Below are 50199 nucleotides of genomic sequence, written 5' to 3'. Positions count from 1 at the left end.
CGCCTCAATCGCCGGCGGGGCTTGGTGTGGCGGCCCCGGGGTCCGGGGCGCACGTGGGGAGATGCGGGGGGCGGGAGGGCGGTGGGACGGTCGGGGCATACGTTCACCGCTCGTCGGGGAGGAACTTGATGGCGACCGCACAAGCACCGTCACGGCAGGAACTGGTCCAGCGGGCCCGGGATCTGGGACCTGTGCTGAGCAAGCACGCGCTGTGGTCGGAGGAGAACCGCCGGCTCCACGACGACGTGGTGGCGGGGATCTCCGGGGCGGGGCTGACCCGGCTGCGGGTGCCCGCGCGGTACGGGGGGTACGAGAGCGACACCCGTACCGTGGTGGAGGTGATCGCGGAGCTGGGCCGCGCGGACGGTTCGGCCGCCTGGTCCACCGCCATCTGGCAGATCAGCGGCTGGATCGCGGGGCTCTTCCCGGACGCGGTGCAGGACGAGTTCCACGCCGTGCCCGATGTGCGGGTGTGCGGGATCCTGAGCCCGTCGGCGGTGGCCGTCCCGGCCGAGGGCGGGGTGGTGGTCAATGGCACCTGGGCGTTCAACAGTGCCGCGCTGCACAGCCAGTGGGACACCAACGCGGCGCTGCTGCGGCATCCGGACGGCTCCATGGAGCCGGTGATGACGGCGATTCCGCTGTCGGATCTGGAGATCGTGGACGACTGGTACACCTCGGGCCTGCGCGGTTCGGGCAGTGTGTCGACCACGGCGCGGGATGTGTTCGTGCCTGCGGAGCGGGTGCTGCGGATGAGCGAGGTGCTGCGCGAGCGGTACTCCTCCGAGCTGAACGCCGCGATCCCGCTCTTCCGGGGGCCGCTGCTGCCCACGGCGTGCGCGACGATCTCCGGGGTGACGCTGGGGCTGGCGTGGGGGGCGCGGGACGCGTTCTTCGAGCGGCTGCCGGGCCGGGGCATCACCTATACCGACCACTCCAGCCGGCAGCAGGCGCAGCTGACGCACCTTCAGGTGGCGGAGGCGGTGCTGCGGGTGGACGAGGCCGAGTTCCACGCCTTCCGGGCGGCCGATCTGGTGGACGCCAAGAACGCGGACGGTTCGCCGTGGAGCGCGGAGGAGCGGGCGCGGGTCCGCGGTGACATGGGCCGGGTGGGCCGGCTGGTGAAGGAGGCGGTGGACATCTTCTCCTCGGCCAGCGGCGGGACCTCGATCTACCAGACGGTGCCGATCCAGCGCATCGAGCGCGATGTCCGGGTGGTCAATCAGCACGCGATCATGCACCCGGACACCAACGCGGAGCTCTACGGGCGCATTCTGTGCGGCCTGGAGCCCAACACGCACTACATCTGATCGGCGTCCGGGCCGTGTCCCTGCCTTTCCCCCGAGGAGCGAAGATGCCTGTTCTTCCCGATGACCGGCTCCCCAGGGTGGCCGTCGTGGGTTTCGGATATGTCGGTTCGTGTCTGTCGGCGGTGCTGGCCGGGCGCGGTCTGGAGGTCGTCGGTGTGGACACCGACGAGACCCTGGTCGCGGAGATCGGCCGCGGGTACTGCCGGTTCCAGGAGGAGGGTCTGGCGGAGCTGATCGGCCGGACCACGGCGGCCGGGCTGCTGCGGGTGACCTCCGATCCCGCGGCTGTCGAGGGTGCCGATGTGGTGGTGATCGCCGTGGGCACTCCGGTGCGCCCGGACGGTTCGCTCGCCGACGAGCAGTTGCGCGAGGTGTGTGAGGAGCTCGGCGGGCGGCTGCGGCCGGGGACGCTGGTGCTGCTGAAGAGCACGGTGTCGCCGGGCACCACCCGTACGGTGGTGGCGCCGCTGCTGGAGAAGGGCGGTCTGGTGGCCGGCCGGGACTTCGCGCTGGCGTTCACGCCGGAGCGGCTGGCGGAGGGGGCGGCCCTGCGGGAGCTGGGTACCTTCCCCATCGTGGTGGGCGGTTTCGACGAGGAGTCCACCCGGACGGCGGCCGGCTTCTGGGAGCGGTCGCTGGGGGTGGGGACGATTGTGGTGGACTCGCTGGAGTCGGCCGAGATCGTGAAGCTGGCCGACAACTGGTGGATCGATCTGAACATCGCGCTCGCCAATGAACTGGCCCAGTTCTGCGATCTGTTCGGCGCCGATGTGATGGAGGTGATCGGCGCGGCGAACACGATCGCCAAGGGCGGCGGGAGTGTCAACATCCTCACCCCCGGGGTGGGGGTCGGCGGGTCGTGTCTGACCAAGGATCCGTGGATGGTGTGGCGGGCCGCGCGGGAGCGGGGAGTGGAGATCCGCACCGCTCCGGTGGGCCGTGAGGTCAATTCGCTGATGCCCGGTCACACCGCGGGGCTGATCGTGGAGGGGCTGGCGGCGCTGGGCCGGCCGGCGGCCGGGTCACGGGTCGCGGTGCTGGGGCTGTCGTTCAAGTCCGGTTCGGGTGATCTGCGGGCCACTCCGGTGCTGGACACCGTCCGGGCGCTGACCGCGGCGGGAGCCGAGGTGCGCACCTACGATCCGCTGGCCGACCGGGCCGCCGCGACGGCGATGTTCGGCATCGCGCCCGAGGAGAGCGTGGCGGAGGCGGTGCGGGGCGCGGACTGTGTGGCGGTGCTGGCACGCCATCCGGAGCTGGCCGGGCTGGACTTCGGGGAGCTGCCGCTGGCCGGGCGGGCGCTGGTGCTGGACGGCCGGGACTGTTTCTCGGCCGGGGAGATCGCCGCGGTCCGCGGTGCCGGTCATGTCTACCGCGGCATCGGGCGGCGGTGATGGCGCGCGCGCTGGTCACCGGAGGGAACGGTTTCCTCGGCGGTCATCTGGTGGCGCGGCTGCTGGCGCGGGGGGACGAGGTGACCGTCTTCGACGGCGCTCCCCCGGCGGGCGGGCGGGGTGTTCCGGACGGGGTGCGGTTCGTGACGGGTGACATCCGGGATCCGGAGCGGCTGGGTGCCGCGGTGGCGGGGGCGGAGGTCGTCTACCATCTGGCCGCGGTGGTGGGGGTGGACCAGTATTTGTCCCGGCCGCTGGATGTGATCGACATCAATTTCTCCGGCACCCGCAATGTGCTGGATCTGGCCTGCCGGGCGGACGCGCGGGTGGTGGTGGCCTCCACCAGTGAGGTCTTCGGGAAGAATCCGGCCGTGCCGTGGGCGGAGGACGGGGACCGGGTGCTGGGTTCCACCCGGGCGAGCCGCTGGACGTACTCCTCCAGCAAGGCGCTGGCCGAGCACATGACCTTCGCCTTCGCCGAGCAGCACGGGCTGCGGGCGTCGGTGGTGCGCTATTTCAACGCCTACGGTCCGGGCCAGCGTCCGGCCTACATCGTGAGCCGGTCGGTGCACCGGGCGCTGAACGGACGGCCCGCGGTGGTCTACGACCGGGGCGCGCAGACCCGCTGTTTCACCTATGTCGACGACGCGGTGTCCGGGACGGTGCTGGCCGGGACGGCTCCCGCCGCGGTGGGCGAGGTCTTCAACCTGGGCAGCGAGGTGGAGTCCGCGGTCGGCGAGGTGGTGGAGCTGGTGGGTGAGCTGACCGGGTCGGCCGAGGTGCCCTCCGGTGTGGACACCCGTACCGCCTACGGTCCGGCGTACGAGGATCTGGCGCGCCGGGTGCCGGCGACCGCGAAGGCTCAGCGGGTGCTGGGCTGGAAGTGCGAGACGCCGCTGCGGGAGGGGCTGGCCAGGACGGTGTCCTGGGCGCGGTCGGCGCAGTGGTGGCTGGATCTTCCGGACAGCGGGGCGGGCTGAGCGGGCCGATCGGGTGCGGCCGGCCGGGCGGTGTGGGGTTGCCGTGCGGCCGGTCTTTGCCGTGGTGGTGCGGTGTGCCGCGGTACGGGGCTGTGCGGCGCGGTTTCCTGCGGTCGCGGCGGCGGGGTTCACCGGGCGCCCGCGGCGGCGGTGGCGGCGGTGACGGTGCGGACCGCGTCGCGGACGATGGAGATGACCTGGTCGACGTGGCGCCGGTGGGTGCGGTGGTTGAGGACGCACAGCCGCAGGGTGTACTCGCCGCGGATGCGGGTGCTGGTGAGGTGGACGCGGCGGTCGGCGTGGATGGTCTCCAGCAGGGTGCGGTTGATCTCCTCGCCGCCGCGGAGGCGGAAGTTGATGACGGTGAGGTCGGGGGTGAGGACGTCGAGCTCGGGGAGGTCGGCGAGGGCGCGGTGGACACTCTCGGCGAGGTCGAGTTTCTCGTCGAGGGCGGCGCGGAAGGCGGCGACGCCGTGGAGGTGCAGGGGCAGCCAGAGGCGCAGTCCGCGGTAGCCGCGGCTCATCTCGGTGCCGAGGTCCTGGTAGTCGGGGAGCGGGGTGCCGCGGTCCATGTCCTGGAGGTAGGGGGCGTCGGCGCTGTGGGCGGCGTGCAGCAGGCGTTCGTCGCGGACCAGCAGGACGCCGGAGCTGTAGGGGAAGAACATGGATTTGTGGGGGTCGAGTGCGATGGAGTCGGCGCGGTCGATGCCGTCGAGTTTCGCCCGGCCGCGGGCGGTGAGCTGGAATCCTCCGCCGTAGGCGGCGTCGACGTGGAACCACATGTTCTGGGCGCGGGCGGTGTCGGCGAGGCGGCCGATGGGGTCGACGGCTCCGGTGTCGGTGGTGCCGGCGGTGGCGACGATGAGGAAGGGGTGTTTGCCGGCGGCGCGGTCGGCCTCGATCATCCGGGTGGCGGCGTCGGCGTCCATGCGCAGGTCGTCGGTGACGGGGACGAGCCGTACCTGGTCGGGTGAGAGGCCGGCGATGCGGGCGGCCTTGGAGACGGAGAGGTGGGTGTGGGTGGTGACGTAGACGGTGCCGCTGTTGTCGTAGGGGGCGTCGCCGAGGAGCCGGCGGCGGGCGGTGAGGAGGGCGGAGAGGGCGCCGGTGGAGGCTCCGGTGGTGATGAGGCCGCCGGCGGTGGCGGGGAGGCCGAACTGGCGGGCGAACCAGTGGATGACGCCGTGTTCCATGGCGACGAGTCCGGGTGCCATGGAGCTGGCGGCCGTGAAGCGGTTGACGGTGCAGGCGAGGAGTTCGGCGAGGGCCGCGGTGAAGAGGCCGCCGCCGGGGAAGTAGGCGAAGGTGTTGGGGCCGGCGGTGTCGGCGGACTGTTCGGCGGCGGTGCGGAAGACCTGGAGCAGGTCGCCGAATTCGCCGGGGTGCTCGGCGGGCGGGGCGAGGAGGGCGGCCACGTCGTCGGAGGGGCCGGCGGTGCCGGGGGCGGCGAGGCCGTTGAGGGGGGCGGTGTCCAGGTTGCCGATGAAGTCGGTGACGAAGGAGGTCGCGGAGGCCATCATGGCGGCGATCTCGTCCTGGCGGGGTTCGAGGCCCGGGCGCAGTCCGGTCATGGCGTTCACTTCCCCGCCGTGACGGTGACGCGGGCGGCGGCCGGGTGGGTGGCGCTGAGCGGGGGCAGCGGGAAGGCGTACACACTCCCCGGGTACATCACCGGGCGGCGCCAGTCGGAGTAGTCGAGGGGGGCGAGGGTGTGGCGGTGGCGGCGGGAGGCGTCGATGGCGGCGGCGCGGGCGGAGGCGTCGCGTCCGCTGGACTCGGCGATCTGCTGGATGCGCTCGGTGCCGAAGTTGATGGGGGCGGCCTGGCTGAATTCCTGGGCGCTGACGTGGAGCCAGCCGTCGGTGTCCTCCTTGATGCCGTCGGCGAGGGCGCGGACGGCGTCGCCGTGTGCGGTGCCGTCCTCGATGGCCCGCCAGTAGTCCAGTACGCGCCGGCCGTGGCCGACCATGCCGGTCATGGCGCCGCCGCTGGTCATGAAGTGGCCGTTGCCGAAGGAGTCGCCGGCGATGACGCCGTTGGCGGCGACCAGGGCGTCCTTGCCGGTGCGCTCGACGAGGCTGAACATCTTGGGTCCGTAGGTCATCTGGACGGTGCGCAGTTCGCTCGCGGGGATGCCGAGGATGTGGGAGGACTGCTCCAGGTAGAACTCGCGCAGCAGGTACTGGTAGCCGGCGTAGTACTCGGGTGATTCGTGGTCGGTGCCGGCGGGGATGAGGCCGGCGGCGATGGGGTCGAATTTCTTGAAGTCGGGGACCTGGACCAGGACCCAGCCGACGGCGGGGTCGCCCTCGTGTCCCACGGCTATCTGGCGGACCCAGTACTCGGTGCCGTCCTCGTCGAATTCGGAGGCGACGCGGCGGCGGAGGCGGCCGTCGACCAGGACGTCCATGAGTCCGGCGAGGTAGTCGGCCTGGGCCACGACCGGGCCGCGGCCGTCGCCGTGGTCGACCTTGACGTCCTCCTGGGTGAAGCCGAGCTGGTCGGCGTCGTCGCTGCGGAAGCCCTGGGCGACCATGAAGACCCGCGGGACGCCGAGGTCGATGACGTCGGTGCCGGGGGCGCGGACGCGGCGGAACTTGCCCTTGAAGTCGAGTTCGCGGACGGCTTCGATGCGGACCCGCTTGCGGCCGTCGCCGGTGTCCTGGAAGCCGGTGCCGTCGGTGAGGACGCGGTGCTGGCTGAAGAGGCGGACCCGGGGGGTGACGCCGTCGTTGAGGTCCTGGCGCTCGACGGCCTCCAGGTAGCGGCGGAGCAGGATCAGGACGTCGGCGGCGCGGGACTGGAAGGCGGAGGGGCCGTCGAGTACTTCGGTCATGGAGCCGCCCAGGCGCCGCTCGTCGGGGGCGGTGGGCAGGGCGACCGGGTCCAGGACGGTGACGATGCGGTTGGGGTGGCCGTCCTTGAAGCGGTCGTCGATGAACTCGGCGTGCTGGACGGTGCCGGCGATGCGGGCCTCGGCGCCGACGTAGGAGCTGAGGAAGCCGGTGACGACCTCGTCGGCGGCGACGGGTCCGGCGGGGAGTCCGGGCTGGTAGAGGCTGTCGGCGAGGTAGAGGATCTTGCCGTCGCCGCGGCGGGGCATCCGGGCCTCGCCGTAGCGCTCCATCATCATCTTGTCGATGAGTCCGAGGTGGTGGTAGAGCTCCTCGCGGATGTTCCAGTGGACGCCGAGGGAGGGGCCGCCGCGCAGTTCGACGCCGACCGCCCGGCGGCCGGAGGCGATGGTCCAGAGCATGGCCATCATGTTGGTGCCGCCGAGGCCGAGGGCGAGGAAGTCGGGGTCGTGGGCTCCGGTGAGGTTGTGGGCGAGGGCGTCGCGGTTGACGCCGTCGCTGTTCGGGGTGGTGTCGGGGCGGCTCATGTCGTTCTCCTCTTCGCTTTCGCTGTCGGTTGGCCGGGGGCGGGGTTCAGGACGGGATGCTCAGGCGGTCCGGGCCCGAGGTGTGTCCGGGGGCGGTGGGGGCCAGCCGGCGGGGGCGGGCCCCGCAGGCGGTGACCAGGGCGGTGACGGTGGTCTCGGTTTCGGCGGTGGTGGTGTCGTAGGGGCAGAGGATCCAGGTGCGGCCGGTGAGCAGGTGGGCGTCGGGGCCGGCGGGGCGGTCGCGGCCGGTGAGCGGGTGGCCTGGGAGGTAGCCGCCCTGGTCGCAGCCGCGGAGTTCGGCTTCGGCTCGGACGGCGGGGCTGGTGCCGTGGATGTCGGTGTAGGTGTGGCCGAGGCCGCGGGCCTGGGCCTCGACGAGGGTGTCGACGGTGTCGCCGGGGGCGGTGGCGATGATCACCACGTGGGCGGGCGGGTGGCCGGGGGTGAGGGGGAGGCCGGCGCCGGCGTGCAGGGCGCGGTCGAGGGCGGCCGGGTCGCGGTCCTCCAGGGTGACCTCGGTGCCGGTGCGGACCAGGGCGAGGGCGATGGAGATGCCGGTCACGGTGCAGCCGATCACGGTGACGCGGTTCGGGCTCGCGCTGGTCATGGCCGTCACTCCTGGGGTTCGGTGAACTGGCCGGGGGTGCGGCCCTGGCCGGCGGGGCCGCGGTAGGCCTGGGCGATGTCGAGCCAGCGGTCGGCCTCGTCGCCGGTGGCGGTCAGGGCGAGGTCGGCGCGGTGGCGGCGGCGGGTGACGAGGAGGGCGAAGTCGTGGGCGGGGCCGCTGATCTTCTGGCCGGCGGTGTCGGGGCCGATGTTCCAGGTCTCGCCGGAGGGGCTGGTCAGTTCGAAGCGGAAGGGCTCGGCCGGGGGTGTGAGTCCGTGGCTCTGGTAGCCGAAGTCGCGGGTGAGGAAGGCGAAGAAGGCGAGGTGGCGCAGCCGGTCGGTGGGTTCGCGGCGCAGTCGCAGGGCGTCGGCGATGTCCTGGCCGTGGGCGAAGAGCTCCATGATTCCGGCGGCGGCGAGGACGGCCGGCGGCAGCGGGTTGACGAGCCAGGGGACGGTGGAGTCGGCGGGGACGGCGCCGAGGGCGGCGACGGATGCCTCGCCCTCGGAGCGGAAGCGGGCCAGGAGCTCGGCGGGCGGGAGGGTGTTGTAGAGGGCGAGTGCGGAGTTGACGGCGCCGTTGAAGTCGCCGGCGGCGGAGGCGGTGATGGCCTTGAAGGTGTCGGGGTCGGCGGCGGCGGTCCGGGCGAGGGTGAAGATGAAGGTGAGGTGGGAGATCTGGTCGGCGACGCTCCAGCCGGGGGCGGGTGTCGGGGTGTGCCAGGCGTCGTCGTCGAGTCCGGCGACGAGCCGGGCGACCTCGTCGATGTCGGTGGAGAGGTCCTTGAGGATGTCGTTGAGTGCGTTCATGTGGTTTCTCCTCGCCGGTCGGGCGTTGGTTGTGTGAAAGGACTCACTGGCCGGGGAAAGGGGCGGGGTGCGGGGCCGGTTGTGTGAAAGGACTCACCGGGCGGGGCGGTGCGGTGGGTTGCGTGAAAGGACTCACGGGGCCGGGAAGAGGCGGGCGGGGGTGCCCTGGGCCCGGTGGCCGGCGTTCCCGCCCCGGGTGGGTCCCGTGAAGCAACTCACCAGTCGTGCGGAAGGAACGGGTGCGGGGGTGCGCCGGGGCGCCGTGCCGCTCATGCGGCGCGTCCCGCGAGGACCCGGGTCCCGTTGCCGTAGGGCTCCAGGGCGTGGGCGAGGGCGGGCGGGATGAGGGAGGGGATGGTGGCGGTGTTGGGGCCGCGCATACAGGCGATCCGCTGCCTGCCGCGGGCGACCAGGCTCTCGCCGTCGGCGAGCTTGACGTAGTCGAAGGTGAACTCCAGCTGGGTCTGGCCGAGTTCGGCCAGCCGCATCCGGATGGAGAGCTCGTCGAAGGCGGTGATCTCGGCGTAGAACTCGCAGTCGACCTTGAGGGTGAAGAGCTTGAGGTCCTCCTGGACGTCGGCGAGGACGGCGGGGGCCTTCTCCTTGAGGAAGAGTTCGCGGCACCTTCCCTGCCAGCGGAGGTAGTTCACGTAGTACACGTTCCCCACCAGGTTGGTCTCCTCGAAGCCGACGGTGTGCCGGTACTCGAAATAGTCGGACATGGTCTTTTCCTTCCCTTGGATGCGAACGGCTTTACGGTTCCTTCAAGCAACTCACCTCGGATGCGGACCGTCCGGGGACCGGGTGGTCCCTCGGACGGGGGCCTGAGCGGTGTCGTCAGCGTGCGGAGGACACGCTCTGCGGCTGCGCGGACGGAGGGAGCAGGGGCAGGATGTTCTTGGCGCGGCTGCCGGCGGGGCCGGCGGGCGGCGGGGCGCCGTAGGTGACGGGGACGCCGCGGGAGCGGGCGGCCGAGACGATGCCGGGTACGGCGCGTTCGGCGAGGGCGGCGATGGTCATGGCGGGGTTGACGGTCAGGGCGCCGGGGACGGCGGAGCCGTCGGTGACGAAGATTCCGGGGTGGCCGCGGAGTTCGTTGCGGTCGTCGAGTGCGGAGGTGTGCGGGTCGTCGCCCATGCGGCAGGAGGAGAGCGGGTGGACGGTGTAGGCGCCCACCAGGTCGTTGGTCCAGGGCATCACGGTGGCCAGTCCGTCTTTCTCCAGGATCTCCTTCACGTCGGCGTCGGACATGTCCCAGGCGGCCTGGGTGGTTTTGGCCGGGGTGTACGAGAGGTTGCCGCGGCCCAGCATCTGCTGGGATATCCGGTGGGCGTTGCCGGTGGCGGGGGGCGGTCCGAAGACGCCCTCGTTGTCGTCCTCGATCATCGTGAAGATGGTCAGCCAGGACGTCCAGCGTTTGAGGATCTCCTTCTTGCCGGGGCCGAACCAGGAGCGTCCGGCGGCGTCGGGGACCTGGGCGAGGATGGTGCCGAGGCCGGGCGGGAAGTAGAGCTGTTCGAGGGAGTAGCGGGTGTATTCGGGCAGTGCGGCGTCGAGCCGGTCCCAGTTGGCGACGGTGGGGCCGCGGCCGATGTGGTTGGCCGCGTAGGCGAGTCCGTCGCCGCGGTCCAGGCCGAGGAGTTCGGCCGCCCTCCTCTCGTTGACGACGGCGGTGTTGAGGCGTTCCCCGTTGCCGGAGAAGTAGCGTCCGACGGCCCGGGGCATGGTGCCCAGGTGGGCCTCGCTGCGCTGGAGGATGACGGGGGTGGCGCCGGCGCCGGCGGCGATGACGACGATCTTCGCGTCGATGGTGCCGCTGCCGGTGTGGATGCGGTAGTCCTCCTCGTGGACGGTGTCGTAGTGGACGCGGTAGCCGCCGTCGGGGGTGCGGGTGAGGTGCTGGACCTCGTGCAGGGGCCGGATCTCGGCGCCGTGGGAGAGGGCGGCGGGCAGGTAGTTGACGAGCAGGGACTGTTTGGCCTCGAAGCGGCAGCCGGCCATCATCCAGTTGCAGTTGACGCATTTGGAGCCGTCGATGGCGACGGAGAGCGGGTTGGCGGTGCGGCCGGAGTGGTTGCAGGCGGCGGCCCACAGGCCGCCGGCGTAGCTGACGTCCTCCCATCCCTGGGGGGTGACGGAGAGGGATTGCTCGACCCGGTCGTACCAGGGGTCGAGGGTGTCGCGGCTGACGGCGGCCGGCCACATGCGGCGGCCGATGGAGCCGTGCCGGTCGAAGACGAAGCGGGGGGCGCGGGGCATGGCGGCGAAGTAGACGACGCTGCCGCCGCCGACGCAGTTGCCGCCGAGGATGCTCATGCCGTCGCCGACGGTGAAGTCGAAGGCGCGGGTGTAGGAGGAGCCCAGTTTGTAGTCGTGTTCGAAGTCGGTGCTCTTCAGCCAGGGTCCGCGTTCCAGGACGGTGACCTTGGCCCCGCCGGCCGCGAGGTGGTACGCGGTGATGGCGCCGCCGAAGCCGCTGCCGATGACGAGGACGTCCGTGCTCTCGGCGCTGCTGCTCATGCGGGGCTCCCCGTGGGTGTGGTGTCCGGGTGGAGTCGGGCGAAGGCGCGGCCGTAGCCGGATGCGGTGAAGCGCCACAGGCCGTCGGGGCCGGGGGCCGGGATGCCCATGGCGGTGAGGCCGGGGTGTCCGTCGGCGAGTGCCCGGGCGGTGTTGAGGTGGGCGGCCGAGTCGAAGGCCATGTTGCAGAAGAGGGAGAGCAGGACCCAGAAGTCCTTCTCCGGGTGGCCCGGCTTCGTCAGCCGCAGGACCAGTTCGGCGCGGGCGTCGTAGTCGAGGGCGACGAAGGCGGGGACGTCCGGGTCGAGGGCCAGGCCGTGTTCGGCGGCGTACTCGGCGGCGTGGGCGTTGGCCAGCCGGGCCAGGTCGTCGAGGCCCTCGCTGATGCCGGTGGCGTCCCAGCGCAGGAGTTCGAGCGCGCCGGCCTCCACGGCTCCGGGGCCCTCGGCCGCTCCGGCGACCGCCCGGTCGCCGGCCCATCGCTTCTGTCCGGGGACAATGGTGTCGGCATAGGCCTCCAGGGTGACGGTGGTGATGTCGTCGCTGCCGCCGGGCGCCACTGCCGTGTCCGCGGCGGTTGCCGCGGCCGCGTCGACTGCGGCGGTCTCGTTCTCCCGGTTGTCTCGCATTCAGCCCTCCCATCGGTTTGTGGAGCGGGGCGCCTTGCGGCATGACAGAAAACTAGATCTCGCATCGGTGTTCAAGCAATGACCGGCCGTTCGACCGAACGACTTCCTCAAGTCGTCGTGAGCCGGAGCCCGACTATCCAGAGTCGGCGCGTCGGGTGAGATCAAGACGCCACCGGGGCGCCGGCGGCCGTAATCTGCTGGCCGGGATGCATTCCTCACCGCACGTGACAGCCCTTCCAGGGGGAAGCGAAAAGGCCGCCTGAGGAAGGGCGCCGGGTCTCATGCTGGGGGTAACCATGAAAAGCGCTGACCGCTCGTCACCGCCGGACAATTCCATCCGGCTGGTGCGCATCGATTCGCTGGCGGCCGCGGATTCACCACGTATCAACGGCATGGACACCACCCATGTGCGGCGGCTCGCCGCGGTTTCGGCCCCGCTGCCCCCGGTGCTGGTGCACCGGCCGACCATGCGGGTCGTCGACGGGATGCACCGGATCGCGGCGGCGGTGCTGAAGAATCAGGACTCGGTCGAGGTGCGGTTCTTCGACGGTCCGGAGGATCAGATCTTCCTGCGGTCGGTCGCGGCGAACATCTCGCACGGGCTGCCGCTGTCGGTGGCCGACCGGAAGGCGGCGGCGCAGCGCATCCTGGCCTCCCATCCGAGCCTGTCGGACCGGGCGGTGGCCGGGCACACCGGTCTGGACGCCAAGACCGTGGCCGGGGTGCGCCGGTGTTCAGCCGTGGGATCTCCGCCGCTGAACAGCCGTACCGGTGCGGACGGGCGGGTGCATCCGCTGGACCGCACGGCGGAGCGGATGCATGCCGCGGAGCTGATGACCAGGGATCCCGCGCTGCCGCTGCGGGCGGTGGTCAAGGAGACCGGGCTCTCGCTGGGCACCGCGCACGATGTGCGCAGGCGGTTGCTGCGGGGCGAGGCCCCCGTCCCCGAGAGCCGTCAGGGCCCCGGGCGCGGGGCGCGCGGTGAGAGCCCGCCGGCCCGCTCCGGGGCCGGTGCCGGGGCTCCGGGGCCGGCCGCCGGGGGCGGGGCGCCCTCCCCCGTGCGGGCGGTGCCGGATCCGGAGGCGCGGGGGCGCGGGGCGGGGTCGCTGGCGCCGCGCACGCGTCATCCGCTGGAGACGCTGCGCCGGCTGGCCAATGATCCGTCGCTGCGGCAGTCCGAGTCGGGCCGGGATGTCATCCGCTGGCTGCACGGCCATTTCCTGCTGGACGAGGCATGGCGCAAGCGGGCGGATGCGGTTCCGCCGCACTGCACGGAGGCGGTGGCGGACATAGCCCGGCACTGCTCGGAGTCCTGGCTGCGGTTCGCCGAGGAGCTGGCGGCCCGCAGGCGTTCGCATCACATGGCTCATGTTCTCGATTTGCGTGCGACTCAGCCAACTCGGAATTGACATCTCTTCCACGATGGGGAGACACGGTGACCACGACCACGATCGAACATGCCGTCCGCCGGGTGATCCACTATATGCACATCAACCTCAGCCAGGATCTGACGATTGATGACATGGCGCGGACCGCCATGTTCAGCAAATTTCATTTCACGCGTTTCTTCCGTGAAGTGACGGGTACGTCGCCGGGTCGTTTCCTTTCCGCGCTGCGGATTCAGGAGGCGAAGCGGCTGCTGCTGCACACGGAATTCAGTGTGGCGGATATCGGCAGTCAGGTCGGATACAGCAGTATCGGCACCTTCAGTTCGCGGTTCAAGGCGTGTGTGGGCCTCTCCCCCAGTGCCTATCGGGAGCTGGGCGGTGTGCTGCCGAAGATGCCGCAGACCGCGGCGTCGCATCCGTCGGGCATCGCGCAGCGCACCGGGCTGCGCGGGCGGGTGGCGGCGGCGCCCGGCGCGGCGCGGGGGCCGGTGTTCCTCGGTCTCTTCCCGGGCAGGGTCCGCCAGGGCCGGCCGGTGCGGTGGGCGGCGCTGAGCGGGCCGGGCTCCTTCGAGCTGCGGGACGTGCCCAGTGGCACCTGGCATCTGCTGGCGCACTCGATGGCGTACGGCCATGAGGACCACGACGGGGGCCATGAGGACCCGGGGCCGCTGTCGGTGGGCCATCACGGGCCGGTGACGGTGTATCCGGGTGCGCTGCTGGCGCCGGCCGAGGTGGTGCTGCGGCCGGTGGACGTGCTGGATCCGCCGGTGCTGCTGGCCCGGCTGGGCGCGGATCTGCCCCCGCGCGGGGAGCGGGGTGCGTATTGAGGGGTACCGGGACCGTACGCAAGGGCCGGCCGCGGAGAGTCTCCGCGGCCGGCCCTCGTCTGTGTGCCGGTGTGGGTGGTTGTCGGTGCCGCCGGGTCAGGCGGCGGGGTGGACGGTCATGGGGAGTCCGCCGCGGATCCGCAGCGAGAGCATGGCCTCGGGGACCGAGGGGCGGCCGGGGACGGAGCGGAGGGTGAGGTCGCGGGTGAGCAGGGCGGTGACGAACACGGCTTCGAGCATGCCGAGGTTGCTGCCGACGCAGAAGCGGGGTCCGGCGCCGAAGGGGAGGTAGGCGTAGCGGGGGCGGTCGGCGACCCGGGCGGGTTCGAAGCGGTCGGGGTCGAAGCGTTCGGGTTCGTCCCACAGGGCCGGGTTGCGGTGGAGGATGTAGGGGGAGATCAGGACGTCGGCGCCGGCGCTGACGTGGTAGCCGCCGACGGTGTCGTGGTTCTGGGCGACGCGGGGCAGGACCCAGACCGGCGGGTGCAGGCGCATGGCCTCCTGGACGACGCGGGTGGTGTAGGTGAGGGTGTGCAGGTCGTCGGCGGTGGGGGTGCGGTCGCCGAGGACGCGGCGGGCCTCCTCGCGGACCCGGTCGCGGATGGCGGGGTTGCGTTCGAGGTGGTGGAGGGTCCAGCCGAGGGTGCTGGCGGTGGTCTCGTGCCCGGCGAGGAGCAGGGTGACGAGTTCGGCGCGGAGCCGGTCGCGGGCGGCCTCGGGGTTGTTGTGGGTGCGGGCGGCGGTGATCATGCGGGCGAGGGCGTCGTCGGCGTCGTCGTGGCCGTCGCGCAGGCGGGCGGTGCGGTCGGCGATCAGGAGGTCGGCGACGCGGTGGAGTTCGCGCCGGCCGCGGCGGAAGCGGAGCTGGCCGGGGAGGGGGATCCAGGAGGGGACCAGGTTCTGGGTGACCATTTCGAACATGGCCTGGTCCTGGACGTCCTCGAAGGCGGGGGCGACGGAGTCGTATCCGCCGAGTTCGGTGTCGAGGAGGGTGCGGCCCAGGACGCCGAGGGTGAGTGCGGTGACCTCGTGGAGGATGTCGACGGGGGCGCCGCCCTCGTGGCCGCGCAGGGCGGCGACGAGTTTGGCGGCTTCCTCGGCGACGGCGTCGGCCTGGCGGGCGATGCGTCCGGGTTTGAAGGAGGGCCGGACGTTGACGCGCTGGGTGTGCCAGGTCGCGCCGTCGCTGGTGAGCAGGCCGTCGCCGAGGACGCGGCGGGCCTGCACCAGGCCGATGCCCTTGTGGTAGTTGTCGCTGTTGTCGGCGAGTACGTGTTTGGCGTAGTCGGGCCGGTTGAAGATGTAGAGCTTCTTGGGGCCCATGGAGACCCGGACCGCGTCGCCGAGGGCGGCGGCGTCGCGCATCATGGCGAGCCGGTCCGCGGCGAGTTTCCGCAGCAGTCCGGGGAGGGCCGACGGCGGTGGTCCGGGCGGGTGGATCCTGATGTCGGGCCGGCGGGTTCTCATGCGGCTCTGCCCTGCGCGCGGCCGGGTTCGCGGGGGCTGAGGGCGGGTCTGCCGAACCGTCCGCCGTGGAAGAGCAGGGCTCCGCGGGCGGGTTCCTGGGCGGCGGCGATGATCCGGCCGAGGAAGATGGTGTGGTCGCCGGCGTCGTGGACGCGCCATTTCTCGCATTCGAAGTGGGCGGCGGCGCCGGTGATCAGGGGTGCTCCGTCGAGGCGGCCGGGGTGGTGGGCGACGGTGTCGAACTGGCCGGTGCCCACGGGCCGGGAGTGGTCGGCGAAGTGGCGGGCGATGTCCTCCTGGCCGGTGCCGAGGACGGAGACGCAGAAGCCGGCCGACAGCTGGAGGCTGCGGTGCATGTCGGCGTCGTTGTCGACGCAGACGAGCAGGAGCGGGGGTGCGAGGGAGACGGAGGTGAAGGAGTTGGCGGTCATGCCGCGGGGGACGGGGCCGCCGACGGTGACGACGGTGACGCCGGTGGCGAAGGTGCCGAGGGCGGCGCGCAGGGCGCGGCGGTCGTCGGGGTCGACGCGTTCGGCGGCGGGGACGGCGTGGGCGGTGCGCGGGCTCATGCGGCCCTCCCGGCGAGGGTCAGGCCGCGGCCGGTGCGCCCGCCGAGGGCGCGGACCAGGTCCGCGGGGATGGGTGCGGGGCGGGCGGTGCCGTCCTCGGTGCTGAGACAGGCCAGGCGCTGGCTGCCGCGGGCGACGAGGGTCTCGGCGCCGCCGGGGCCGATTCTGATGTGGTCGAAGCCGAGGTCGAGCCGGCTGTGGCCGGGTTCGGCGGAGCTCAGGCGTACGCAGATCTCGTCCAGTGCGGCGACGGGTGCGAGGAGTTCGCAGGTCAGCTGCTGGGTGAACAGGCGCAGTGGGCCGGTGGGCGCTTCCTCGCACTGGTGGCCGAGGAGGCCGGGGGCGTACTGGCTGAGGAAGAGTTCGCGGCAGCGGTCCTGCCAGCGCAGGAAGCCGACGTGGTCGGCGCAGCCGGAGAGGTCGGTCTCGGCGAAGGCGACCCGGTGGCGGAGTTCGAAGTGGAGGGGGCGTGTGTCGGTCATGGCCTGGGCCGTCCTTCGGTGGAGGTGGTGCCGGTGAGCACGGCGAAGACTCCGGTGCGGAGCGCTTCGACGCGGACGCCTCCCGCGGCGGGGGTGCCGGCGGGGTGGGCGGGGTGGCGCAGCCGGGTGACGAAGGTGGCGATGCGGAGGTCTCCGGCGGTGAGGACCACCCAGTTCGGCTTGGTGCCGGGGGTGAGGGTGAGCGGGGTGTCGGCGCCGGCGCCGGCCTTGCGGAGGCATTCGAGTGCGCTCCACACGCGGGTGGCGGCGGTGTCGGGGCTCTCGCCGGTCTCCCGGGCGATGAGGGCGGCCAGTGGTTCGCAGCCGCCGAGCAGGCCCTGCCATTCCTCGGGGGTGCGGCTGGTGACGGGTTCGACGTCGCAGGCGACGGCCGCGTCGGAGTGTTCGGGGCCGGCGACGGCGAGGGTCACGCCCATGCCGTGGGCGGCCGACACGCGGCGTCCGGCGGCGGGTTCGGGGCGGCCGTCGGGGCGCCGGGTGACGGTGACGGGCAGGCCCAGGGCGCGCTGGATGGCGGCCGAGGTGCCGGCCCTGCGGTCGTCGGCGGTGTTCGGCGGGCCGGCCGGGGCGGGTTCCACGGCGACGGCGATCTTTGTCGGGAGCACGTCTTCCAGGGCCCTTTCCAGGTGGTTGCCGAGCAGGGCGGGTACCCACGGTCCGGTGCCGTCGGTGGTGCGGACGGCGTGGAGGGTGAGTCCTTCCCAGCGTTCGACGACGGTGCCGTCGGGGGTGCGGACGGCGATGTCGTACACGTACATGTCGCCGTCGCTGAAGCGTTCGGTGGCGCAGTAGCGCAGTTCACCGGGTTCGGCGTCGGAGGCGGCGAGCGGGTGGAGGCGGTCGATGCCGGACGGCAGGAGGGTGGCGTCGGGGACGCAGACCTGGTTGCCGTGCATCAGGGCGTCGCGCATGCCGGGGTCGGCGAGGAGGAGCCGGCCGGGGAGGTATCCGGCGAACCAGTCGGTGCCCTCGACGACGGCGACGTCGGCGTCGACGTCGCGGGCGGCGGCCCGGTGGAAGCGGCGCAGGCGCTGGAAGCGGGCGCCCTGGAAGAGGACGGAGCCGTAGAGGTCGGCGGCGGGGTCCAGGGGGGCGGGCGGGACGCCGTCGGGGACCGTGTCCGGGGGTCCCTGGGGGATGTCGGCGGGGGCGTAGAGGAGGCGGGCGCGGAAGTGTTCCGCGGCGAATCCGGTCTCCTCGGCGTGGATGGCGACGTCGACGGTGTCGGGTGCGGTGACGGTGGCGGCGATCCGGATGCGGGTGGCGCCGTTGGCGGGGGCGAGGATGGGGCGCAGGAAGCGGGCGTTCTCGATGACGGGCGGGGTGCCCCAGCCGGTGGCGGCGGAGGCGACCTGGACCATGGCCTCCATGCCGAGGACGGCGGGCAGGAGCAGGTTGCCGTCGAGGAGGTGGTCGGCGAGGTAGGAGTCGGTGCCGGCGTTGAGTTCGACCTCGGTGACGAGTTCGACGCCGTGGTAGCGGATCAGGGGGGTGCCGGTGAAGCGGAGCAGGGGCAGCGGGGGCAGTTCGCGGCGTACGGTCTCGATGCCTTCGGTGCGTCCGCTGATGACGGTGGTGACGGGGGCGTCGGGGTCGCTGATGAGGCGCAGCAGGATGTCGATGCCCTGGTCGGGGGTGACGGGGGTGATGCCCTCGCGGGCGAGGGATTCGACGACGGCGAGTTTCTCGCCCATGCCGACGCCGGACCAGACGGACCATTCCAGGCACAGGGCGCGGCAGCCGGGGTTGTCGCGTCCGACTTGTTCGGTGAGGTCGGCGAGCCATTCGTTGGCGGTGGCGTAGTGGGCCTCGCCGCGCAGTCCGGCCCGGCCGATGATGCTGCCGAAGGTGACGAGGAGTTTGAGGTTGCCGGTGCCGACGGTGTCGAGGACGGTGCGCAGTCCGTCGACCTTGGGGGCGAAGGTGCGCCGGAAGTCGTCGCCGGTCAGGGTGGTGAGGGGGGCGGGTTCGTTGCGTCCGGCGCCGTGCAGGACGGCGGTGACGGGGCCGAGGGCGTCGGTGAGTTCGGCGATGGCGGCGGCGGTGCGGGCGGGGTCGGTGACGTCGGCGCGGGCGTAGCGGACGGTGGCGCCGCTGTCGGTCATGCGGCGCAGGTTGTCGCCGAGGGTCTGGTCCTCGGCGGGGTCGGCGCGGCCGAGGAGGGCGAGGCGCGCGCCGGTGGCGCGGGCGATGGCCAGGGCGGATTCGGCGGTGATGCCCTTGCCGCCGCCGGTGACGAGGAGGACGTCGGAGGCGTCCAGGACGTGTTCGGTGCGTTCGGCGCGGATGGGCAGGGCGCCGAGGGTGGGGATGCGGCGGGTGCCGTCGCTGTCGTGGTGGGCCTCGGTGAAGCGGGTGGTGGCGGCGACCTCGGCGGTGACGGCGGGGATGGCTTCGGGGACGGGGGCGGTGTGGACGATGGTGGTGCGCAGGTGGGGTGCTTCGAGGTGGAGGGTTTTGGCGAGTCCGGCGGCGCCGGGGCCGTGCTGGACGAGGACGAAGCGGCCCTCGCGGTGTCCGGTGAGGGCGGCTTTGGCGCCGTTGAGGGCGTGTTCGGTGTCGGCGGGGGTCGCGCCGGGGGGCAGGCAGACCAGGACGCCGGGGCCGGTGGGGGTGTTCTGAAGGGCGCGGTGGAGGTCGTGGGCGAAGGTGTGGCCGGGGGTGGTGAACAGCTGCCAGGAGGCGCCGGGGCCGGTGGGTGCGGGGCCGGTGGCGGGGAGGGGTTCGGGTTCGAGGCGTACGGCGAAGGGGCGGACCCAGGCGGCGGCGCCGGTGACGGTGGCGGCGGGTGCGGCGGGGCCGGATCCGGCGGTGCCGGCGAGGGTGTCGAGTGCCTCGGCGAGCTGGGCGAGGGTCGCGGTGGCGAAGTTGGTGGGTACGTGGGCGGCGGCGATCCCGAGGCGGGTGGCGGCCTGGTTGACGAGCTGGCCGACGGTGATGGAGCTCATGTGGAGGTCGTCGAGGAGGCTGGAGTCGTCGGCGACGAGCTCGGGCGGGAGTTCGGCGCGTTCGGCGACGAGGGTGCGCAGGACGTCGAGTGCGCTCTCGGTGCCGGGGGTCTCGGCGGGGCCGGTGTCCGGGGTGCCGGGGGTCTCCTCGCGGGGGGCGGGGGTGTGGGGCAGGCCGGTGACGGGGGCCGCTTCGCAGGGGCTGGAGAAGAAGGAGAAGGTGGCGTCGGTCTCCAGGGGGCGGGTGAGCCGGTCGCGGAAGAGGCGCTCGTGGATGAGCGGGGCTCCGGCGGCGTGGGCGGCGGCGACGGCCTGGAGGAGGGGGGTGATGGATTCGTCGTCGGTGTTGAGGGCGATGGCGGGGACGGTGGTGGCCGCCGCCGCGAGGGTGGACAGGACGCGGCCGGGGCCGACTTCGATGAACAGGTCGGTGTCGGCGGCGGCGGTGCGCACGGCCTGGGTGAACAGGACCGGGTCGGTGATCTGGCGGCGCAGGAGTTTGGGCAGGTCGCTGTCGGGGGGAAGGTCCTCGCCGGTGACGGTGGAGACGATCCGGCGGCCGACGCCGGTGAAGGGGACGGTGGTGAGCCATTCGCCGAAGGCGTCGGCGGCGGGGGCGACCAGGGGTGAGTGGAAGGCGTGCGAGACCGCGAGGCGGGTGCAGGTGATGCCGGCGTCGGCGGCGCGGGAGGCGGCTTCGGCGATGGCGTCGCCGGTGCCGGCGATGACGGTCTGCCGGGGGCCGTTGAATCCGGCGATGACGACGGGCAGGCCCTCGGTGAGGGTGGTGGCCTGTTCGGGGGAGGCGGCCAGGGAGGCCATGGTGCCCGAGGAGCTGTGGTCGGCCATCGTCTTGCCGCGGACCCGGGCGGTTTCGAGGAGTCCGGCGCTGTCGAGGGCGCCGGCCCAGTGCAGGGCGGAGAGTTCGCCGAGGCTGTGGCCGACGGCGACATCGGCTTCGATGCCGAGGGCGTCCAGGACGCGCAGGGCGGCGGTGGAGCCGGTGACGATGCGGGGCTGGGCGAGGGAGGTGGCCACCATGTCGCCGGAGGCGGGCAGGGCGGCGCGGTCCCAGACCTCGGCGGCTTCGGTGAAGCGGCGGCGCAGGGCGCCGCCTCCGGTGCCCTTGCCGGAGCCCTGGCCGGGGAAGAGGAATCCGATCCGGGCGGGTCCGGCGGGGTGTCCGAGGAAGGCGCGGCCGTCGGGGGCGGTGTGGGTGGTCTCCCCCGCCCCGGCGAGGTCGGCGAGGCGGGTGAGGCGGGTCTCGGCGTCCTGGGGGGAGGTGACGACGGCGGCGGCGCGGTGGGGCAGTTCGCGCAGTTCGCGCTGGAGGGTGGCGGCGAGGTCGGCGAGCTGGGCGTAGGAGAGCCGGCCGGCGAAGGCGGCGATCTCGGTGAGGCGTTCGCTCAGGGCCTCGGGCGAGGGGGCGTCGAGGAGCAGGACTTCGGCGTCCTGGAGGGAGCCGGCGAGGGTGGTGGTGCGCCGGGAGGGCGGGGTGCGGCGGGCGGGCGGGGTGCGGTCGATGGTGACGTGGGTGTTGATGCCGCCGAATCCCATGGCGGTGACGGAGGCGCGCAGGGGGACGCCGTCGGGCCATGGTTCGGCCTTGCGCAGGACCCGCAGGCTGTTCTGTCCGTTGGTGAGGAGTTCGTGGGGGTCGACGCAGCCGATCGCGGGCGGCAGGACGGCGGCGTCGACGGCGAGGGTGGCCTTGATGAGTCCGGCGACCCCGGCGGCGGCCTTGGTGTGGCCGATCATGCCCTTGACGGAGCTGATGGCGGCGGCGGGGGCGGTGGGGTCGGCCAGGGCTCGGGCACCGATGATGGCTTCGAGTTCGGTGGCGTCGCCGACGGCGGTGCCGGTGCCGTGGCCCTCGAAGAGGCCGACGGTCTCGATGCCGTATCCGGCGCGTTCGTAGGCCCGGCTCATGGCGAGGCGGTAGCCGCTGACCTCGGGGCGGGTGATGCCGCCCTGGCCGTCGGAGGAGATGCCCCAGCCGGCGATGGTGGCGTAGATCCGCCGTCCGGCGGCGAGGGCGTCCTCCTCGCGCATGAGGACGACCATGCCGCAGCCCTCGCCGGGCCAGAAGCCGTTGGAGCCGCGGTCGTAGAGCCGCATCTCCTTGCGTGCGAGGGCGCCGGTCTTGGCGAAGCCGATGATCTCGAAGGGGTCGATGGAGAGGTCGACGCCGCCGGCGACGGCGAGGTCGAGGTCGCCGGAGAGGAGGGACGTGGCGGCGGTGGTGACGGAGAGGAGGGAGGAGGAGCAGGCTCCGTCGACGGTGTAGCCGCCGCCGTTGAGGTCGAAGTGGTTGCAGATGCGGCCGGCGATGGTGTTGGAGAGGCCGCCGGCGAGGGAGTCCTCGTCGATGGGCGGGAAGGGCTGTTTGTAGGAGTGTTCGACGCCTTCGAGGAATTCGGTGAGGCGGCTGTCGTCCCATTCCTGTTCGCGCAGGGCGGCGGCGAGGACGCGGCGTACGTAGGGCCAGCGCAGCCGCATCACGTTGGCGCGGGAGAATTCGCCGGTGAGGGTGTTGCCGACGACGACTCCGGTGCGTTCTCTGGGGAGTTTGTCGCCGGCGGGGAAGCCGGCGTCGGCGAGGGCGCGGCCGGCGGTGTCGAGGGCGAGCCAGTGGGTGAGGTCGGTGGAGCGGTAGGTGCTGCCGGCGATGCGGTGGGCGACGCGGTCGAATTCCCAGCCGTCGATGACGGCGGCGTTGCGGGCGTAGAAGCGGTCGGGGACGGTGGGGTCGGGGTCGTAGTAGTCGTCGAGCCGCATGCGGGTGTCGGGGAGGCGGCGGAAGGCGCGGCGTCCGGCGACGGCGTTCTCCCACAGTTCCCGGTGGGTGGTGGCGTCGGGGTAGCGGGCGGCGATGCCGACGATGGCGATTCTGTTCATACCGGGAGTACCGCCTTCTTGTCCTTGGCAGCGCGTTGTGCGGCGCACTTGCCGTGCTGGCAGGTTCCCGCGGTGCACGCGTCGGCGGCCGGGAGGCGCAGGGTGGCCGGGACGGGCGGCCGGGTGCCGGCCGCGGCGGGGGCGGGTGCCGCGGGCGCGGGGGCCGGGGAGGGGACCGCGGTGAGGTGTTCGGCGGGGCGGGCGGCCGGGGCTGTGGCCGGCGGGGCGGCGGCGCGCTGCTTGGCGAGGCGGTCCAGGCCCCAGAGGTAGCCGCCGCGGATCAGGCAGACCAGGGCGGTGGCGAAGAAGATGCCGTAGGCGATGTTGAGGGCGGTGAGGAGGCCGTACATGGCGGCGACGCCGCCGCCGAAGGCGATCTGGGAGCCGCGGCGGGAGGGGGAGGTGCCGGGGTCGGTGATCATGTAGTTGGTGAAGAGGATGAACGCGGTGCCGGTCATCATGCCGAGTCCGGCGAGGATGGAGACGTCCATCGTCCAGCCGCGGATGACGGCTTGGAGGGCGAAGCCGCCGAGCCAGCCGGCGATCAGCCACATGCGGCCGGTGAGTTTGGCGTTCAGCAGGGTGCCGAGGGTGATGATGATCAGCGGCAGGACCCAGTCGGCGGGGCCGTAGAGGTACTCGGTGAAGTGGTAGGGCGGGGCGATGCTGGCCCAGGGGAAGAGCAGCAGGATGATGGTGATGCCGAAGTTCGAGGGGTTCATGTAGTGCCGCATGCGTCCCTTGAGCGGGGAGCGGAGCACCCATTTGGCGCCCACCGCGACGACGACGCCGAAGACCATGACCCAGATGCGGTCGTTGACATAGGTGAGCATGTTGACGGCGAGGCCGGTGATGTGGGCGGGGAGGAGGAACTCCACCAGTCCCTTGCGTCCGCCTCCGGCGTAGCGGGGGGTGCGGTTCTCGCCCCGGGCGCTGATGGCCTCCAGGACGATCTCGGTGAGGTAGGCGGTCAGCACGGCGACGAAGGGCCAGAGCCAGGCCTGTTCGAAGCCGAGGACGGTGTATCCGAGGATGTTCAGGACGGAGATGGAGATCGCGAACCGGCGCAGCGCGGCGATGACCTTGGCGTCGTGCCGGGGCGGGGCGGGTTTGCGGGTGGTGGGGGGCATGGTCACTTCTCCTTGGCCGCGGCGGTGAGCTCGAGTGCGTGCCGGCCGGGTGCCAGCCGCAGGTCCTGGCTGCGGGCCACGCCGGTGCGGTCGCGCCAGGTCAGCTGGACCTGGACGGGGCCTTCGGCGTCGCCGAGGCCGAGGTGGATCTCGTGGCTGCGCTTGCCGGAGTGGCCGCTGCCGCCGTCGACGCGGCCCAGCAGGGTGGTGCCGTCGGGGAGGGTGGCGGTGGCCTGGGCGCCGATGACCGGGGATCCGGTGGCGTCGGTGAGGCTCAGGTCCAGGGAGCGGTTGCCGGAGGGGCTCTGGTTGTGGTGGAAGACGGGGGCGTCCCACTGGCGGGCGACGACGAGGTCGAGGCGTCCGTCGCCGTCGGCGTCGCCGGTGGCGAGGCCGCGGGTGGGGACGGGGACGCCGATGCCGAGGGGTTTGGCCAGGTTGCTGTAGGAGCCGTCGTCGTTCTTGGCGAAGAAGCGCAGGAACTGGTCGCCGGCGAGGTCGTCGCCCTCCACGACGTTGGGCCAGAAGGAGGGGTGGCGGACGAGCTGGTCATTGGCGGTGGCCAGTTCCTGGAGCTGGACCCAGCGGCTGCGCTTGCCCTTGACGAAGCCGGTGGCCTGGGTGATCTCCTGGGTGCCGTCGTTGTCGAAGTCGCCCATCTTCACGTCCCAGCCCCAGCCGGACCAGGCGAGGCTCAGGGGTGCGCTGCGGTCCTCGAAGGGGGCGACTCCCTCGCCGAGGCTGGTGCGCAGGCTCGCCTTGTCGCGGGCGGTGTTGATGAAGGCGAAGTTGGACTCCTGGATGCCGAAGGAGGTGGTGATGTTGGAGACGAAGGCGTCGTGGAGTCCGTCGTTGTCGAGGTCGCCGAAGTCGACGCCCATGCCCTTGAAGGAGCTGCGTCCCATCTCCTTGGACTTGGGGGTCAGGGCGGTGTGGTCGGCCTTGACCTCGGTGAAGGAGAACTTCCCCGGGCGGGAGCGGTTGTGGAGCAGGGCGGAGGTGCCGAAGTCGTGGGCGAGGTAGAGCTCGGGCCGGACATCGCCGTCGAGGTCGGTGGCGGAGACACCGAGGGTCCAGCCGCGCGAGATGTTCTTCGGGAGGGCGCCGGGGACCTCGGTGAAGCCGCGGGGGGTCCAGCGGAAGAAGTGGCCGCCGCCGCCGTTCTGGGCGTGGGAGAGGGAGTCGTTCATGGTGACGCCGCCGTCCTGGGTGTCGTCCAGGAGCGGGCTGTCGGGGAAGTAGTTCCCGATGAAGATGTCGTTGTGGCCGTCGCCGTCGAAGTCGGCGACGGTGGCGGTGTTGGAGTTCCACAGCGGGCCGGTGTAGAGGGAGCCGCCGTTGCCGGGGATGAGCTCGACGGGTTCGTAGCACTCGGGCCCGAGGGGCATCTTCTTGTCCCAGGCTTCTTTCTTGACCTGGAAGATGACGGGGGTGCGGCCCCAGTAGTAGACGAGGAGGTCGGTGGCGCCGTCCTCGTTGAAGTCGCCGGGTACGCAGCCCATGGGTGCGGTGATGTCGTTCTCCGGCAGGGGCGCGGGGTCGAGCGCGAAGGGCTGGTAAGTGGCGCCGGGGCGGCCCTTGACGGGGGCGGGGGTGACGACGACCTGGTCGATCCGCGGGTCGGTGATGCACAGGTCGTTGGCGAGGCGGTCGCCGTCGAGGTCGTTCATGGCGACCGCGGCGCCGACGGAGGATATCCAGCCCTCGATGTGTTTGTATGCCTTGTTGACTTTGCGGACGGTCTGCTGCCGGAATCCGGCGGGCATGGCTATCGATGTGGATTCGAAGGCGAATTGCCCGGCGAGGCGCCGGTCGTCGGCTGCGGACTGCTCGGCCGGTTTCACCGCGTAGAAAAGGCTCACCATGAGGGTGAGTGCGACAATTCCCGGCGCTTGTTTCCGCAGCCAGGTGATGGGGTGCGTCATGCGCCGGCTCCGTTCTGTGCGTACAGGGGGACGGTGATGGTGGCGGCGATCTGGCGGCGCCAGGTCTCGAAGGCGGGGGTGTCGCCGCCGTCGCAGTGGGCGGGGCGCAGGTCGCGGCAGACGGCGGCGGCGTTCTCGGGGGTGCGTCCGCCGCACAGGACGCGGGCGGCCATGCGGGTGTGGTCGATGGTGGTGCCGGCCTTGACGCGGGCCTCGGAGGCGAAGGCGGAGCCCTGGGCCAGGTTCGGCAGATGGGGTCCGGCCAGAGCGGCGAATCGTTTCAGCTCGTTCTCGTCGGCGCTGCCGGCATAGGTGCAGGCGAGCCCGGATCCGGCCCACAGATCGCCGTGGCGGTCCTCGGGGAAGGCCCCGATCAGTCCGGCGACCACGTCGGGGTCGGTGCCGCCGACGAACCACAGGGCGCGGCCGATGCCCTGGTCGATGACGCGGGCGCTGTAGGCGTCGGTGCCGCCGGCCCAGTGGAAGGGGTGTGCGGGGTGGGGGTTGCGGACATGGCTGTCGGTGTGGAAGTAGGCCTGGTGGAAGCCGTATCCGTCCAGGATCAGCCAGCGCAGCACCGGGTCGGTGGCGGCGATGTCGGGCCACAGGAAGCGGGGCAGGCGGGCCATGGCCCAGCCGATGCCGACGTAGATCATGTAGTCGTGGCGGGCGCCCTCGCCCTCCAGCAGGCCGGTGAGCCGCTTGCTGCCGCCGGTCAGCGAGTCGAGCATGACGGCGCCCATGCCGGCGCCCTCGTAGGCGAAGCCGCGGTGGGCGACCGGGACGGTCTCCAGCCATTCCTCGGCCTCGGCCGCGGAGCGGGCCTCGACCGCGTAGGCGTATCCCTGGAGAAAGGTCGCGCCCACGGTTTCGAGCTGGTGTTTGGCCGCCGGGTCCTTGACATGGAATCCGCGCGTTTCCAGCTGCGTTTCCCGGACATTGGGTGTGAGGACTCGGCGCCTCAGCGCACGCAAGATGGACACGTATTAAACCGCCCCTCATACACGTTCCCTGGAATTTCCCTATATGATTTTCGAATCTCCCAACAGGGCGCCGGAGGCGTCCACTTCAGGAGTGCTCGGACAGATCCGCGAATTGGTGTTCACGCACCGAGCGGCGCCACAGTTCGTAGGTGGGCTCGGTGGTGCCGGGACGGATGGCGGGGGCCCGGTCGTCGGCGAGGCGGGCCGCGTCCTCGACGGTGAGGCCGGCCAGCGCGTGCACGGCGGTGCGGGTGTGGCCGGGAACGGTGCCGGAGAAGTGGCGGGCCTTGGCGGCGAAGACGGAGCCCTGGGCCGCCTCGGCCCGGTGGGCGCCGGCGGCGGTGCGCAGGGCGGCGAGGTCGGCGGGGGTGGAGGCGCCGGCGAAGGTGGCGGCGAGACCGATGCCGGACCACAGATCGGGGCGGCGGGCGGCGGCGAACCTGCCGACGGCGGCGGCGACCTGGTCGGTGCGGGCGCCGTTGATGAACCACAGGGCGCGTCCGATGCCCTGGTCCACGGCGCGCCGGAAGTAGTCCGCGTGGCCGTCCCAGGGGTAGGGGTTGTCCAGCCGCTGCTCCTCGACCCAGCGCCGGGGGTCGAAGTAGGCGCGGTCGAAGCCGTATCCGTCGACGGCGAGCCAGCTCATCGGCGGATAGAAGTCGTCGCCGTCGAGCTCGGGCATGATGTTCTTCCACAGCGGGCGGGGCAGCTTGGCCATGGCGAAGCCGATGCCGATGTAGTTGAGGAAGATGTGCGGCCGGCCGGCCCCTTCGAGGAGTTCCCGGGTGCGGCGGCCCCGGCCGGGGCCCATCGCGTCGCGGATGGCGCAGGCCATGGTGGCGCCCTCGTAGGCGAATCCGCGCAGTTCGGCGTCGATCAGGGAGAGCCGGCGCTCGGTCTCGGCGAGGTCGCGTGCCGCGATGCCCCATTCGAAGCCGGTGACGACGGTCTGCGGGATGGTCTCCAGCTGCCGGGTGGCGGCGGTCTCGGTGACGGGGAAACCGCGCCCGGCGAAGCCCACCTCACTCAGTGACGGAGCCATGAGCAGTCTGCGCAGGGCGCCCATTGCCGTTCCCACGGTGTGCCTCCTTCACGCGGCCACCGGGGGTGGTGGCGGAGGCATCATCGTGTGCTGGTACGATCCGGGCGGGCATCTCCCGGCGTGCGCAACGGCACTGCTGTACGGGGGTGTTGTGCCCCCGTGCGCGGCGCGCCGCCCCGCCGTCCGGTCAGCGGATCCGGCGCACCGCCACCTCCTCCTGACGCACCTCGCGGGAGCATTCGTCGCAGTCCAGCCGCACATGCACCCGGCCGTCGCAGCCCAGATGCTCGGCCCGGCGCGGCGGCCCGGCCTCCATCGGCAGATTCCGGTCCCCCCACTGCATCAGCGCGACCACGGCCGTGGTCAGGTCCCGCCCCATCGGGGTGAGCGGGTACTCGTGGCGCACCGGCTTGTCCTGATAGGGCACCCGCTCCATGATCCCGAGATCGACCAGCCGGGCGAGCCGGTTGGTCAGGACATTGCGGGCGATCGGCAGATGTCCGAGGAATCCGTCGAAGCGTTTCACCCCCAGCAGGGCGGAGCGGACGATCAGCAGACTCCAGCGCTCCCCGATCACCTCCAGGGCGCGGGCGAGGGAACAGTCCTGTCCTTCATAGGTCCTTGGCAGCATGGATCCACGGTAGCGCCCTGAGTTGCGTGAAAGGACTCACCGAATGCGCTGTTGTCCGATACCGCAATCGCGAAGAAGACCCCGCGCGGACACGGCTGATGGGATGATTCCCCGGACTCGGACCCGATCGATGGAGGTGCCCGCGATGGGAGCGCAGTTGACGCCCACGTCCCGGCAGAGAAATGGCCTGATCGATTCCCTCAACACCACTCACCACCGAACAGCGCTGCGGGTGTTCCTGTTCATCGTCATCGCGCACTGGGCCGAGCATCTGACCCAGGCCGTGCAGATCTACGTCCTGGGCTGGCCCACCCCCGAGGCCCGGGGCGTGCTCGGTGTGCCCTTCCCGTGGCTGGTGACCTCCGAGTGGATGCACTACGGCTACGCGCTGCTGATGCTCACCGGGTTCCTGCTGCTGATGCCCGGATTCACCGGCCGGTCGGGCACCTGGTGGAAGGCCACCCTCGGTGTCCAGGTGTGGCACCACTTCGAGCATCTGCTGCTGCTCGTCCAGGCGGTGAGCGGAGCCTTCATCGCCGGCAAGGCGGTGCCGACCAGCATCGTCCAGCTCATCGCGCCCCGGGTGGAGCTGCACCTCTTCTACAACGCGCTCGTCACCATCCCGATGGTCATCGCCATGGTGATCCACATGCGGGCCGGGGCCGCCGACGAACGCACCCGCTGCGACTGCGCCCTGACCGCGTGACCCGCGGCCGTGGCCTCCCCCGCGACCGCGCCCCCGTCCGTGTCCCGGCCGGCGTCCGCTCCCCCGGCGCCCCGGCCCCGCCGCACGCGCGGGCCGTCCGGGTTCGTCTCCCTCATCCTGCTGATGAGTGCCTGTCTGCTGCTGTACGTGTCGCTGCCCAATCTGGGCAATGTGTTCCGGGCCGCGACCGCGGACGGCGTCACCGGCACCTTCACCGCGGACCGGCTCAGCTGCTTCTCGCACCCCGGCCACGAGACGTGTGAGTGGTCCGGCACCTTCCGCTCGGCCGGCGGCCTCGCCCCGCGCGAGGACGTCTCGCTGTACGGGACGGGCCGCGAGGGTCTGGCCCGGGGGCAGTCGGTGGCCGCGGTGGATGTCGGCAACCGGGGGCGGGTCTACCGCCCCGGGGGCTCCCACGAGTGGATTTTCACGCTGGCGCTGATGGCCGGCGGATACGGTCTCTTCGCCCTGCTCGCCCGGCGCCATCTGATGCCGCCGCGGCCGGCGAAGGCGGCGGCCGGCCGCGCCTGAGTGGTGCGGGTGGCCCCGGCCGGGCGGGGGATAACGGCCGGGGCCGGGGAGCGGACGGTGGTTCCGGCTCCCCTCCCCCCGAAGGGGGTTGTTCCGCGGGTCCGCCGCCCCTCATGACGGACCCGCGCGGTGAGACGGCCGGGTGTTCAAGGGGGGGCGGAAGCGTGCCGGCGTCTTCAACGCCGGTGTGTGCGGGTCCTGTTCACGTGCTCACCCCGGTGATGTGCCGGGGGTCGGTGTCCTCGGGCGGATCCCACTGGACGGTGTCGCGGATGACGCGGTCGTATCGGCGGTGACCGGTCATCCGCAGGTGGTGCTCCGCCCATGCGGCGATGCCATCGACGGCGAGCCCTTCCGGAGTGACGGGCGGTTCCGCCCCGCACGCCGGGGTGCCGGACACACACGTGATGTGTGCGTCCACCCCGATGGATTCCACCCGCTTCAGCGTCCACAGCACATACCGGAAGCGCCGGGTCATCCCCATGGTGTTCCCGCGCTGCGGACCCTCTGCCGGCTGTTTGCGTTGGCCTCGGCGAGAGCCGCCGAGAGCTGATCGGCGACCGTGGCCGCGCGAACGTCTCCCCTGAGTACTTCCCACTCACACCCGCCGTGAACCGGGCGGAGCCAGATGTGTGTTCCGCATTCGTCCATGACGACACCCACTCGTTTGACGGCGGTGTCGTACGCGAGTGTGCCGGGGGTGAGTTCACCACTCGGACACGCGGTGTGGTCTCCCGCGCGGCCGAGCCGCACCTGTGCGCTTATGAGGACGGCGGGAAGGGGATCGGGGGCGGGCGTGGTGTTGGGGTCGGGGTCGGGGTCGGGGTTCGGGTCGGGGTGGGGGTTGGGGTTGGGGTTGGACACGGTCACTCCTCTCCGTAGCGCTTCCGCTACCAAGTGGTGTCACTGTGGCCCTATAGTGGAGCGCTCCTCAACGTGGCAAAAGAGGAGGAAACATTGGTAAACATCAAGGAGTTACGCCCCGAGAGCAGCCCTGAGGCGGCTTTCGGAGCGCGTTTGCGCAGCTCACGCGAGGCGCACAACTGGACGCAGGATGAGCTTGCCGCGCGGATGGGGTACTCCGGCAGGCACATCTCGGGGGTCGAAACTGGACGTAAACCACCGACTCTCCGCTTTTCGCGTAGTGCTGACGTGGTCTTCGGACTCGAAGAGACCAGCGATACGTTCGAACGCGCGTGGCGCGAGATCCGGCACGGGGCGTTGCTGGAGGGCTTCCCGGAGTACGTCGGGTATGAGGGCCGGGCGGTGGAGATCCGCCTGTTCGAAGTGGGGGTGATCCCCGGGCCGCTTCAGACTCGTGAGTACGCGGCAGCCATTGAGGCGAGCCATGTCAAGCGGGGCTTCAGCACGCCCGAGCAGGCCGACGAGCGAGTGTCGTTCCTGATAGAGCGACAGGCATCACTCACCAAACCCGTACCGCCACTGGTGATTGCCGTCCTGGATGAGAGCTGTATCCGCCGGTGGGTCGGCGGGCCCCGTGTCATGGAGGAACAGCTGCGGCACCTCGCCGAGTTCGCGGAGCAGCCGAACACGTCGCTTCAAATCGCCCCGTTCTCCATGGGAGAGAGGCGCCCCTTCAACCGTTTGGTGAACCTGCTGACACTGGCGGATCGCTCAGTGGTCGCCTATGTCGAGTCCCAGAGCCAGGGATATCTGGACCGTGAGCTCACATCCGTGGTGCCGTTGGTGAGGGCCTACCATCAGCTACAGACAGAAGCCCCCTCGCAAGCGGAATCTGTGGCCATGATCAACCAGGTACGGAAGGGCACGACGTGACGACCGAACCCCTCAACTGGATCAAGTCCTCGCACAGCGGCAGCGGTGGTTCCTGCGTGGAGTGGGCTCCAGGGTACGCGTCCGCCACCGGCGTCGTCCCGGTCCGGGACAGCAAGCGCCCCGGCGGACCGGCCCTCATGGTCTCCCCCACGGCCTTCGCCGGACTCGTGGCCCTCGCCCGGACCGCCGGCCTGTAGTCACCCACCGCAACTCACCGAGCCCCGCGCCCCGTTCACGGAGTCGCGGGGCTCGGGCGTGCGTCACGCCGGGCGTGCCTGCGCCCCGTGCCCGCTCCGCCGGGGAGAGCGGAGACAGGGACGGGGCGCGGGCCGTGCGGGAGGTCAGGCGGTGGCGCTCAGCAGAGGGGGCGCGGAGTGGAGTTCGAGGCGGCTGTAGGCGTAGGCCACCGAGACCAGGGTCATGTGGTGGTGCCAGCCGGGGTAGGAGCGGCCCTCGAAGTCGAGGAGGCCGAATTCGTCCTCCAGGCGCTGGACGGTGGTGCCCGCCTTGCGCTGGAGCTGGGCCAGGGCGACGAGTTCGTCGGTGCGGCGGTGGACCATGTTGGTGAGCCAGAGCCGGGTGGAGCGGCGGCCCGCGTGGTGGCGGACGGCGAAGAGGCGGTAGGTGTGGTGGGGGTTCTGGCGGGCGGCTCTGACCTCGGGGAGGCGGACCAGGCCGGTGACGACGGAGGTGCGGCCGGGCAGGCCCTCGTGGCCGCCGAGGGTGTCGAGCCGGAAGTGGCGTTCGGGTTTGAGCTCGAAGAAGCGCTGTGCCTCGATGGCGGCCGGGAGGGTGCCGCCCGGGTGGGGATGGCGGGCCGGGGGGCGGATGCCGGCGACGACGGGGGTGCGGCCGGGGATGGCGACGACGAAGTCGCGGCCCCGTGAGCTGAGGGCGCGTACCAGGGACGCGGCGCCGGTGGACATGCTCAGGTCGGCGACGATGGGCGGGGAGCTGAGGCGGGTGCCGGAGGCCAGCCGGTCCGCGAGGCCGAGCGCGTGCTGTTCGAAGGGGCGGTTTCCGACGTGGTCCGGGATGCGGGCGCGGGAGCGGCGTTCCTCGTCGGAGGCCCAGGCGCCGGGGAGCAGGAGGCTCCAGTCGACGGGGAAGGCGTCCGTGTCGGTGGCGAGGAACGCCCCGATGCCGACCTGGCAGTTGACGGAGCGTCCGGTGGCGGGGACGAAGCGGCGGTGCACTCCGCAGGAGTGGTCGCCGCGCTTGCGCATGACGGCCGCGTCCAGCACCCATGCCTGGGGTGCGGAGCGGCGTTCCGCCCAGCGCATCAGCTCGGCGCGGGCCGGGCCCCAGTCCCAGGGGCTGGCGTTGACGAACTGGTGCATCGACTGGGACGCCGTCGAGGAGTCCGATACGGTGGCGGCGATGCGCCGCACCGACTTCTTTCCCTCGGTGGTGAGCAGCCCCTGGAGATAGGCCTGGGCCCAGTACCGCTGGTCGGCCCGCGGCAGATGCCCGAATAGCTGCTCGGTGATCACGGAGATGGTTAACCGAGTGCGGGTTGTGTCGTTCGCTGCCATGGCACGGTCCTTCCTGCTGCGTCGGCCAGCCGGGCGCTCAGGATAATTATCGTAGCGGTCGTTCGCTTTTTTTCCAGCCCCGCGACAGCGCGGGACCGTGTCGTCGCAACTTCGGCAACTTCGCGTTGCCTTGGCCGCGCGGGGACCCGGAAGCTGGAGCGGAGCACATCAGGAAGTGCACGGAACAGCGCACCGACCGAGCCGGGGCACATCCCGCCGCGCTTCTGTCTCACGCACTTCGGAGAAGACATGGTGAAGCAGGAGAGGGCGGCCAGGAGCCGCCGTTCCCTCGTGCGGGCGGCCGCCGCGCACTTCGACCGGGACGGCTACGCCGGCACGTCCCTGTCCCAGGTGAGCAAGTCCGCCGGAATCTCCCTGGGCGGGCTGACCTTCCATTTCGCGTCCAAGGCCGAGCTGGCGGAGGCCGTGGAGGAGGAGGGCCGCGCGGCGGCGGGGGCGATGCTGGACCGGGTCGGCGCGCGGTCGGATCCGCCGCTGCGCATGCTGGTCGAGCTGACCCTGGAGCTGACCCGCGAGATCGAGGAGAACGACGCCGTGCGGGCGATGATGCGGCTGGCGCGGGAGCGGCCGGGCGCGCCGCAGTGGTCGGCCGCGTGGCTGCCCGTGGCGCACGATCTGGTCGAACAGGCCCGGGACAAGGGACAGTTGCGCTCGGCGGCGCGCCCCGACGCGGTGGCGGCGCTGGCCGTGCACCTGGTCTCGGGGGCCGAGATGATGTCACGCCGCGCCGCGGGTCCGGACGCCGCGCAGCCGCCGGAGAGCGCGGTCAGTCTGCTGCACCGGATCTGGCGGCTGGTGCTGACGGGCATTCTCACCGACCGGGAGGACATCTCGGAGGTGGTGCCGGAGTGCGTCCCGGAGTGCGTCCCGGAGCTCCGTGCGCCGCCGGAGGCGCGGCGTTCACGATCCGCCGATCCGGCTCTGCCGGCGACGCTCCCCTGACACCGCTCCCCCGTGCCCGGTCCCGCCCCGGGGCGCCGCCCCGGGGGCCCGCCGGCGGCGCGGCGTTCTCCCGGGGGTGCGGGGCGTGGCCCCGGGCGGGCGGGGGCGTTACGCGGCCGTCCAGCCGCCGTCCACGGGCATGGCGGTGCCGGTGACGAAGGACGAGCGGTCGCTGCACAGCCAGGCCGCCGCCTGGGCGACCTCGACCGGTTCCGCCATGCGTTTCTGGAGGGACCGGGTGGTGAAGGCGGCCTCCAGGGCGGGGGTGTCGGCGAGGACCTCGCGCATGAGCTCGGTGAGGGTGCTGCCCACGACCAGGGAGTTGACCCGGATGCCGCGGGGCGCGTACTCGTCGGCGGCGGCCCTGGTCAGGCCGATGACCGCGTGTTTGGCGGCGATGTAGGAGGCGTTGGCGCCGGTGGCGATCACCCCGGCGACGCTGGCGGTGTTGACGATCGAGCCGCCCCCGCCGGCCAGCATGGCGGGGATCTGGTGTTTGAGGCAGTTCCACACGCCGCGCAGATTGATGTCGATGATCTGGTCGAACACCTCGTCGGCGGTCTGGTGGACGGGTGTTCCGGCGGTGGCCCAGCCGGCGTTGTTGAAGGCCCCGTCGAGCCGGCCGTACTGCTCGACGGCGGCGGTCACCACCCGGGCGACGTCGCCGGGGCGGGTGATGTCGCCGGGGACGGCCGCGGACCGGCCGCCGGTGTCCGCGATCTCCTTGACGAGCCGGTCGAGTAAATGGCCACGGCGGGCGGTCATCACCACGGCCGCGCCTTCGGCGGCGAAGAGGCGGGCGGCGGCGGCACCGATGCCGCTGGAGGCGCCCGTAACCATGATGACCTTGTCTTTCAGCATGTCCATGTCGCTGGGCACGTCCTTCACCGGAGCGGGGGCGGGGGCGGGCGGAACGCGGGCGGCGCATCATGCACAGGGGAAAACAAGTCGTTCGTGTTCTGTCGAAGATGGGTTCTATCACAGGGAGCGCGGGCCGGAACAGGGAGCGTGGGCGGGCCCGTTGGCGGTCAGAGCAGCGACTGGCCGCCGTCGACGGTGAGGACGGAGCCGGTGACGTAGGGGTTGGCCATGAGGAACAGCGCGGCGGCGGCCACCTCGTCGGCGGTGCCGAAGCGGCCGAGCGGCAGGTGCCGTCCGGCGGCGGCCACGGCGGCGTCCTCGTCGGTCCCGGGGGCGGCGGGGCCGCCCGGGGCGAGGAGGCGCCGGCGCATCGCGGGGGTGTCCACGGTGCCGGGGCGCAGCACATTGACCCTGATCCGGCGGGGGGCGAGTTCGACGGCGAGCGCGCGGGCCAGTCCCTCGGTCCCGGCGGCGGCGGCGATCATCGCGGCGGTGCCGGGGCGGGGGCGGGCCACCTGGATGCCGGAGAGGTAGGTCAGGGAGCCGCCGGGGGTGAGCCGGTCCGCGGCTGCCCGGGCGACGGCCCAGGCGCCCTGGAGCCGGTCCTCGACGCAGTCGCGCAGGGTTTCCCGGCCGGCCTCGGCCAGCGGGGCGCGGGTGACCGTGCCGGCGGTCACCAGGATGTGGTCCACGGGTCCGGCCGTGTCCAGGATCCGGGCGAGCCGGTCCTCGTCGCGGATGTCGGCGCACAGGGCGGTGACAGCGGCTCCGGGGCCGAGCGATGCGGCCGCGGTCCGCAACCGCGCCTCGTCCCTGGCGATCAGGACGAGGCGGGCGCCGAGGCCGGTGAGCAGCCGGGCGGCGGCGAGGCCGATGCCCGAGCTGCCGCCGGCCAGGAGGACGGTTCGGCCCGCCAGTGCGCTGGTCAGCGGCGGGGTCGGGGGTACGGGCGGAGTCGAGGGTACGGGCGGAGTCGGGGGTACGGGCGGAGTCGAGGGTATGGGCGGGGTCGGGGGTACGGGCGCGGTCACGGCGGCCTCCGGGATACGGCCCGGGGGGACGGTGAGCCCGGTCCGTCCGGCCCGGCGGTGCGGCGGGTCCCGCCCCGGGCCGGTTGCCGCTCGGCGGCTATTTCACCAGAGTCGCCGCCCTGCGGAGACTCACCTTCACGGCCTTTCTGCCGGCTTCGCTGGCGATCGCGGGAATGAGGAGCTCCCACATGTTGACCGTGCGGCGGGGCAGATCGGTCCGCCCGGCGGCCAGGTCGGAGTACAGCTGCATGCCCGTGCAGGCCCCGACGACGAACTCGGCGACCTTGCGCTCGTCGACGAAGTCGCGGAGTTCGCCCCGGTCACGGGCGTCCAGCAGGCACTCCTCCATGATCTTCTTCCAGGCGTCGAACGAGTCGGCGTCGTGGATGCCGAAGCCGCTCTGCTCGACCGCGAGCCGCACGGCGGCCCGGAGGATCTTGTCGGCCTGGAGCTGGTGCGACCAGACGAGCGTGATGTCGACCAGCCGCTGCAAACCGTCGGAGACCAATCGCGGCATGATCGTCTCCGGCTGGGAGTTCATCACCGCGATGGCAAGGGCTTCCTTGTTGGGGAAGTGGAAGTACACCGCGCCGAGCGTGATTCCCGCCCTCTGCATGATTTTCCGCATGCTGGCACCGTGGTAACCGCTTTCGTCGAACACCTCTGCAGCGGCGTAGATGATCGCTTGCCGTGTTTTCAGCGCCCGTTCCTGCTTCAGCTGAGGCTCGCCCACTTCTGCACCTTCTCTCGACAAACAAAGCGAACGCACTTTATTTTACAGTCCAGGCCGATGACCCGTCAGGTCATCACGCCTCACATACGCACGCCAGAGGGGAATGGCATGCTCATCTCGACTGAACGCCCCGCAACAGCACACAGATCTCTCACCACCACCGTCGCCAAGGAGTACGTGCACCGCGCCGCGCTGTCCGACGTCTTTCTGACCGGCTGGTCGACGAGCGGACCCGATGCGTTCACAATCGAGGCCCAATGGCCGCGCCGCCACAGCTTCTACGCCAGCGACAGCGGTCTGTACGATCCGCTGCTGCTGTGCGAGACGATCCGGCAGACGCTGCCGCTTCTCACCCACACCGCCTATGGCGTTCCCTTCGGCCACCAGTTGAGCTGGTCACGCTTCCGCTACGCGGTCAATCCGCATGCGATGCGGGTCGAGCGCACTCCCGCCGAACTCAAGCTCCATGTGAACTGTACGAACATCACCTATCGGCGCGATCTCCCGGTCGCGCTCTCCATGCACTACGAGGTCACCAGGGGTGACAATCTGCTGGCGGTGGCGAGCACCGTCTTCAACTGCCACTCGCCGGCGGTGTACCAGCGGCTGCGGGGAGGCAGGGCCGGTACCCGGGTGTTCTGGGAGATGCCGCGGCCCGGCTCCCCGCTGCCCCCCGAGAGGTGCGGGCGCACCGGCGTCCAGGACGTGGTCCTCTCGCCGTCCTCCGAGCCGGCCCGGTGGCAGCTGCGCGTGGACACCGAACATCCCGTGCTCTTCGACCACCCGGTGGACCATGTCCCGGGGATGCTGCTGCTGGAGGCGGCCCGGCAGGCGGCCCACGCCTGCGCGCCGGACGGCGGCCCGAGGTGGCCCGCGTCCATGAACGTTCACTTCCGGCGGTATGTGGAGTTCTCCAGCCCCTGCTGGATCACCGCGGAGGCGGTGCCCCCGCAGACCGAGGGCCGCGACAAGGGAGTGCGGGTCGACGCGGTGCAGGACGGTGTGCCGGTCTTCGACGCGACCGTCGCCGTGGCGCAGATCGGCTGACGGACCGTACACACGGCGTGCTCTCCGGGAGGTGGCCCGGACGGCACGCCGTGTGTGCTTCCCCGCCGGCCCGCCGGGGGTGTTCCCCGGACACCTCACCGGGGCGGCGGGCGGCCGGCCCCGCGGGGACCGGCGGCCGGGCGGGCACCCTGCGGCGCGCGGCCGGTGTCCCGCGGCGCGCGGCCGGTGTCCCGAATTCCTCATACGGTGCGCCCTTTCCTTCCGGCCCACTCCCCCACTCCTATTCTCACCCGCACTCCGGGGTGTTCATCCATATCCGGGATTGCTCTTTCCCGATGCGCCGGACATCCGGTCCGATGATTTTCCCCAGCCGCCGGCAACCCTCCCTGCACAGGCCCCTATCACCCCGCTGACCTGCTGCTCGACCCTCACTCAACGGTAGATCACATTCCGCTCGAAGCAGGTTCGCGAACCTCCGCCAAACTCCGGGGAATGACAATTCCCGCCCCCTTCCGTCTTTGGTCCGGGGGTATAGTCGGCCGCAATCTGCATAACCGTCAGATTGTTTCTTCCGGCTACGGCGTCAGGAGACTGTATGGCACACACGGACATGGAGATCGCTTTCGACCTCCAGGATCTGGATCTCGGTGACATCACCGTGACGTCCATGCGCGACACGGTCGGGTTCGACGGCGGGCCCATCACCTCGCCCTCGTCCACCTCGTGTTCGGTGTGCAGCAACTGTGTGACCTGCAGCGGCCCGCGCCCGGTCGGCCTGGCCGAAGCGGTGTGACACACCGTCCGTGAACGTCCGTCCCCGGAGACCGGCCCCTGGCTCCCGGCTCCGGGGACGGACCCCGCCCCCTTGCGCCCCCGGGCCGAGTCGACAGGGATCGCCGTGACCACGCTTGCCCCCCTTCACCACGCGGCACCGGCCGCCGCCGGCACTCGCGGGGACACCGGTGTCCCCGCGGCGCGGACGGCCCCGTACGCGCTGGTGCGCGCGACGCTCACCGACCACCCCGCCCAGACGCCGGACGGCGCCGCCTTCCGCGCGGAACTGCGCCGCCTCACCGAGGTGGAGACCCTGCTGGCGGCCCTGCGGCCGGGCCTGGGCGACGCCCTGTACGCGAGCCGCGAGGGGCACGGCGCCGGCTTCCACCGCGAGGTGGTGCTGCCGCTGCGCCGGGCGCTGCACAACGGCCGTCCGGTGCGTCCGGCGCTGGTGGAACGGCTGGGAGAGCTGCCGGCGCGGGTGCCGGGGCTGGGGATCTGGCTGGAGCTGGACCGGCGCAGGAGCGCGGCGCTCGCCCGGCTCGCCGAACGGGCCGAGGGCGCGCTGCGGGCCGAGCGCCGGGCGCTGGCGGAGATCTGCCGCGATCCGTCGCTGCGGCTGGCCATCTCGCTGACCAGCCCCGATCTGCTGCGGGCGGTCGACCGCGCCGGGGCGGGGAACGGCGGGGGGCGGGCGCGCAAGGAGGAGCCGGGGGTGCTGCGGCACGCGCTGCGGTCCTGCACCCGCACCAGTCCGCTCTCCTACTTCACCGCCGTCGGCTGGGGCCCGCTGGACGGCGGGCCGGAGGGTGCCGGGGCGCCGCCCGGTCCGGCGGGGGTGCGGGCGGTGGTCCGGACGAGCCAGACCCTGGTGGGCGCGGTGTGGGAGGCGCTGCTGGCGGAGCCGGGGCGGCGGGCGTCGCCGGCGTACCGGATGTGCAGCACGGCGCGGCGGGCGCCGGAGCGGGTGGAACTGGCCCGGATACGGCCGGTGTTCACCGGGGGCCGGTTCACCGGTGCGCGGGAGGACGAGGCCGCGGTGGCGGGAGGTCCGGCGGGCGCGGCGCTGCTGCGGGTGGCGGCGGCGTGCGAGAGGCCCGCGACCCTGGACGAACTGGCCGGTGTGCTCGCCGGGCCGGGCGGCCGGGCGGCGGCGGCGCGGTTTCTGGAACAGCTCGTGGACGCCGGGCTGCTGGTGCCGGCCGCCCCGGTGGACCCGCAGGATCCGGATCCGCTGCCGGGTCTGGCCGGGTGGCTGCGCGGTCCGGCCGCGCTGCCCGGGGACGAGGTGCTGGCCGGCCGGATCGAGGAGATCGCGCGGATGACGGCGGAGTTCGCCGGGGCGGATCCCGTGCGGCGCACCGTGCTGCTGGCCGGGCTGCGGGAGCGGTGGGAGGCGGTGCTGGCGGCGGTGGGTGTGCCGGTGCCCGGCGGGGCGGGCCCGCTGACGGTGCTGACCGAGGATGTGGTGGCCCGGCGTCCGCTGGCGCTGGCGGGTGCCTTCGGGGAGGCCGATCTGCGGGCGCTCGCGGAGGTGTCGGCGGTGGCGGAGGTGTTCGACCCCGGGCATCTGGTGCGGCGGGTGGTGCGGGACCGTTTCGTCGGGCGGTACGGGCCGGGCGGGGTCTGCCGTCATCTGTGGGAGTTCGGTCCGGAGGCGGCCGAGGCTTGGCTGGAGGCGTTCCGCGGCCCGGAGGGCGCGCGGGGCGCCGGGGGGCTGCCGGTGTCGGGGGCGGCGGAGGTGGCCGGGCTGCGTGCGGGGCTCGCGGCGGCGGTGCGGGGCGGGGACGATCCGGACGAGGACGCCGTGCTGTCCGCGGAGGCGGTCGCGGGGCTGGGGCGGCGGCTGCCGCCGTGGATGTCCGGGCGTCCGCTGTCGTACGCGCATTTCGTGCAGCGCGATCCGGGCGGGCTGCTGGTGCTGAACCATGTGTACGGCGGGTGGGGGCGGTTCAGCAGCCGGTTCCTGGACGCGCTGGACCCGGCCGCCGCGCGGGGCATCGCCCGGGAGATCGGGCGGGTGCGGGAGCCGGGGGCGCGGGCCGCGCAGGTGCGTCCGGTCAGCGGGTTCAACGCCAATCTGCATCCGCTGTTCGTCGCGGACGAGATCGGGCCGGACCGGAGCCGGTCGGCGATCGGCGAGGCGGATGTGGAGCTGGTCCACGACGAGGCGAGTGACCAGGTCCGGATCCGGCTGCGGGCGACGGGTGAGCTGATGGATGTGTTCTACGCGGGCCTGCTCGCCCCGATGATGCTGCCGCGCCGGGCGGCGGCGCTGCCGGCCGACCATCCGCACGGGGGCGCCGATTTCGGTGCGCTGGTGCCCGAGTGGGTCACCGATGTGCCGGGCGGCCCGCTGGTGCGCACTCCGCGGCTGCGTTACGGGCGGGTGGTGCTGCGCAGGCGGCGCTGGCGGCTGGCGGCCGGCACGGTCGGGGCGCTGCGGGCGGATCTGGCGGCCGGCGGTGAGGTGCCGGTGGCGGCGGTGGCGCGCTGGCGGGCCCTGCTGGGCCTGCCCGATCAGGTGTTCGTGCATCCGGTGGCGGGCGGGGTGCGGGAGAGCGCGGCGCAGGAGCTGCTGTATCAGGTGGCCCGTCCCAAGCCGCACTTCGCCGATCTGGGCAACGCGCTGCATCTGCGCTGTCTGGGCAAGTGGCTGGCGCGGCACCCGGACGGGGTGATGCTGGAGGAGGCGCTGCCGGCGCCGGGCGGGCGGGATGTGCCGGTGCAGGCGGCGGAGTTCGTGGTGGAGACCTACCGTGCGGGGCGGCGGCCGTGACGCCTGCGGGTGGGGCGCCGGCGGCGGGTGGACTGCTCGCACCGGACGTGCCGGTCGTGCCGGATGCGGTGGATGAGCTGGGGCGGTGGCGGCTGCGGCCGGGGGTGCGGGTCACCGCGCTGCGGGACGGGCTGCATCTGCGGGGGTGGGCCGGCAGCGTCACGCTGGAGGGCAGCGGCGCGCTGCCGGGGCTGTGGCGGCTGGTGGAGGAGGCGCTGCGGACGGACGGCGGGGCGGCGGCGCTGGCCTCGCGCGCTCCGGCGGGCTCCGCGCTGCGGGCCGCGCTGTGCACGCTGATCGGTGGGCTCCGCGCGCACGATCTGCTGGTGGGGAACGCGCCGGTGCCGCGCTCCCCCGCCGCCGGGTGGCTGGGCGCGGCGGCGGAGCGCCCGGAGCGGGCGGCCCGCGCGCTGCGCCGGGCCCGGGTGCGGGTGGAGGGGCCGGAGCCGGGGCCGGGTGGTGCGCTGGCCGGTGCGGCGGTGCGGGCGCTGGAGGGGTGCGGGGTCCGGGCCGCCGCGGTGGCGGGCGGGGAGAGGTGGCTGCTCCTCACCGCGGAGGCCGGGGGCGGGGAGCCGCTGGCGGTGGCCGCCGGGGTCGGCGGGGGTACGGGGTTCGTCACCCCGGCCGGGGATCCGGGGCGGGTCCGGGCGGACGCGGCGGCGCTGGTGGTCCGGCTGCGGATCACCGGCGGTGAGGGTGAGGAAGGCGGGGGCGGGGAGCTGGCCGAGCTGGTGGCGGGGGCGGCGGTGCAGCGGCTGCTCTGCGCGGTCGGCGGGCTGCCCGACCCGGACGGCGGGGAGAGCGGCGGGCGGGTCTCGGTCCTGGTCGCCGACGGCCGTCCGCTGCGGGCGCGTTACCGTCCCTGGACCGGTTCGCGGCCGGCGGCCGGGGGCGGGCCGCTCACTCTGGAGGGGGCGCTGGCCTCGGTGGCGGAGCTCGGTGACGAGCGGGTGGGGGTGCTGGCGCCGCCGCTGCCCGGTTCGCTGCCGCAGCTGCCGGTGGCGCTGGTGGGGTGTGCCTCGGCGGGCGGGGATCTGGTGGCGGGTGCGGTGCGCGCGGATCTGGCGCGGCTGGAGGCGGTGTGCCGGGCGGCCGAACTGCGGCTGGGCGGGGGCCGCGAGGGGGTGGTGGTGGGTGCGGGGGACGCGCATGCGCTGGGCCGGGCGCTGCGCCGGGGCGCGCTGCGCGCGGCCGTCGGCGGCGGGGAGGGAATGACGGATCCGGGGCCGCCGGATCATCCGCAGGCCCGGTACTGGTGGTCGGTGCTGACGGGGCGGCTGGGGGTGGGGGCGCGGCTGTCCGTGGCGCGGCTCGGGCCGGGTGTCTTCCGTGCCGTGGTGGAGGAGGGTGCGGCGGGCGGGCCCGGGGGCCGGGTGCTGGGCCGGGCGGTGGAGGCGACGGCGGCGGACGCGGTGGCGTTCGCGGCGCTGGCCTCGGTCGTGCGGGTGCGGGCGCGGGAGCGTGATCCGGCGGCGCGGTGGATCGCCGCGTCGGGCGGGGCGGTGGCCGCGCTGGCCTCGGCGGGGGTGGAGCGGGCCGGGTGGGAGGACGAGTGCTGGACGGCCGGGTGGCTGGCGGCGGTGGCCGGGCGGGAGTCCGCGCTGCACACCGCGCTCGGGCGGCGGGCCGGGGTGCGGGTGGCGGAGTTCGGGGCGGCGGGGGGCGGCGGGCGGCTGGGGGCCGCCCTGCGGGAGTGCGGTTTCACGGTTCTGGACATTGGCGGAGGCAGCAGGTGAGCGGGCCCGGAGCGGGTGCGGCGGGGGGTGTGGCCGCGGACACGGGTGTGGTGGCCCGGGGCGCGGGAGCGGTCGGGGAGGTGCTCGCCCGGCGCGGGGTGCGGGTGGTGGACGCGGCGGGGGCGCTGGAGGTGCGCGGCGGGGAGCCGGCGGTGGTGGTGCTGGGGCCGGAGTGGACGCTGGGGACGGCCGCGGAGCTGTCGCGGCATGCGCTGGCGCATCCGGTGGTGCTGGTGCCGGTGCGCTGGGACGGGGCGGTGACGGTGGTGGGGCCGGTGCTGCGGCCGGGGGCGGCGGGGTGTCTGTCGTGCACGGAGTACCGGCGGCTGGCCACGATCGGGGGTCGGGTGCCGTGGACGGGTGCGGGGCTGCGGCTGGGCGGCGGGGGGCCCTCCCCCGCGCTGGCCGGGGCGGTGGCGGCGCTGGCCGCGGGGCTGGCGGCGGAGCCCGTGCCGGGTGAGGGGGGCGGGGCGGTGGTGCGGATCGTGCACAGCGGGCGGGCCACCTGGTCCTCGCACGAGTTCCGGCCGCTGGGCGGGTGCGAGGTGTGCGCTCCGCTGCCGCCGGACAGCGCGGAGGCGGCGCGGCCGGGGCGGGTGCCCGCGCCGCTGCCGGATCCGGGTGTGCTGCGCGGGCCCAATCCGCGGACTTCCGCCGCCGGGCTGCGGGCGGAGCTGTGCGACGAGCGGTTCGGCCCGGTCAATGAGGTGGTGCGGGCGGAGGATTCGGTGCACAGCCTGACGTCGGCGTATGTCACCGGCGGGTGGGGGGAGCGGGAGGCCGGTCACGGGCGGGCGGGTGATTTCGCGAGCAGTGAGCGGGTGGCGCTGTTCGAGGGGGTGGAGCGGCTGGCGGGGATGGCGCCGGGCGGGCGGCGGACGGTGCTGCGGGCCTCGTTCGCCGAGCTGGGGCCGGAGCGGGCGGTGGATCCGCGGCGGCTGGGGCTGCCGGATCCGGCTCTCGGGTCCGTGCCCGGCTCGGCGGTCGTGCCCTACCGTCCGGATCTGGTGCTGGACTGGGTGCACGGCTGGTCGCTGACGCGGGAGCGGGCGGTCGCGGTGCCGGAGCATGTGGCGTACTGGGATCCGGCTCCGGACCGGCCGCGGGTGGTGCACGAGACGTCGAGCGGGTGCGGGCTCGGCAACAGCGCGCCGGAGGCGGCGCTGTACGGGCTCTTCGAGGTCGCGGAGCGGGACGCCTTTCTGATGGCCTGGTACGCGCGGACCGCGCTGCGGCGGATCGCGCTGCCGGAGGCGGACGGGGAGACGGGGTGTCTGGCCGACCGGGCGGCGCTGGCGGGTTACCGGCTGACGGTGCTGGACGCGACCAATGACTTCGGTGTTCCCGCGGTCGTGGCGGTCGCCCGGTACGAGGGGGACCGCGGGGCGCCGGCGGTGTTCGTGGCGGCGGGGGCGCACCACGATCCGCGGGTGGCGGTGCGCTCGGCGGTGGCGGAGGTGGTGACCAATGTGTTCAACGCGGCGCGGCGGATGCGGGCGGAGCCCGCGGCGTACGATCCGCGGCGGCTGCGGCGGATGCTGGAGCGGCCGGAGCTGGTGGTGACGCTGGAGGATCATCTGGCCCTGTACAGCCTTCCGGAGGCGGTGCCGCGGGTGGACGCGCTGGTCGGGGGCGGGCCCGAGGTGGGGTGGCGGGAGGCGTGGCCGGGTGCGCCGGAGCCGGTGGCGGATGCCGGGGTGCTGCTGGAGCGGACGGCCGGCCGGCTGGCGGCGGCGGGTCTGGAGGTGATCGTGGTGCGGCAGGAGGAGCGCGGGGTGCGGGAGCGGCTGGGGCTGTTCGCGGCGAAGGTGGTGGTGCCGGGGGCGCTGCCGATGACGTTCGGGCATGTCAACCGGCGGACGCTGGGGCTGTCCCGGCTGCTGGAGGTGCCCTTCCGGCTGGGGCGGGCGGCGGGGGTTCCGCTCCATGGTGATCTGGAGCTGTATCCGCATCCCTTTCCGTGAGGGTCTCCGCCGGGGCGGGGTGCTGGGCGCGGCGGCGGGGACCGGGGGGCGGGGTCAGGCGCCGGGGGTGCGCGGGGGGGCGGGGCGCGCTGTTGTTGAGGCGCTGCCAGGTGCGGTGGACGTCGAGGGCCGCGTCGCGGGCGTCGAGGCGCATGGGGAGCCGGCGCTCGGTGTGGTCCTTGGCGAACTCGGCGTAGAAGGTGTCGAGTTCGAAGTAGGCGCGGTCGTCGGTGTAGTGGGCGGCGTAGTCGTCGCGGCCGGTGAGGAAGACGACTTCGGCGGGTGAGCAGTAGTAGAGGGCGCCCAGGCACATGGGGCAGGGGTGGGCGAGGGCGTAGACGGTGGCGCCGGTGAGGTGTTCGGTGCCGAGGCGGGTGCAGGCGGCGCGGATGGCGAGGATTTCGGCGTGGGCGGTGGGGTCGCCGGTCCGGGTGACGAGGTTGGGGCTCTCGGCGAGGATCTCGCCGTCGCGGACGATGACGCTGGCGAAGGGCCGGCCGCCTTCCTCGACGTTGCGGCGGGCGAGGTCGATGGTGCGCTGGGCGAAGTCGGTGTGCGGTCCGGTCACCGGGGTCGGGGAGGTCACGGGGGTCACGGGGGGGGCTCCTGGGGTGCGGGGGCGGGGGCGGGCGGGATGGCCCGCCCCCGGGCGGGTGGGTCAGAACGGCTTGGTGGGGAGGTACTTGCCGTCCAGGGTGATCACCGCGCGCTCGCCGCCGTCGGGGTCGGCGGTCTTCTTCACGTCGAGCCGGAAGTTGATGGCGCTGATGATGCCGTCGCCGAACTCCTCGTGGATCAGGGCCTTGAGGGTGGTGCCGTAGACCTGGAGCATCTCGTGGAAGCGGTAGATGGTCGGGTCGGTGGAGGGGCGGCTGTCGCCGGTGCCGCGGACCGGGATGGTCCGGAGCAGCGTGACGGCGTCGTCGCCGAGGCCGAGGCGGTCGGCGACGGAGCGGGCGGCCCGCTCGGGCAGGGCGTGCTGGCCGAGGATCGCGGCGGTGACGAAGGCGGTGGAGAGGCCGGTGGGCTCGGCGAGCTCGCGCCAGGTCAGGTCGCGGCGGGTCTTGGCCTCGACGGCGGCGGCGGCGAGGAGGGTGCGGGCGGTGGGGTCGAGCTGTGCGTGGATCACGGGGTGGCTCCTTCGGGTGGGTGGGGGTGGGGACGGGGGTCAGGCGGCCGGGGCGGCGGTGGCGGCGGGGGTGAGTTCGCGGACGGTGCCGGTGGGGATGTCGAAGACCCAGCCGTGCAGGCGGACGGTGCCGCGGGCCAGGGCGCGGGCCACGCTGGGGTGGGTGGCGAGGCTGGCGAGCTGGGCGTGGACATTGGCGCGCACCAGGGCGTCGACCGCGGACTCGCCGGGGGCGGGTGCGGTGCGGGCCGGGGCGGCGTCGGCGTGGCGCAGCCAGCCGGCGACGGAGGGCAGTGCGGTGAGGTCGTGGTGTTCGGCGAGGGCGGTCATGGCGCCGCAGGCGGAGTGGCCGCAGATGACGATGTCGCTGACGCCGAGGACGGCGACGGCGTACTCGATTCCGGCGGCGACGGCGTCCGTGCCGGGGGCGTGGGCGGGGACGAGGTTGCCGGCGGTGCGGATGACGAAGAGCTCGCCGGGGTCCTGCTGGGTGATCAGTTCGGGTACGACGCGGGCGTCGGAGCAGCCGATGAAGAGGGTGGCGGGCCGGTGGGTGGTGGCGAGCCGGCGGAACAGTTCGGCGCGGGCGGGGAAGACGTTCTCGCGGAAGCGGCGGGTTCCCTCGGTGAGGTGGTGCATGGCCTTGTCCTTCGGTCAGGGGTGCCGGTGGGGGCCGACGTCATTCACCATGCATGACCTGTATCTATAGTGTCCAAGACGTGTTGGGCATGGCTGCTATAGGTGTGATCTATAGTTGGTGGTATGGGCCTTGAACTGCGTCATCTGCGGTATCTGCTCGCGGTCGCCGAGCACGGCAGTTTCACCCGTGCCGCCGAGGAGCTGCGGATCTCCCAGCCGACGCTGTCGCAGCAGATCAGGCAGCTGGAGAAGACCCTGGGGGTGCAGCTGCTGGACCGCACCGGGCGCACGGTGCGGCCGACGGACGCCGGGGAGACGTATCTGCGCTACGCGCGCCGTGCCCTGCGGGATCTGGCGGCGGGGCGGCGGGCGGTGCTGGATGTGCAGGATCTGGCCCGGGGCCATCTGCGGCTGGCGATGACGCCCACCTTCACCGCGTATCTGATCGGCCCGCTGGCCGCGGAGTTCCATGCCCGGTATCCGGCGCTGACGCTCGATGTGCGGGAGATGACCCAGGACCGGATCGAGGCGGCGCTGCTGGCGGACGAGCTCGATCTGGGGATCGCGTTCAGCACCGTCCATCTCCCGGGTGTCGAGGGCGGTGATCTGTTCACCGAGACGCTCTCGCTGGTGACGGGCCCGGACCATCCGCGGGCCGGGCGCTCGCGTCCGCTGCCCGCCCGGGAGCTGACGGGGCTGCCACTCGCCCTGCTGAGCGGGGATTTCGCCACCCGGGCCCATATCGACGCCTACTTCGAGGCGCAGCGGGCCCGGCCGCAGGTGGCGGTGGAGGCCAACTCCCTGAGCGCGCTGACCGAGATCGTGCGGCGCACCACGCTGGCCACCGTGCTGCCCGACGCCGTCACCCGGGACCACCCGGGTCTGTGCCCGGTCGCGCTGACTCCCCCGCTGCCCGCCCGCACGGCCAGTGTGCTGCGGCGCGAGAGCGCCTACGCCAGTGCCGCCACGCTCGCCTTCACCCGGCTCGCCCGGCACTGGGCGCGCGAGCATGCGGCCGTGCCCCGGCCGCCGGAGCGGTGAGGCCGGGCGCCGGTTGAGCGGGCCGGGCGCCCGGGGGCGGGCGGGTCACAGATGGCGCAGCGGCGGGGCGGGGGGCGGTCCCAGGGTGGTGGTGCCGGGGGCGGCGCGGTGGCCGAGCCCGGTGCGGTAGGCGTCCAGGGCGGCTTCGGTGCGGCCGTTGCGGCGCAGCAGGTCGCCCAGGAGGCGGCACAGGTCGGCGAGATCGCCGCTGGCGCCGCTGCGTTCGAGCAGGGCCAGGGCCTGGACGTACTGCTCCTCGGCGGATTCGGTGTCGCCCCGGTCCTCGGCGACGAGCCCGAGCAGGCGGTGGGCGCCGGCGGCGTGGACGGCGCCGTGGCGGTCGTCGAGTTCGAGGAGGGCGGTGGCCAGGCCGGCGGCTTCCTCCAGGCGGCCCAGCCGGCGCAGGACGTCGGCGAGTTCGACCTCGACCTGGGCGGCGTAGAGGGAGGCACGTTTGGCGGTGAGCATGTCGCGGGCGGTGCGCAGTTCGGCCTCGGCGGGGGCGAGATCGCCGTTCTGGGCGTGGATGTAGCCGCGCATCCAGTGGCAGTGGGCGAGGTCGGTGCGCATGCGCAGCTGCCGGTAGACGGCCTGGGCCTTGGCGAGGGAGGTGTCGGCGTCGGCGCTGCGGCCCTCGGCGAGGAAGGTGCGGGCGACCTGCCGGTGCATGCCCGCGACCAGGGCGGGATCGCGGACCTGGGGGGCCAGGGCGAGGGCGAGATCGGCGGCGTGTGAGGCGCGGCCGTGGGCGCCCATGTCGATGTAGGGGCCGATCGCCGCGGCGTACAGCATCACGAGCGCCTCGGGGTCGGCGAGGTTGCCCGCGGTGAGTTCGTCGATGGTGGATTCGAGGAGGTAACAGGCGTACCGGAGTTCACCGGCGATGAGATGGGCGAGGGCGCGGCCGCGGATGGCGCGGGCGCGGCGGGGCAGCGGCTGGTCGGCGAGGAGCTGTTCGGCGGCCTCGAAGTGGCGGCGGGCGGTGTCGAGTTCGCCGGTCTCCAGGGCGCAGTCGCCGAGGCCGAGGAGGGCTTCGGCCTGTTCGGGCACGAGGGCGAGGTGTTCGGCGTCGGTGAGCAGGCGCCGGTAGCGGACGGCGGCCTCGTCGGCGGCGCCGGTGGCGAGTTCGTGCTGGGCGTCGGTGAGGGCGAGCCGCAGTTCGGTGGCGAGGTGGGCCGGGCGGCCGGTGGTGAGTTCCTCGAACGAGGTCTCCAGCCGCTGGGCGAAGAAGCGCAGCGCCGCCTCGGAGGGGCGTACTTTGCCCGATTCCAGGGTGGAGACATAGGCGGGTGTGTACGAGGGCTGGGCCAGCTGCCGCTGCGTCAGGCCGCGTTCTTTGCGCAGCCGCTGAACCCGGCGGCCGATCTCGGCCGGCTCGTCCATGGGTACTCCCTGATCGTTGGATGGCTCCCAGTATTCAGTGACGGCAGGGCATTGCGCAGGTCCCGCACACCCACCTAGGTTAAGCGGGCAGTTCAGCATATTTACCAGGCTGCTTAATCTTCTTGTCGTGGAGGGGAATCCCATGCGCGCAGCCCTGCGCCGGGCCATCGCGGCGGCCGGTGTGGCCACCGCCGTCACCGCCGTACTGGCCGCGGCCCCCGGCGCTTCCGCCGCACCGCCGCCGGCGGACGCACCGGGCGCGGTCGAGGTGGAGATACCGGGCCCGGAGAACGGCTCCGCGGCCGGTTCGGGGCATGTGCGGGTGCCCCGGGAGGGTGTGGACGCGCCGCAGGGGCGGCGGCTGCCGGCGCCGCAGCGCGCCCTGGACGGCGAGGTCACCAAGGCGGTCGACGGCGGGGCGACGGCCGACCGGCTGGACATCGTCGTCGTCGGGGACGGCTACACGGCCGCCGAACTGCCGCGGTTCCGCACCGACGCGCGGGAGATATGGGACGAACTGGCCGCGGTCGAGCCGTACACGACCTACCGCAACCTGTTCAACGTCTGGACCGTGGACGCCGTCTCGCGCGAGTCCGGGGTCTCCGGCGACCCGGGCCGGGAGGTCGTCCGGGACACGGCGCTGGGCTCCTACTTCTGGTGCGGTGACATCGAGCGGCTGCTCTGCGTCGACCAGGACAAGGTCGACGGCTATGTCGCCAGGGCTCCCGAGGCGGATCTGGTGATCGTGCTGGCCAACAGCGCCAAGTACGGCGGCGCGGGCTACAACCAGCCCAGCGCGGCCCTGGGGTACGAGGGCATCTCGACCGCCTCGGCGGGCAACGACCGCTCGGGACAGGTCGCGATCCACGAGACCGGGCACTCGCTGGGCAAGCTGGCGGACGAGTACTTCTACCCCGGCTACCCGGGGTACGAGCGGTACACGGGCGCCGAGCCGCAGGACTCCAACATCTCCGTGCTGGGCGCGGACGCCATGGCGGCGCAGCGCGTGAAGTGGCACCGCTGGCTCGGGGAGCCCTCGCCGGACGGCGGCACGGTCGGCGCGTACGAGGGCGGCGGCTACTTCGTCGCGGGCCTCAACCGGCCCACCGAGAACTCGCTGATGCGCTCCACCGGCAAGCCCTTCAACCTGCCCGGTGTCGAGGCGATGATCGCCGGCTTCCACCGCCACGCGGAGATCGCCACCGCGCTGACCCCCACCGACCGCACCCTGCGGGCGCGGCACACCGCGAGGGTGGAGGTGCCCCGGCTGACCGGCGCGGACGGGCGGCAGCTGCGGGTGCGCTGGTATCTGGACGGCAAGGAGCTGAGGAAGGCCGCGGACCGGACCCGGCTGCGGGTCTCGGACCTGACGCCGCGCCTGCTCGATCTGCGCACCCACCGGCTGACGGTGACCGTCGAGGACCGCACGCCCGCGGTCCGCGATCCCCGGACGGCCGACACGATGAAGACCTCGGTGAGCTGGCGGGTCCGCCTCTGAGCGGCGGGGGGCGCGGGACGCGGTGAGGGGCGCGGGACGCGGTGAGGGGCGCGGGACGCGGTGAGGGGCGCGGGACGCGGTGAGGGGCGCGGGACGCGGTGAGGGGCGCGGGACGCGGTGAGGGGCGCGGGACGCGGTGAGGGGCGCGG

42 protein-coding genes and 1 pseudogene are annotated in these 50199 nt (G+C 73.0%); 17 read left to right on the top strand and 26 right to left on the bottom strand.

Annotation, left to right across the window (positions count from 1 at the left end; genetic code table 11):
- Positions 1-128 precede the first annotated feature (128 nt).
- The 3 genes from AAFN69_RS27690 to AAFN69_RS27680 are packed head-to-tail and all read left to right on the top strand — an operon-like array spanning position 129 to position 3684.
- Entirely contained in the window at positions 129-1310 is a 1182-nt protein-coding gene (locus AAFN69_RS27690) for an acyl-CoA dehydrogenase family protein (protein ID WP_347731563.1), read from the top strand.
- 44 nt (positions 1311-1354) lie between these two features.
- Complete coding sequence (locus tag AAFN69_RS27685; protein ID WP_347731562.1) at positions 1355-2704, top strand: nucleotide sugar dehydrogenase; 1350 nt, start codon at positions 1355-1357, stop codon at positions 2702-2704.
- Positions 2704-3684, top strand: a complete 981-nt coding sequence (locus AAFN69_RS27680; protein WP_347731561.1) for an NAD-dependent epimerase/dehydratase family protein — start codon at positions 2704-2706, stop codon at positions 3682-3684. The genes AAFN69_RS27685 and AAFN69_RS27680 overlap by 1 nt, the downstream gene beginning before the upstream one ends.
- 128 nt (positions 3685-3812) lie before the next feature.
- Here AAFN69_RS27680 and AAFN69_RS27675 read toward each other — a convergent pair whose 3' ends face one another.
- From AAFN69_RS27675 to AAFN69_RS27645, 7 genes are all read right to left on the bottom strand, one after another.
- The gene (locus tag AAFN69_RS27675; protein ID WP_347731560.1) at positions 3813-5255 is read right to left on the bottom strand and encodes an aminotransferase class I/II-fold pyridoxal phosphate-dependent enzyme; all 1443 of its coding nucleotides are present in this window, start codon (positions 5253-5255) and stop codon (positions 3813-3815) included.
- Between the two features lie 5 nt (positions 5256-5260).
- Positions 5261-7066: a hypothetical protein gene (locus AAFN69_RS27670; RefSeq protein ID WP_347731559.1), complete on the bottom strand. Its 1806-nt coding sequence runs from the start codon at positions 7064-7066 to the stop codon at positions 5261-5263.
- 46 nt (positions 7067-7112) lie between these two features.
- Complete coding sequence (locus AAFN69_RS27665; protein ID WP_347731558.1) at positions 7113-7673, bottom strand: prephenate dehydrogenase/arogenate dehydrogenase family protein; 561 nt, start codon at positions 7671-7673, stop codon at positions 7113-7115.
- A gap of 5 nt (positions 7674-7678) precedes the next feature.
- Entirely contained in the window at positions 7679-8482 is an 804-nt protein-coding gene (locus AAFN69_RS27660; RefSeq protein WP_347731557.1) for a TIGR03084 family metal-binding protein, read from the bottom strand.
- 269 nt (positions 8483-8751) lie between these two features.
- Positions 8752-9204, bottom strand: coding sequence for an acyl-CoA thioesterase (locus AAFN69_RS27655; protein WP_347731556.1), 453 nt, complete (start codon positions 9202-9204; stop codon positions 8752-8754).
- A gap of 115 nt (positions 9205-9319) precedes the next feature.
- Positions 9320-11002: a GMC family oxidoreductase gene (locus AAFN69_RS27650; protein WP_347731555.1), complete on the bottom strand. Its 1683-nt coding sequence runs from the start codon at positions 11000-11002 to the stop codon at positions 9320-9322.
- Complete coding sequence (locus AAFN69_RS27645) at positions 10999-11631, bottom strand: DUF5987 family protein (RefSeq protein WP_347731554.1); 633 nt, start codon at positions 11629-11631, stop codon at positions 10999-11001. Before AAFN69_RS27645 ends, AAFN69_RS27650 begins: the two co-directional genes overlap by 4 nt.
- A 296-nt stretch (positions 11632-11927) precedes the next feature.
- Between AAFN69_RS27645 and AAFN69_RS27640 the strand changes: the two genes are divergently transcribed.
- Both AAFN69_RS27640 and AAFN69_RS27635 read left to right on the top strand, forming a co-directional pair.
- Entirely contained in the window at positions 11928-13040 is a 1113-nt protein-coding gene (locus AAFN69_RS27640) for a transcriptional regulator (RefSeq protein WP_347731553.1), read from the top strand.
- A gap of 26 nt (positions 13041-13066) precedes the next feature.
- Positions 13067-13846 carry an AraC family transcriptional regulator gene (locus AAFN69_RS27635; protein ID WP_347731552.1) on the top strand — a complete coding sequence of 260 codons (780 nt, stop codon included), beginning with the start codon at positions 13067-13069 and terminating at the stop codon, positions 13844-13846.
- Positions 13847-13942: 96 nt separating this feature from the next.
- Here AAFN69_RS27635 and AAFN69_RS27630 read toward each other — a convergent pair whose 3' ends face one another.
- The 9 genes from AAFN69_RS27630 to AAFN69_RS27590 form a co-directional block, all read right to left on the bottom strand.
- Complete coding sequence (locus tag AAFN69_RS27630; protein WP_347731667.1) at positions 13943-15292, bottom strand: cytochrome P450; 1350 nt, start codon at positions 15290-15292, stop codon at positions 13943-13945.
- A gap of 17 nt (positions 15293-15309) precedes the next feature.
- A complete protein-coding gene (locus tag AAFN69_RS27625; protein WP_347731551.1) occupies positions 15310-15882 on the bottom strand; it encodes a flavin reductase family protein in 573 nt (190 codons plus the stop codon).
- On the bottom strand, positions 15879-16364 hold the full coding sequence (locus tag AAFN69_RS27620) for an acyl-CoA thioesterase (protein WP_347731550.1): 486 nt from the start codon (positions 16362-16364) through the stop codon (positions 15879-15881). The genes AAFN69_RS27625 and AAFN69_RS27620 overlap by 4 nt, the downstream gene beginning before the upstream one ends.
- On the bottom strand, positions 16361-22231 hold the full coding sequence (locus AAFN69_RS27615; protein WP_347731549.1) for a type I polyketide synthase: 5871 nt from the start codon (positions 22229-22231) through the stop codon (positions 16361-16363). The genes AAFN69_RS27620 and AAFN69_RS27615 overlap by 4 nt, the downstream gene beginning before the upstream one ends.
- Positions 22228-23361 carry an enediyne biosynthesis protein gene (locus AAFN69_RS27610; protein WP_347731548.1) on the bottom strand — a complete coding sequence of 378 codons (1134 nt, stop codon included), beginning with the start codon at positions 23359-23361 and terminating at the stop codon, positions 22228-22230. The genes AAFN69_RS27615 and AAFN69_RS27610 overlap by 4 nt, the downstream gene beginning before the upstream one ends.
- Positions 23362-23363: 2 nt before the next feature.
- A complete protein-coding gene (locus AAFN69_RS27605; protein WP_347731547.1) occupies positions 23364-25286 on the bottom strand; it encodes a CRTAC1 family protein in 1923 nt (640 codons plus the stop codon).
- On the bottom strand, positions 25283-26269 hold the full coding sequence (locus AAFN69_RS27600) for a DUF1702 family protein (RefSeq protein WP_347731546.1): 987 nt from the start codon (positions 26267-26269) through the stop codon (positions 25283-25285). The genes AAFN69_RS27605 and AAFN69_RS27600 overlap by 4 nt, the downstream gene beginning before the upstream one ends.
- Positions 26270-26354: 85 nt before the next feature.
- The gene (locus AAFN69_RS27595) at positions 26355-27347 is read right to left on the bottom strand and encodes a DUF1702 family protein (RefSeq protein WP_347731545.1); all 993 of its coding nucleotides are present in this window, start codon (positions 27345-27347) and stop codon (positions 26355-26357) included.
- A 151-nt stretch (positions 27348-27498) separates the two neighbouring features.
- Entirely contained in the window at positions 27499-27942 is a 444-nt protein-coding gene (locus AAFN69_RS27590; RefSeq protein WP_347731544.1) for a helix-turn-helix domain-containing protein, read from the bottom strand.
- 145 nt (positions 27943-28087) lie between these two features.
- Between AAFN69_RS27590 and AAFN69_RS27585 the strand changes: the two genes are divergently transcribed.
- A complete protein-coding gene (locus AAFN69_RS27585; protein ID WP_347731543.1) occupies positions 28088-28648 on the top strand; it encodes a hypothetical protein in 561 nt (186 codons plus the stop codon).
- Positions 28649-28771: 123 nt separating this feature from the next.
- The gene (locus tag AAFN69_RS27580) at positions 28772-29179 is read left to right on the top strand and encodes a hypothetical protein (protein ID WP_347731542.1); all 408 of its coding nucleotides are present in this window, start codon (positions 28772-28774) and stop codon (positions 29177-29179) included.
- 202 nt (positions 29180-29381) lie between these two features.
- Here the strand turns inward: AAFN69_RS27580 and AAFN69_RS27575 are convergent, their stop codons facing one another.
- Both AAFN69_RS27575 and AAFN69_RS27570 read right to left on the bottom strand, forming a co-directional pair.
- A complete protein-coding gene (locus AAFN69_RS27575) occupies positions 29382-29663 on the bottom strand; it encodes a hypothetical protein (protein WP_347731541.1) in 282 nt (93 codons plus the stop codon).
- The gene (locus tag AAFN69_RS27570) at positions 29654-30043 is read right to left on the bottom strand and encodes a hypothetical protein (protein ID WP_347731540.1); all 390 of its coding nucleotides are present in this window, start codon (positions 30041-30043) and stop codon (positions 29654-29656) included. Before AAFN69_RS27570 ends, AAFN69_RS27575 begins: the two co-directional genes overlap by 10 nt.
- A gap of 93 nt (positions 30044-30136) precedes the next feature.
- Between AAFN69_RS27570 and AAFN69_RS27565 the strand changes: the two genes are divergently transcribed.
- Together AAFN69_RS27565 and AAFN69_RS27560 are read left to right on the top strand one after the other, a co-directional pair.
- Positions 30137-30976 (top strand): helix-turn-helix transcriptional regulator, encoded by an 840-nt coding sequence (locus AAFN69_RS27565; RefSeq protein WP_347731666.1) that lies wholly within the window; start codon positions 30137-30139, stop codon positions 30974-30976.
- Positions 30973-31173 (top strand): DUF397 domain-containing protein, encoded by a 201-nt coding sequence (locus AAFN69_RS27560; protein WP_347731539.1) that lies wholly within the window; start codon positions 30973-30975, stop codon positions 31171-31173. The genes AAFN69_RS27565 and AAFN69_RS27560 overlap by 4 nt, the downstream gene beginning before the upstream one ends.
- 144 nt (positions 31174-31317) lie before the next feature.
- Here AAFN69_RS27560 and AAFN69_RS27555 read toward each other — a convergent pair whose 3' ends face one another.
- On the bottom strand, positions 31318-32511 hold the full coding sequence (locus AAFN69_RS27555; RefSeq protein ID WP_347731538.1) for a transposase: 1194 nt from the start codon (positions 32509-32511) through the stop codon (positions 31318-31320).
- A 249-nt stretch (positions 32512-32760) separates the two neighbouring features.
- Here AAFN69_RS27555 and AAFN69_RS27550 point away from each other — a divergent pair, with 249 nt between their 5' ends.
- Entirely contained in the window at positions 32761-33474 is a 714-nt protein-coding gene (locus tag AAFN69_RS27550) for a TetR/AcrR family transcriptional regulator (RefSeq protein ID WP_347731537.1), read from the top strand.
- A gap of 108 nt (positions 33475-33582) precedes the next feature.
- Here the strand turns inward: AAFN69_RS27550 and AAFN69_RS27545 are convergent, their stop codons facing one another.
- The 3 genes from AAFN69_RS27545 to AAFN69_RS27535 all read right to left on the bottom strand — a co-directional run bounded on the left by AAFN69_RS27545 (position 33583) and on the right by AAFN69_RS27535 (position 36099).
- Entirely contained in the window at positions 33583-34341 is a 759-nt protein-coding gene (locus tag AAFN69_RS27545; RefSeq protein ID WP_347731536.1) for a glucose 1-dehydrogenase, read from the bottom strand.
- A gap of 161 nt (positions 34342-34502) precedes the next feature.
- On the bottom strand, positions 34503-35366 hold the full coding sequence (locus AAFN69_RS27540; RefSeq protein ID WP_347731535.1) for an SDR family oxidoreductase: 864 nt from the start codon (positions 35364-35366) through the stop codon (positions 34503-34505).
- Between the two features lie 97 nt (positions 35367-35463).
- Positions 35464-36099, bottom strand: a complete 636-nt coding sequence (locus tag AAFN69_RS27535) for a ScbR family autoregulator-binding transcription factor (protein WP_347731534.1) — start codon at positions 36097-36099, stop codon at positions 35464-35466.
- A 108-nt stretch (positions 36100-36207) separates the two neighbouring features.
- Between AAFN69_RS27535 and AAFN69_RS27530 the strand changes: the two genes are divergently transcribed.
- The 5 genes from AAFN69_RS27530 (at position 36208) to AAFN69_RS27510 (ending at position 44360) form a co-directional block, all read left to right on the top strand.
- Positions 36208-37146, top strand: coding sequence for a ScbA/BarX family gamma-butyrolactone biosynthesis protein (locus AAFN69_RS27530; protein ID WP_347731533.1), 939 nt, complete (start codon positions 36208-36210; stop codon positions 37144-37146).
- Between the two features lie 556 nt (positions 37147-37702).
- Positions 37703-37900 (top strand): thiazolylpeptide-type bacteriocin, encoded by a 198-nt coding sequence (locus tag AAFN69_RS27525; RefSeq protein WP_347731532.1) that lies wholly within the window; start codon positions 37703-37705, stop codon positions 37898-37900.
- A 105-nt stretch (positions 37901-38005) separates the two neighbouring features.
- Entirely contained in the window at positions 38006-40660 is a 2655-nt protein-coding gene (locus AAFN69_RS27520; protein ID WP_347731531.1) for a lantibiotic dehydratase, read from the top strand.
- Positions 40657-42396, top strand: coding sequence for a hypothetical protein (locus tag AAFN69_RS27515; RefSeq protein WP_347731530.1), 1740 nt, complete (start codon positions 40657-40659; stop codon positions 42394-42396). The genes AAFN69_RS27520 and AAFN69_RS27515 overlap by 4 nt, the downstream gene beginning before the upstream one ends.
- Positions 42393-44360, top strand: a complete 1968-nt coding sequence (locus AAFN69_RS27510; protein ID WP_347731529.1) for a TOMM precursor leader peptide-binding protein — start codon at positions 42393-42395, stop codon at positions 44358-44360. Before AAFN69_RS27515 ends, AAFN69_RS27510 begins: the two co-directional genes overlap by 4 nt.
- Positions 44361-44460: 100 nt before the next feature.
- Here AAFN69_RS27510 and AAFN69_RS27505 read toward each other — a convergent pair.
- From AAFN69_RS27505 to AAFN69_RS27495, 3 genes and pseudogenes are all read right to left on the bottom strand, one after another.
- Positions 44461-44928: pseudogene (locus AAFN69_RS27505) on the bottom strand (nucleoside deaminase); the annotation flags it as partial.
- Between the two features lie 90 nt (positions 44929-45018).
- Positions 45019-45489 carry a cyanase gene (gene cynS, locus AAFN69_RS27500; RefSeq protein WP_347731528.1) on the bottom strand — a complete coding sequence of 157 codons (471 nt, stop codon included), beginning with the start codon at positions 45487-45489 and terminating at the stop codon, positions 45019-45021.
- A gap of 39 nt (positions 45490-45528) precedes the next feature.
- On the bottom strand, positions 45529-46128 hold the full coding sequence (locus tag AAFN69_RS27495) for a carbonic anhydrase (protein ID WP_347731527.1): 600 nt from the start codon (positions 46126-46128) through the stop codon (positions 45529-45531).
- A 123-nt stretch (positions 46129-46251) separates the two neighbouring features.
- Between AAFN69_RS27495 and cynR the strand changes: the two genes are divergently transcribed.
- Positions 46252-47169, top strand: a complete 918-nt coding sequence (gene cynR, locus AAFN69_RS27490; protein WP_347731526.1) for a transcriptional regulator CynR — start codon at positions 46252-46254, stop codon at positions 47167-47169.
- Between the two features lie 45 nt (positions 47170-47214).
- Here cynR and AAFN69_RS27485 read toward each other — a convergent pair whose 3' ends face one another.
- Positions 47215-48552: a tetratricopeptide repeat protein gene (locus tag AAFN69_RS27485; RefSeq protein WP_347731525.1), complete on the bottom strand. Its 1338-nt coding sequence runs from the start codon at positions 48550-48552 to the stop codon at positions 47215-47217.
- A gap of 142 nt (positions 48553-48694) precedes the next feature.
- Between AAFN69_RS27485 and AAFN69_RS27480 the strand changes: the two genes are divergently transcribed.
- Positions 48695-50050 (top strand): M64 family metallopeptidase, encoded by a 1356-nt coding sequence (locus tag AAFN69_RS27480; protein WP_347731524.1) that lies wholly within the window; start codon positions 48695-48697, stop codon positions 50048-50050.
- Positions 50051-50199 lie beyond the last annotated feature (149 nt).

The sequence above is a fragment of the Streptomyces sp. CAU 1734 genome, assembly GCF_039888735.1.
Classification (GTDB): Bacteria; Actinomycetota; Actinomycetes; order Streptomycetales; family Streptomycetaceae; genus Streptomyces.
Note: the sequence above shows the minus strand (reverse complement) of the source record. Positions and strands in the feature narration are given on the sequence as shown.

Bases quoted from the DNA above. Each gene is read 5' to 3' on its own strand.
- AAFN69_RS27670 (WP_347731559.1), bottom strand. From the start codon at position 7,066: ATGAGCCGCCCCGACACCACCCCGAACAGCGACGGCGTCAACCGCGAC.
- AAFN69_RS27665 (WP_347731558.1), bottom strand. From the start codon at position 7,673: ATGACCAGCGCGAGCCCGAACCGCGTCACCGTGATCGGCTGCACCGTG.
- AAFN69_RS27640 (WP_347731553.1), top strand. From the start codon at position 11,928: ATGAAAAGCGCTGACCGCTCGTCACCGCCGGACAATTCCATCCGGCTG.
- AAFN69_RS27605 (WP_347731547.1), bottom strand. From the start codon at position 25,286: ATGACGCACCCCATCACCTGGCTGCGGAAACAAGCGCCGGGAATTGTC.
- AAFN69_RS27675 (WP_347731560.1), bottom strand. From the start codon at position 5,255: ATGACCGGACTGCGCCCGGGCCTCGAACCCCGCCAGGACGAGATCGCC.
- AAFN69_RS27575 (WP_347731541.1), bottom strand. From the start codon at position 29,663: ATGGGGATGACCCGGCGCTTCCGGTATGTGCTGTGGACGCTGAAGCGG.
- AAFN69_RS27650 (WP_347731555.1), bottom strand. From the start codon at position 11,002: ATGAGCAGCAGCGCCGAGAGCACGGACGTCCTCGTCATCGGCAGCGGC.
- AAFN69_RS27680 (WP_347731561.1), top strand. From the start codon at position 2,704: ATGGCGCGCGCGCTGGTCACCGGAGGGAACGGTTTCCTCGGCGGTCAT.
- AAFN69_RS27615 (WP_347731549.1), bottom strand. From the start codon at position 22,231: ATGAACAGAATCGCCATCGTCGGCATCGCCGCCCGCTACCCCGACGCC.
- AAFN69_RS27685 (WP_347731562.1), top strand. From the start codon at position 1,355: ATGCCTGTTCTTCCCGATGACCGGCTCCCCAGGGTGGCCGTCGTGGGT.
- AAFN69_RS27645 (WP_347731554.1), bottom strand. From the start codon at position 11,631: ATGCGAGACAACCGGGAGAACGAGACCGCCGCAGTCGACGCGGCCGCG.
- AAFN69_RS27580 (WP_347731542.1), top strand. From the start codon at position 28,772: ATGAGTGCCTGTCTGCTGCTGTACGTGTCGCTGCCCAATCTGGGCAAT.
- AAFN69_RS27495 (WP_347731527.1), bottom strand. From the start codon at position 46,128: ATGCACCACCTCACCGAGGGAACCCGCCGCTTCCGCGAGAACGTCTTC.
- AAFN69_RS27620 (WP_347731550.1), bottom strand. From the start codon at position 16,364: ATGACCGACACACGCCCCCTCCACTTCGAACTCCGCCACCGGGTCGCC.
- AAFN69_RS27485 (WP_347731525.1), bottom strand. From the start codon at position 48,552: ATGGACGAGCCGGCCGAGATCGGCCGCCGGGTTCAGCGGCTGCGCAAA.
- AAFN69_RS27590 (WP_347731544.1), bottom strand. From the start codon at position 27,942: ATGCTGCCAAGGACCTATGAAGGACAGGACTGTTCCCTCGCCCGCGCC.
- AAFN69_RS27660 (WP_347731557.1), bottom strand. From the start codon at position 8,482: ATGAACGCACTCAACGACATCCTCAAGGACCTCTCCACCGACATCGAC.
- AAFN69_RS27555 (WP_347731538.1), bottom strand. From the start codon at position 32,511: ATGGCAGCGAACGACACAACCCGCACTCGGTTAACCATCTCCGTGATC.
- AAFN69_RS27550 (WP_347731537.1), top strand. From the start codon at position 32,761: ATGGTGAAGCAGGAGAGGGCGGCCAGGAGCCGCCGTTCCCTCGTGCGG.
- AAFN69_RS27610 (WP_347731548.1), bottom strand. From the start codon at position 23,361: ATGCCCCCCACCACCCGCAAACCCGCCCCGCCCCGGCACGACGCCAAG.
- AAFN69_RS27530 (WP_347731533.1), top strand. From the start codon at position 36,208: ATGCTCATCTCGACTGAACGCCCCGCAACAGCACACAGATCTCTCACC.
- AAFN69_RS27625 (WP_347731551.1), bottom strand. From the start codon at position 15,882: ATGAGCCCGCGCACCGCCCACGCCGTCCCCGCCGCCGAACGCGTCGAC.
- AAFN69_RS27690 (WP_347731563.1), top strand. From the start codon at position 129: ATGGCGACCGCACAAGCACCGTCACGGCAGGAACTGGTCCAGCGGGCC.
- cynR (WP_347731526.1), top strand. From the start codon at position 46,252: ATGGGCCTTGAACTGCGTCATCTGCGGTATCTGCTCGCGGTCGCCGAG.
- AAFN69_RS27655 (WP_347731556.1), bottom strand. From the start codon at position 9,204: ATGTCCGACTATTTCGAGTACCGGCACACCGTCGGCTTCGAGGAGACC.
- AAFN69_RS27480 (WP_347731524.1), top strand. From the start codon at position 48,695: ATGCGCGCAGCCCTGCGCCGGGCCATCGCGGCGGCCGGTGTGGCCACC.
- AAFN69_RS27545 (WP_347731536.1), bottom strand. From the start codon at position 34,341: ATGGACATGCTGAAAGACAAGGTCATCATGGTTACGGGCGCCTCCAGC.
- AAFN69_RS27525 (WP_347731532.1), top strand. From the start codon at position 37,703: ATGGCACACACGGACATGGAGATCGCTTTCGACCTCCAGGATCTGGAT.
- AAFN69_RS27585 (WP_347731543.1), top strand. From the start codon at position 28,088: ATGGGAGCGCAGTTGACGCCCACGTCCCGGCAGAGAAATGGCCTGATC.